General features: G+C 46.2%; 55 protein-coding genes, 1 tRNA gene and 2 rRNA genes (1 of these 58 only partly in view). 21 read left to right on the top strand and 37 right to left on the bottom strand.

Annotation, left to right across the window (positions count from 1 at the left end):
• The 3 genes from rrf (KO537_RS10860) to rrf (KO537_RS10870) all read left to right on the top strand — a co-directional run.
• A 5S ribosomal RNA gene (gene rrf, locus KO537_RS10860) occupies nt 1-109 on the top strand; the annotation flags it as partial.
• A 38-nt stretch (nt 110-147) separates the two neighbouring features.
• Nucleotides 148-223: transfer RNA gene (locus KO537_RS10865), tRNA-Thr, on the top strand.
• Between the two features lie 37 nt (nt 224-260).
• Nucleotides 261-376: ribosomal RNA gene (gene rrf / locus KO537_RS10870) — 5S ribosomal RNA — on the top strand.
• Between the two features lie 237 nt (nt 377-613).
• Here the strand turns inward: rrf (KO537_RS10870) and hemB are convergent.
• The 12 genes from hemB to rraA all read right to left on the bottom strand — a co-directional run bounded on the left by hemB (nt 614) and on the right by rraA (nt 11,376).
• Entirely contained in the window at nt 614-1,621 is a 1,008-nt protein-coding gene (hemB, locus tag KO537_RS10875) for a porphobilinogen synthase (protein WP_105251204.1), read from the bottom strand.
• Nucleotides 1,622-1,630: 9 nt separating this feature from the next.
• Nucleotides 1,631-3,517, bottom strand: coding sequence for a diguanylate cyclase (locus tag KO537_RS10880; RefSeq protein WP_173247338.1), 1,887 nt, complete (start codon nt 3,515-3,517; stop codon nt 1,631-1,633).
• The gene (locus KO537_RS10885; RefSeq protein WP_173247335.1) at nt 3,510-4,313 is read right to left on the bottom strand and encodes a TatD family hydrolase; all 804 of its coding nucleotides are present in this window, start codon (nt 4,311-4,313) and stop codon (nt 3,510-3,512) included. The genes KO537_RS10880 and KO537_RS10885 overlap by 8 nt, the downstream gene beginning before the upstream one ends.
• The gene (locus tag KO537_RS10890) at nt 4,313-4,834 is read right to left on the bottom strand and encodes a hypothetical protein (RefSeq protein WP_219234468.1); all 522 of its coding nucleotides are present in this window, start codon (nt 4,832-4,834) and stop codon (nt 4,313-4,315) included. The genes KO537_RS10885 and KO537_RS10890 overlap by 1 nt, the downstream gene beginning before the upstream one ends.
• 45 nt (nt 4,835-4,879) lie before the next feature.
• Complete coding sequence (gene tatC, locus KO537_RS10895) at nt 4,880-5,632, bottom strand: twin-arginine translocase subunit TatC (protein ID WP_113940134.1); 753 nt, start codon at nt 5,630-5,632, stop codon at nt 4,880-4,882.
• Between the two features lie 3 nt (nt 5,633-5,635).
• Entirely contained in the window at nt 5,636-6,124 is a 489-nt protein-coding gene (gene tatB / locus KO537_RS10900; RefSeq protein ID WP_173247326.1) for a Sec-independent protein translocase protein TatB, read from the bottom strand.
• 6 nt (nt 6,125-6,130) lie between these two features.
• Nucleotides 6,131-6,370, bottom strand: coding sequence for a Sec-independent protein translocase subunit TatA (gene tatA / locus KO537_RS10905; RefSeq protein WP_006083329.1), 240 nt, complete (start codon nt 6,368-6,370; stop codon nt 6,131-6,133).
• 59 nt (nt 6,371-6,429) lie between these two features.
• The gene (ubiB, locus tag KO537_RS10910) at nt 6,430-8,079 is read right to left on the bottom strand and encodes a ubiquinone biosynthesis regulatory protein kinase UbiB (RefSeq protein ID WP_219234469.1); all 1,650 of its coding nucleotides are present in this window, start codon (nt 8,077-8,079) and stop codon (nt 6,430-6,432) included.
• Nucleotides 8,076-8,696 carry an SCP2 sterol-binding domain-containing protein gene (locus KO537_RS10915; protein ID WP_105251212.1) on the bottom strand — a complete coding sequence of 207 codons (621 nt, stop codon included), beginning with the start codon at nt 8,694-8,696 and terminating at the stop codon, nt 8,076-8,078. Before KO537_RS10915 ends, ubiB begins: the two co-directional genes overlap by 4 nt.
• Nucleotides 8,696-9,451, bottom strand: a complete 756-nt coding sequence (ubiE, locus tag KO537_RS10920) for a bifunctional demethylmenaquinone methyltransferase/2-methoxy-6-polyprenyl-1,4-benzoquinol methylase UbiE (protein ID WP_006083326.1) — start codon at nt 9,449-9,451, stop codon at nt 8,696-8,698. The genes KO537_RS10915 and ubiE overlap by 1 nt, the downstream gene beginning before the upstream one ends.
• A 245-nt stretch (nt 9,452-9,696) precedes the next feature.
• On the bottom strand, nt 9,697-10,761 hold the full coding sequence (locus KO537_RS10925) for a formimidoylglutamase (RefSeq protein WP_173247313.1): 1,065 nt from the start codon (nt 10,759-10,761) through the stop codon (nt 9,697-9,699).
• A gap of 129 nt (nt 10,762-10,890) precedes the next feature.
• Entirely contained in the window at nt 10,891-11,376 is a 486-nt protein-coding gene (gene rraA / locus KO537_RS10930) for a ribonuclease E activity regulator RraA (RefSeq protein WP_105251214.1), read from the bottom strand.
• Nucleotides 11,377-11,700: 324 nt separating this feature from the next.
• On the opposite strand from rraA, the gene KO537_RS10935 reads away from it, so the two are divergent.
• The 5 genes from KO537_RS10935 to KO537_RS10955 all read left to right on the top strand — a co-directional run bounded on the left by KO537_RS10935 (nt 11,701) and on the right by KO537_RS10955 (nt 15,910).
• The gene (locus KO537_RS10935; RefSeq protein WP_113940145.1) at nt 11,701-11,949 is read left to right on the top strand and encodes a YgjV family protein; all 249 of its coding nucleotides are present in this window, start codon (nt 11,701-11,703) and stop codon (nt 11,947-11,949) included.
• Nucleotides 11,950-12,363: 414 nt separating this feature from the next.
• Nucleotides 12,364-12,876, top strand: coding sequence for a phosphatase PAP2 family protein (locus KO537_RS10940; RefSeq protein WP_105251216.1), 513 nt, complete (start codon nt 12,364-12,366; stop codon nt 12,874-12,876).
• A 70-nt stretch (nt 12,877-12,946) separates the two neighbouring features.
• Entirely contained in the window at nt 12,947-13,987 is a 1,041-nt protein-coding gene (locus tag KO537_RS10945) for an MJ1255/VC2487 family glycosyltransferase (protein ID WP_173247308.1), read from the top strand.
• 141 nt (nt 13,988-14,128) lie between these two features.
• On the top strand, nt 14,129-15,589 hold the full coding sequence (locus tag KO537_RS10950; RefSeq protein WP_219234470.1) for a thioesterase: 1,461 nt from the start codon (nt 14,129-14,131) through the stop codon (nt 15,587-15,589).
• Nucleotides 15,590-15,685: 96 nt separating this feature from the next.
• Nucleotides 15,686-15,910: a DUF6500 family protein gene (locus KO537_RS10955; protein ID WP_219234471.1), complete on the top strand. Its 225-nt coding sequence runs from the start codon at nt 15,686-15,688 to the stop codon at nt 15,908-15,910.
• A 12-nt stretch (nt 15,911-15,922) separates the two neighbouring features.
• On the opposite strand, the gene KO537_RS10960 is transcribed toward KO537_RS10955, so the two are convergent.
• The 4 genes from KO537_RS10960 to KO537_RS10975 all read right to left on the bottom strand — a co-directional run bounded on the left by KO537_RS10960 (nt 15,923) and on the right by KO537_RS10975 (nt 20,844).
• On the bottom strand, nt 15,923-16,537 hold the full coding sequence (locus KO537_RS10960) for a DedA family protein (RefSeq protein WP_219234472.1): 615 nt from the start codon (nt 16,535-16,537) through the stop codon (nt 15,923-15,925).
• Nucleotides 16,538-16,747: 210 nt separating this feature from the next.
• The gene (locus KO537_RS10965) at nt 16,748-17,668 is read right to left on the bottom strand and encodes a manganese-dependent inorganic pyrophosphatase (RefSeq protein ID WP_212600488.1); all 921 of its coding nucleotides are present in this window, start codon (nt 17,666-17,668) and stop codon (nt 16,748-16,750) included.
• A 143-nt stretch (nt 17,669-17,811) separates the two neighbouring features.
• Nucleotides 17,812-18,273 (bottom strand): YhcH/YjgK/YiaL family protein, encoded by a 462-nt coding sequence (locus KO537_RS10970; protein ID WP_105251222.1) that lies wholly within the window; start codon nt 18,271-18,273, stop codon nt 17,812-17,814.
• A gap of 177 nt (nt 18,274-18,450) precedes the next feature.
• Entirely contained in the window at nt 18,451-20,844 is a 2,394-nt protein-coding gene (locus tag KO537_RS10975; protein WP_219234473.1) for a TonB-dependent receptor, read from the bottom strand.
• Between the two features lie 347 nt (nt 20,845-21,191).
• Here KO537_RS10975 and KO537_RS10980 point away from each other — a divergent pair, with 347 nt between their 5' ends.
• The 4 genes from KO537_RS10980 to KO537_RS10995 all read left to right on the top strand — a co-directional run bounded on the left by KO537_RS10980 (nt 21,192) and on the right by KO537_RS10995 (nt 24,525).
• On the top strand, nt 21,192-22,241 hold the full coding sequence (locus tag KO537_RS10980; RefSeq protein WP_173247286.1) for an alpha/beta hydrolase: 1,050 nt from the start codon (nt 21,192-21,194) through the stop codon (nt 22,239-22,241).
• Nucleotides 22,242-22,438: 197 nt separating this feature from the next.
• Nucleotides 22,439-23,014: an LON peptidase substrate-binding domain-containing protein gene (locus KO537_RS10985; protein ID WP_105251225.1), complete on the top strand. Its 576-nt coding sequence runs from the start codon at nt 22,439-22,441 to the stop codon at nt 23,012-23,014.
• A 53-nt stretch (nt 23,015-23,067) separates the two neighbouring features.
• Nucleotides 23,068-23,985, top strand: coding sequence for a pseudouridine synthase (locus KO537_RS10990; protein WP_219234474.1), 918 nt, complete (start codon nt 23,068-23,070; stop codon nt 23,983-23,985).
• 147 nt (nt 23,986-24,132) lie between these two features.
• Nucleotides 24,133-24,525: a hypothetical protein gene (locus KO537_RS10995; RefSeq protein ID WP_219234475.1), complete on the top strand. Its 393-nt coding sequence runs from the start codon at nt 24,133-24,135 to the stop codon at nt 24,523-24,525.
• 4 nt (nt 24,526-24,529) lie between these two features.
• On the opposite strand, the gene KO537_RS11000 is transcribed toward KO537_RS10995, so the two are convergent.
• Nucleotides 24,530-26,380 carry an alkaline phosphatase D family protein gene (locus tag KO537_RS11000; protein WP_219234542.1) on the bottom strand — a complete coding sequence of 617 codons (1,851 nt, stop codon included), beginning with the start codon at nt 26,378-26,380 and terminating at the stop codon, nt 24,530-24,532.
• A 178-nt stretch (nt 26,381-26,558) separates the two neighbouring features.
• Between KO537_RS11000 and KO537_RS11005 the strand changes: the two genes are divergently transcribed.
• From KO537_RS11005 to KO537_RS11015, 3 genes are read left to right on the top strand one after another with little or no spacing between them, the layout of a single operon-like run.
• Nucleotides 26,559-27,473: an SDR family oxidoreductase gene (locus tag KO537_RS11005; RefSeq protein WP_219234476.1), complete on the top strand. Its 915-nt coding sequence runs from the start codon at nt 26,559-26,561 to the stop codon at nt 27,471-27,473.
• 8 nt (nt 27,474-27,481) lie between these two features.
• On the top strand, nt 27,482-28,792 hold the full coding sequence (locus KO537_RS11010; RefSeq protein WP_219234477.1) for a HAMP domain-containing sensor histidine kinase: 1,311 nt from the start codon (nt 27,482-27,484) through the stop codon (nt 28,790-28,792).
• Nucleotides 28,789-29,340: a response regulator gene (locus KO537_RS11015; RefSeq protein WP_105251231.1), complete on the top strand. Its 552-nt coding sequence runs from the start codon at nt 28,789-28,791 to the stop codon at nt 29,338-29,340. The genes KO537_RS11010 and KO537_RS11015 overlap by 4 nt, the downstream gene beginning before the upstream one ends.
• A 183-nt stretch (nt 29,341-29,523) precedes the next feature.
• Here the strand turns inward: KO537_RS11015 and KO537_RS11020 are convergent, their stop codons facing one another.
• From KO537_RS11020 to KO537_RS11030, 3 genes are all read right to left on the bottom strand, one after another.
• Nucleotides 29,524-31,857 carry a M4 family metallopeptidase gene (locus KO537_RS11020; protein WP_219234478.1) on the bottom strand — a complete coding sequence of 778 codons (2,334 nt, stop codon included), beginning with the start codon at nt 31,855-31,857 and terminating at the stop codon, nt 29,524-29,526.
• A gap of 523 nt (nt 31,858-32,380) precedes the next feature.
• Nucleotides 32,381-33,088 (bottom strand): SDR family oxidoreductase, encoded by a 708-nt coding sequence (locus KO537_RS11025; RefSeq protein WP_219234479.1) that lies wholly within the window; start codon nt 33,086-33,088, stop codon nt 32,381-32,383.
• 86 nt (nt 33,089-33,174) lie between these two features.
• Nucleotides 33,175-34,740 (bottom strand): cryptochrome/photolyase family protein, encoded by a 1,566-nt coding sequence (locus KO537_RS11030; protein ID WP_219234480.1) that lies wholly within the window; start codon nt 34,738-34,740, stop codon nt 33,175-33,177.
• A gap of 522 nt (nt 34,741-35,262) precedes the next feature.
• Between KO537_RS11030 and KO537_RS11035 the strand changes: the two genes are divergently transcribed.
• On the top strand, nt 35,263-35,739 hold the full coding sequence (locus KO537_RS11035; protein WP_219234481.1) for a hypothetical protein: 477 nt from the start codon (nt 35,263-35,265) through the stop codon (nt 35,737-35,739).
• A gap of 34 nt (nt 35,740-35,773) precedes the next feature.
• Here the strand turns inward: KO537_RS11035 and KO537_RS11040 are convergent, their stop codons facing one another.
• From KO537_RS11040 to KO537_RS11075, 8 genes are all read right to left on the bottom strand, one after another.
• Complete coding sequence (locus tag KO537_RS11040) at nt 35,774-36,358, bottom strand: DMP19 family protein (protein ID WP_219234482.1); 585 nt, start codon at nt 36,356-36,358, stop codon at nt 35,774-35,776.
• A 119-nt stretch (nt 36,359-36,477) separates the two neighbouring features.
• A complete protein-coding gene (locus KO537_RS11045) occupies nt 36,478-36,864 on the bottom strand; it encodes a DUF971 domain-containing protein (RefSeq protein ID WP_063883307.1) in 387 nt (128 codons plus the stop codon).
• Nucleotides 36,865-37,058: 194 nt separating this feature from the next.
• Nucleotides 37,059-38,387, bottom strand: coding sequence for an HslU--HslV peptidase ATPase subunit (gene hslU / locus KO537_RS11050; protein WP_219234483.1), 1,329 nt, complete (start codon nt 38,385-38,387; stop codon nt 37,059-37,061).
• A 19-nt stretch (nt 38,388-38,406) separates the two neighbouring features.
• Nucleotides 38,407-38,931, bottom strand: coding sequence for an ATP-dependent protease subunit HslV (gene hslV, locus KO537_RS11055; protein ID WP_006083300.1), 525 nt, complete (start codon nt 38,929-38,931; stop codon nt 38,407-38,409).
• Between the two features lie 144 nt (nt 38,932-39,075).
• A complete protein-coding gene (locus KO537_RS11060; RefSeq protein ID WP_219234484.1) occupies nt 39,076-39,651 on the bottom strand; it encodes a prepilin-type N-terminal cleavage/methylation domain-containing protein in 576 nt (191 codons plus the stop codon).
• Between the two features lie 180 nt (nt 39,652-39,831).
• On the bottom strand, nt 39,832-40,383 hold the full coding sequence (locus tag KO537_RS11065) for a dihydrofolate reductase family protein (RefSeq protein WP_219234485.1): 552 nt from the start codon (nt 40,381-40,383) through the stop codon (nt 39,832-39,834).
• 15 nt (nt 40,384-40,398) lie between these two features.
• A complete protein-coding gene (locus KO537_RS11070) occupies nt 40,399-40,674 on the bottom strand; it encodes a hypothetical protein (RefSeq protein ID WP_219234486.1) in 276 nt (91 codons plus the stop codon).
• Nucleotides 40,675-41,090: 416 nt separating this feature from the next.
• Nucleotides 41,091-41,693 (bottom strand): response regulator, encoded by a 603-nt coding sequence (locus KO537_RS11075; protein ID WP_105251242.1) that lies wholly within the window; start codon nt 41,691-41,693, stop codon nt 41,091-41,093.
• A gap of 212 nt (nt 41,694-41,905) precedes the next feature.
• Between KO537_RS11075 and KO537_RS11080 the strand changes: the two genes are divergently transcribed.
• A complete protein-coding gene (locus KO537_RS11080) occupies nt 41,906-43,717 on the top strand; it encodes a PhnD/SsuA/transferrin family substrate-binding protein (protein WP_219234487.1) in 1,812 nt (603 codons plus the stop codon).
• A gap of 66 nt (nt 43,718-43,783) precedes the next feature.
• Here KO537_RS11080 and KO537_RS11085 read toward each other — a convergent pair whose 3' ends face one another.
• The 3 genes from KO537_RS11085 to KO537_RS11095 all read right to left on the bottom strand — a co-directional run bounded on the left by KO537_RS11085 (nt 43,784) and on the right by KO537_RS11095 (nt 46,360).
• Nucleotides 43,784-44,110 carry a hypothetical protein gene (locus KO537_RS11085; RefSeq protein ID WP_219234488.1) on the bottom strand — a complete coding sequence of 109 codons (327 nt, stop codon included), beginning with the start codon at nt 44,108-44,110 and terminating at the stop codon, nt 43,784-43,786.
• Nucleotides 44,111-44,206: 96 nt separating this feature from the next.
• The gene (locus tag KO537_RS11090) at nt 44,207-45,040 is read right to left on the bottom strand and encodes a hypothetical protein (protein ID WP_219234489.1); all 834 of its coding nucleotides are present in this window, start codon (nt 45,038-45,040) and stop codon (nt 44,207-44,209) included.
• 408 nt (nt 45,041-45,448) lie between these two features.
• A complete protein-coding gene (locus tag KO537_RS11095) occupies nt 45,449-46,360 on the bottom strand; it encodes a LysR family transcriptional regulator (RefSeq protein WP_219234490.1) in 912 nt (303 codons plus the stop codon).
• Between the two features lie 111 nt (nt 46,361-46,471).
• Here KO537_RS11095 and KO537_RS11100 point away from each other — a divergent pair, with 111 nt between their 5' ends.
• The 3 genes from KO537_RS11100 to KO537_RS11110 are packed head-to-tail and all read left to right on the top strand — an operon-like array spanning nt 46,472 to nt 49,235.
• Nucleotides 46,472-47,608, top strand: coding sequence for an alkene reductase (locus KO537_RS11100; RefSeq protein ID WP_105251243.1), 1,137 nt, complete (start codon nt 46,472-46,474; stop codon nt 47,606-47,608).
• Nucleotides 47,608-48,246, top strand: coding sequence for an ester cyclase (locus KO537_RS11105; protein WP_219234491.1), 639 nt, complete (start codon nt 47,608-47,610; stop codon nt 48,244-48,246). The genes KO537_RS11100 and KO537_RS11105 overlap by 1 nt, the downstream gene beginning before the upstream one ends.
• On the top strand, nt 48,243-49,235 hold the full coding sequence (locus KO537_RS11110; protein ID WP_006087074.1) for a polysaccharide deacetylase family protein: 993 nt from the start codon (nt 48,243-48,245) through the stop codon (nt 49,233-49,235). Before KO537_RS11105 ends, KO537_RS11110 begins: the two co-directional genes overlap by 4 nt.
• A 104-nt stretch (nt 49,236-49,339) precedes the next feature.
• On the opposite strand, the gene KO537_RS11115 is transcribed toward KO537_RS11110, so the two are convergent.
• The 5 genes from KO537_RS11115 to KO537_RS11135 form a co-directional block, all read right to left on the bottom strand.
• Entirely contained in the window at nt 49,340-50,500 is a 1,161-nt protein-coding gene (locus tag KO537_RS11115; RefSeq protein ID WP_219234492.1) for a putative sulfate/molybdate transporter, read from the bottom strand.
• Between the two features lie 314 nt (nt 50,501-50,814).
• Nucleotides 50,815-52,203: a tetrathionate reductase family octaheme c-type cytochrome gene (locus KO537_RS11120; RefSeq protein ID WP_219234493.1), complete on the bottom strand. Its 1,389-nt coding sequence runs from the start codon at nt 52,201-52,203 to the stop codon at nt 50,815-50,817.
• A gap of 55 nt (nt 52,204-52,258) precedes the next feature.
• Nucleotides 52,259-53,983, bottom strand: a complete 1,725-nt coding sequence (locus KO537_RS11125; protein WP_198573047.1) for a DUF3373 domain-containing protein — start codon at nt 53,981-53,983, stop codon at nt 52,259-52,261.
• Between the two features lie 191 nt (nt 53,984-54,174).
• Entirely contained in the window at nt 54,175-54,504 is a 330-nt protein-coding gene (locus KO537_RS11130; protein WP_105251249.1) for a cytochrome c, read from the bottom strand.
• Between the two features lie 481 nt (nt 54,505-54,985).
• A complete protein-coding gene (locus KO537_RS11135; RefSeq protein WP_173247217.1) occupies nt 54,986-55,717 on the bottom strand; it encodes an SDR family oxidoreductase in 732 nt (243 codons plus the stop codon).
• Nucleotides 55,718-55,908: 191 nt separating this feature from the next.
• On the opposite strand from KO537_RS11135, the gene KO537_RS11140 reads away from it, so the two are divergent.
• Nucleotides 55,909-56,748 (top strand): LysR family transcriptional regulator, encoded by an 840-nt coding sequence (locus KO537_RS11140; protein ID WP_173496440.1) that lies wholly within the window; start codon nt 55,909-55,911, stop codon nt 56,746-56,748.
• 33 nt (nt 56,749-56,781) lie between these two features.
• Here KO537_RS11140 and KO537_RS11145 read toward each other — a convergent pair whose 3' ends face one another.
• On the bottom strand, nt 56,782-57,333 hold the 3' portion of the coding sequence (locus KO537_RS11145) for a transporter substrate-binding domain-containing protein (protein ID WP_173247210.1). The gene runs 225 nt beyond the window's last position; only the last 552 of its 777 coding nucleotides appear in the window; the start codon falls outside the window, past its right edge; it ends in the stop codon at nt 56,782-56,784.

The following is a 57,333-nucleotide window of genomic DNA, read 5'->3' on the forward strand; positions in this document are numbered from 1 at the left end:
ACAATAGCCTTGTGGAACCACCTGATCCCATCCCGAACTCAGAAGTGAAACGCAAACGCGCCGATGGTAGTGTGGGGTCTCCCCATGTGAGAGTAGGTCATCGCCAAGCGCATAATTTAAATAATCTTAATTGATTAGTATAGAATTGCTGATATGGCTCAGTCGGTAGAGCGCATCCTTGGTAAGGATGAGGTCCCCAGTTCGATTCTGGGTATCAGCACCATTACAATCTAGTGTTTAATCCTAGAATAAAGAATTTGCTTGGTGACAATAGCCTTGTGGAACCACCTGATCCCATCCCGAACTCAGAAGTGAAACGCAAACGCGCCAATGGTAGTGTGGGGTCTCCCCATGTGAGAGTAGGTCATCGCCAAGCGCCTAATTATCTCATTGAGATGTAACGAAGCCAGCTGAATAAGCTGGCTTTTTTGCTTTTGTAATCTGTAACATTATTTGCACTAATAGCAATGCTGCCGACTGTAAGTATTGCTATTAGCTTTGTTGGCGAGTCTTCCCTTCAATACACAAGCTTTGCTTCCAGATTTTTCACTATTAATCGATAAAAAAAGCAGCCAGAAGGCTGCTTTGAGGTGGTACTTTCGCATTAGGTTGCTTAAGCTTCTTTAAGCCACTGGGCAGCACGTTTAGCAAAGTAAGTTAAAATACCGTCTGCGCCTGCGCGTTTAAAGCAGAGTAGGGACTCCATGACGATGGCCTTTTCGGCTAACCATCCATTCTGGATTGCTGCCATATGCATGGCGTATTCACCACTGACTTGATAGGCGAATGTTGGCACTGCAAGTTCAGTTTTAACGCGATGCACTATATCTAAATACGGCATACCTGGCTTAACCATCACCATATCGGCTCCTTCTTGGATATCGAGTGCGACTTCATGCAAAGCTTCGTCACTGTTCGCTGGATCCATTTGATAGCTATGCTTATTGCCACCTTTGAGGTTACCCGCTGAGCCTACGGCATCACGGAATGGACCGTAGTAGTTTGAAGAGTATTTTGCCGAGTAAGCCATGATTTGGGTGTTGACGTGCCCTGCCGCTTCTAATGCTTGGCGAATCGCGCCAATACGGCCATCCATCATGTCCGATGGTGCAATGATGTCAGCTCCAGCATCGGCGTGTGACAGTGCTTGCTTCACTAAAATCTCGGTGGTGATATCGTTAAGGATATAACCCGTTTCGTCTATGATGCCGTCTTGACCGTGAGTGGTGAAAGGATCTAGTGCCACGTCAGTCATGATGCCTAGCTGTGGAAAGGCTTTTTTGAGCTCGCGCACTGCACGTTGCACTAGGGCATCTGCGTTATAGGCTTCTTCTGCCATTAATGTTTTTTTCTCTGCAGGTGTCACAGGGAAAAGTGCGATTAATGGGATACCTAACTCAACCAGTTCTTCAGCTTCTTTCAGTAGCAAGTCTATCGAGTAGCGTTCAACACCGGGCATAGAGGCTATTTTTTCACTGCGATTAGTGCCTTCTAGAATAAACATTGGGTAAATCAAGTCATTGACCGTTAGATGATTTTCGGCCATGAGGCGACGGCTAAAATCATGTTTACGCATGCGGCGCATTCTACGCTGAGGGAAGGCACTGGTAATGATATTCACATTTGACTCCTAATTAGGTACTGGTCTTGCTTGATCCGACAAATACAAGCTGACTTGATTACGCCCACCGTTTTTTGCTTGGTAGAGGGCTTTATCTGCTTGTTCTAGTAATTTAGTACTGTGTTGATCGTGGGTCACTATATCGGCACTGACTCCGATACTGATAGTCAAAGGTATCGCTTCACCTTCCCATTCAAAATGAATAGAGGCAACAGCGTCTCTTATTGTTTCAGCAACTTGGAGTGCACCTTCTGCAGTTGTATTAGGAAGGATGATAGCAAATTCCTCCCCCCCAAAACGTGACACTAGATCCGTTGGCCGTTTTAAATGCTGCTGTAATGTTTGAGCTATTGTACGTAATGCTTGATCGCCTGCAAGATGACCGAATCTGTCGTTGATCAGCTTGAAGCGATCAATATCAAGCATTAACAGTGCTATGGGTGTTTCTTGCCTGCGACTGATCCGGCTTTCAGCGATTAAACGTTTATCAAAGGCACTGCGGTTTTTGACCCCAGTTAAACTGTCGATAGTGCTTTGTTCGGTGAGCTTTTGATTCACCTCATGCAATTCTCTGAGGGTGATTTCCAGTTCTAAAGTACGCTCTTGCACCATTTGTTCGAGTTTCTCATTGCTCTCGGCTTCCGCTTTTAGGGCTTCTTCCCGCGCACTACGAATTTTCTGTGCTTGCTTTAAGGCTTCTTGCTGGATACGTAGTTTAGCTTTGCGCTCATCGTTATAGCGGATGGCGAGCACCAGAGACATAAAGATGATTTCAAATGTCAGGCCGAGCATGACAGGGGTTTGCGGTTTTAAATTGAGGTCAATCACGCTGAGATATAGCAAGCTACTGATGCAAGCGCCTGTCAGCATACTCACCCAGCCAATAGTGTACATACGTGCCAGTTTATGGCCATTGATAGCCTGAGTAATGGCAAAGACCATGAGGACCAAGCTGAGTACAGCAACTGAAATGATCTCAATATATAACGCTGTACCATATTGGATGAAAGGTGTGGCGAGTCCAACACAGAGGATATACACAGCACTATAGCGACAAGTGAGTAACATACGGCGGTTTAAATATTTGAGCTGTAATATTTTTTCAGTAAACATTAACGCAAATGCCATAACGATTGGCAGTAAAAACGGCACCATAACTTGCTGTAATAGCGGCCAGTCTGGCCAGAGGAATCGGAAGGCAAAACCGTTAATCGTGGCAACGAGTAAGGTCATGCTAAGTACATAGCCAGAGTAATAGCTGTAGCTGAATGAGCCCGATGCTATGGCGATAAAAAGACTAAAAATGCCGATTGCGGCAAGTACACCAAGTTGGAATCCATGCTCAACGGCGGTAGATTCGGCAATTTGAGCTAAGTCATTAGAAGACCATAGGTTTAATGGTACTGCAGCACTACCTTCAGTTTGAATATGCAGATAGAAAGTATGGGAGTCATCTGTGTTGATCTTGAAAGGATATAGGAAAATATTGCTCAAGAATGGTCGATCCTCATAGGGGAATATATCACCCATCAGAACAGTATTCATGAGTTTATTATTGACTAAATGGTAGATAGTTACCTTGTCTAACAAAGGGTTATCTAGCGCTAAAATGCGCGAAAGTGTTTCGTCAGGGCTGGTTAAGCTGAAACTGAGCCAAAAATCATGGCCGCTGAGTTTTTGAATGTCTTTATTGGTAAAGTTATGCCAATCAGTTTTTGGCAAAGCTTGTATTTCGGCCAGTTCTTTTGCTGGTGTAGGGTGGCTGACCATTAACCAAGGCGTAAGGTTTAAAGGCGTCGTGGTTGACTCGTCAATGCTTAATAGGGTTGCCAAGGCCTGTGTTGGGCATATCCATAGCCACAGCAAGAGTATGAGTGGCATGTTTTTGTTAAGCATGGACTCGATCCAAATTAAAAAACGCTAAGCTATTTTGGTAGCAACGTTTTGCAAACTCATCCGCATTTTCTCCGCGTAGGTTTGCAATATAATTTGCGATATAAGGAAGGTATTCGGGCTTGTTTTTGCTCGATTTAGGTTTGGGCCGCATACTACGGGGGAGTAGGTAAGGGCTATCTGTCTCGATTAAAATGCGATTCTGCGGAATAAAGGGAACGAGTTGCGCTAGTTCTTGGCCGCGTCTTTCATCGCAGACCCAACCTGTTATGCCTAAGTGTAAATCTAGGTCAATATAGGCTTCCATCTGTGCGTGAGTGCCTGTGAAACAATGTAAAAGCGCACCATTAAGATGGGGGCGATATTCACGCAGGATTGCGATAAAGTCTTCGTGGGCATCGCGTTCGTGCATAAGTACGGGCATTTGAAGTTCAATCGCCAATTCCAGTTGCGCGATAAAAGCTTGGCGCTGGATAGGTCTCGGGGAGAAATCACGATTGTAGTCTAAACCACATTCGCCAACGGCAACCACTTGCGGTGCGTGACAGAGTTCAGCTTGTCGAGCGTTTGAGCCATCATGCCAACCACTGGCATGGTGGGGATGCACACCAGCAGTGCAGTAAAGTTGGTTAGGATATTGCTCGCAGACAGCAATGGCTGCCGCACTTTCAGTTAAATCGCTGCCAATAACAATTAACGGCGAAACCCCTTGGTCCGCCGCCGCTTGTATTATCGATACAGTATCTTGTTCGAGTGCGCTGCCAAGTAAATTGACAGCGATATCTATGTATGAGGGCATTATTTTAGGCGTTTTACCCGAACCTTGGCATTGCGATCATCGGTACCCATTAAAAAAGAACCTAAAGCGGCTTTTTCAATATAGACAGTTTCACCTTGCTTAACATTGTACTTACGGCCATCAGTTTGTTTCCATACCTGACCGTTAGTGAAAGTCACTTTAATGTCTCCGTAGGCATCTTCAGCTATAGATTGAATCTCTAAATAAATCTTATCGACAGTATTTTCTTGAACACGCTTGGCTTCCATCCCAAAGTCATCGGCAATTTTTGCCGCTGGTGCTTGGGGGGCGGTTGCCACTATCGCTGCTGCAGTCGTAGGGACTGCAACTGTTGCTACTGTAGTCGGTATCACTTGAGTGCTAATGGTGCCAGCTTTTACGCTTTCTGCTAGCTTGTCATAGCAAATCAAGCGGTCGAGTTTATCGGCGGTTGTTGCACATTGGGTTAACTGTTGTTCAATGCTGGCATTTGCTTGGACAGATACAAGCATGATCGCTGCCGTGATAAGAGTTAAGCGCATGAGAATGTTCCTTATTATATTATTCCCCTAACGCCTTCGAGGACGTTAGTCGTTTGTTTGTTCAGTATCTTCGTCTGACTCGTCATCTGGTTTGCTGTAGAAACGAGCCGCTAATAAACCGCCTTCGAACAATAACAGCATTGGTACAGCAAGCATAGTCTGGGAAATCACATCCGGTGGGGTTAACAGCATGCCGACGACAAAGGCGCCCACTATGATGTAAGGACGTTTTTGCTTGAGATCTTCAGGTGTAGTGACACCTGACCAACAGAGTAAAACAACGGCAATGGGGATTTCAAAGGATAGACCAAAGGCAAAGAATAGCTTCAGAATAAAGTTAAGGTAACTGGTAATGTCTGTCGCAACTTGAACTCCCTCTGGCGCATTGTTAGCAAAAAAACCAAAAACAACAGGGAATACAAGATAATAAGCAAATGCAATGCCGAGATAAAACAATAAGGTACTGCTGAATAGCAGTGGCATCACTAGGCGTTTTTCATGTTTATATAAACCCGGTGCCACGAAGGACCAAATTTGAAATAACACGTAGGGCACTGCCACAAAAAATGATAAAACGAGGGTTAGCTTGAAAGGTGCAAAAAATGGTGCAGCGACATCCGTCGCAATCATGCTGCCACCAAGAGGTAAAGACTGCATTAAAGGTATTGCCATGTAGTGGTAGATATCATTTGCCCAGTACACACTACAAATGAACACTAATAACACACTGGCAATGGATTTTAGCAGCTTGGACCTAAGTTCAAGCAAATGGCTGATAAGTGGCTGCTGTTGCGACATGAATTATCCGTTGGCTTTCGGGTTAGAACTGGTATCCACGCCCTGAGATGGCTCACTTGAAGCAGCGGGAGAGGCCGATGTTGGACTCGCCTCTGCAGTGGCTGTTGGATTAGTTTGGCTAGCTTGAACTGGATTCACTTGAGCAGGTGTGTGAATTTGATTCTCAGGCGCAGGGGTGTCTTTTGATGGATCCTGAACCTGATAAGGGCGGTTCACTGACTGTGCCGCTTGCTTTAGTTGCTCAATAGACTCTTTGAGTTCAGGTGAGAGGTTAGATAAACCTTTGCTCTCTGCTTTTTTAAGATCGGCATGCAACTGCTCGATCTTCAGCTCCTGCTCAAGTTCTTCTTTTACCGAGTTCGCCATGCGTTTCATCGCACGGATCCAACTCGTTACCGAACGCACCGCAACCGGTAGACGTTCGGGGCCAAGAACCACTAGCCCCAAAACACCGATCAGCAGCAGCTCCATAAAGCCGATACCGTCAAACATAAAGAGTTACGCCTGTTCTTTGTTAGACTCAGGTTTCTTTTCAGTCGCCTGTTGAGTTGTTTGCGCTGTTTTAGCCGCTTCGGTGTCTTCTAATGCCTTCTTGTCTTCTTCTGAAGACATGGCGTTTTTGAAGCCTTTAACCGCACCACCTAAATCACCACCCAAAGAGCGTAATTTCTTAGTTCCAAACAACAAGACAACGATTAACGCAACGATAAGCAGTTGCCAAATACTAATACCACCCATGAAGGTATCCTCTTAATTGATATCGGTTCTATTATGAACCTCTGATTAATTAGTGCTAGCTAAAATTTGCGATTCTTTGGCCTAGATCGCCATCCTACAAACCACAATATCATGCCTGAAATTAGACAAACATAAGGGGTCCATAGTGTAGCGTCTCTATTAATCAATAACGTGCCACAGATCAATAAAACGGCAGAAGTGATAAGCAAGTAGTTACTCTTGTGTGCCTGCTGCTGATATTTCAAATACTTATCTAGCATTTGTTGCTGAGAACTCAGCAATTTCCTGCCTAACTTAAGATTATCGTAAATTAGTTCAGGGAATTCAGGTAGTTTATCAGCCCAATATGGCAGTTTTGTGGATACCTTTTTAAACATAGCTTTAGGACCGACTTGGTCGGCCATCCACTGCTCTAAAAAGGGTTTGGCGGTTTGCCATAAATCCAACTGCGGATACAGCTGACGGCCTAAGCCTTCGATGTAGAGTAAGGTTTTTTCCAACAATACCAATTGCGGTTGCACCACAATATCGAAGTGGCGCGCAGTGCGGAATAATTCCAGCAACACATGACCAAAGGAGATCTCGTCGAGCGGCTTGTTGAACATAGGTTCACACACCACTTTGATCGCCTGTTCAAAAGCTTGTAGATCGGTTTTTTCCGATACCCAGCCAGACTCAATATAGAGTTGGGCGATTCTGTGATAATCGCGATTAAAGAAGGCGAGGAAATTCTCGGCGAGATAGCGCTTATCGACTTCGCTGAGTGTGCCCATGATGCCGCAGTCGAGCCCAATGTAGTATGGGTTCTCAGGATGATCGCGGGAAATAAAGATATTGCCCGGATGCATGTCGGCGTGGAAAAAGTTATCGCGGAATACTTGGGTAAAAAATAGTTCAACACCGCGCTCAGCCAATAACTTAAAGTTGGTGCCTTGCGCTTTAAGGGCGGCAATATCCGAGACAGAAATACCGTAAATACGTTCCATCACCATCAGGCGTGGATAGCAAAACTCTTCATACACATAAGGCACATAGAGCGCATCTGAGTTGAGGAAGTTATTGCGTAGCTTGACTGCGTTTAAGGCTTCGAGCTTAAGGTTTAACTCGCCTAAAATGGTCACGCGGTAATCTTCGATCACTTCAGCAGGGCGCAGGCGGTTACCTTCACCGAGGAGGTATTCAATCAGTTTGGCAGTTTGCGACATCAACTGCAGATCGGCTTGAATCTTGGCTTCTACATTCGGGCGTAGCACCTTAAGTACGACGTCTTTACCGTTAGATTTGAGGGTCGCGGTATGCACCTGAGAAATAGAGGCTGAGGCCAGTGGTATTTCATTAAAGTCATCAAATAGGGATTCAATCGGCGCTTTTAGCTCAGCTTCAATCGCTTGGCGGGCAAGTGCACCATCAAAGGGCGGCACTTTGTCCTGTAGCATGGCCAATTCGCTGGCCCATTCATCGCTGAGTAAATCGCGGCGGGTTGAGAGCATTTGCCCAAGCTTGATATAAACGGGGCCGAGTTCCTGCATCGCCAGTTTTAAGCGTTCGCCACCGAGCTTATTTTTATGCTTATTGCGGATCCAGAATAGGCTGTTACGGGCGAGCTTAAAGTACCAAGGTGTCATCTTTGGCGGCAATACGTCATCTAACCCGTACTGTAGTAAGGTCTTGATGACGTGGTAACCGCGGCGGATACTGGCAAAGGTCATGGCTTAATTTGGTCTCTTAATTGGGCAATCCGTTGTTCAATCGCGCGAGTGTCGGCAACTAAATCATCCATTTGATCGCGAAAGTGCATTAACTCAATTGGGTGCGGTGCGAGGCGATACTCTTCAACTGCGAGTTGCCCTAAGTGGGAGCGGGTTTTACGCAACACTTCGAGTGCAAAGTCTTTTGCCAGATGGCTAGAACAGATGAGTTTGTGAGTAGGACCATCACCTAAATAACGGGATATTGGCTCGGCAAAGTCAAATTCGATACCGCGTAGATATTGGCTAAAGCTTTGTAATAAATTGAGATCGCCCTCAAGCTTGAGTTTATCTTGCTTGATTAGTTCAGTTAGGTTGGCGCCTTCGGACACGCGGTAAAGCGTCGTCGCATCGGCATGTAGACTGACATCGACATCGCCTTCATAGCGGCTCAGTACTTGGATCTCTTTGGCAAACACTAAATAGAATGGCCAGCTGAGCTGTGATAATTGGATACGAAACACTTTGCCATGCAACTGGCGCTGGCGCGAATAATCGTCGCCCGCTTGGGCCTGAAGTTTTTTCAGACCCGTTTCAATTGCGGCGCAGGCAAGCAGCACAACTTCTTGCGGCATCATTAGAATTTATAACCACGGTGCAATGCGACAATGCCGTCGGTCATGTTGGTGTAGTCGACTTGTTCAAAGCCTGCATCAACCATCATTTGTTTTAATGTGTCTTGATCTGGGTGCATGCGGATCGATTCAGCCAGATACTCGTAGCTGTCGGCATCTTTAGTGATGAGTTCACCCATCTTAGGTAAGACTTTGAAGCTATATAAATCATACACTTTACGCATAATTTCATGCTGAGGCTTAGAGAACTCTAGCACTAATAACTTGCCACCGGGCTTAAGCACGCGATTCATTGAACGCAGCGCCGCATCTTTATCGGTCACGTTACGCAGACCAAAGGCGATGGTAATAATGTCGAAGTGGTTATCGGGAAACGGCAGTGCTTCGGCGTTGGCTTGCACATAACTGACATTGTTGACTATGCCCTTGTCGCGCAACTTAGTGCGCCCGACTTTTAACATGGAATCGTTAATGTCAGCTAAAACCACTTCACCTTTATCGCCCACTAAGTGAGAGAATTTTGCAGTTAAGTCGCCTGTACCGCCGGCCAAATCGAGCACTTTCATGCCAGGGCGGGCGCCAGAGACTTCAATGGTGTAACGTTTCCAAAAACGGTGAATGCCGAAGGACATCACATCGTTCATTATGTCGTACTTAGCGGCAACAGAATGAAACACGCCGGCAACGAGTTCAGCCTTTTTATCGGCCTCTACGGTTTTGTAACCAAAGTGGGTACTTTTAGATTCGCCCTCAGACATCAATGTGTTCCTATTGTTTTGCAATGTATTAGTTGCGAGTGTAAGCCATCGCCTGCATTTGCTGAATCTTTGATCTATCACTCTGTGATCGAGCTAGTAAACTAACTGCAATGCCTTAGCTTGAGGCACTCCTGAACAGTCGTAGGATTAAGTGCTTAGCGACCACGTAAAATGGACAGGCATTAGACCACAATATCAGGATTTGGTGAATAGCTTAGCGCCCAGTTGGGTGCAACTGGTGATATTCATTGTGCCAAAAATTGCATGCGAGCCTGCACATAAGCGTAGATAAGCTCGCTTAGGCTTTGGCCAATATCCCTGAATCCGGCTTCAATCCCAGCTTCGTGGCAACTTGGCGCAGCCTCGGCTAAATGCAAATAAGCGCATGGGCAGTGGCGGGCGATATAGCTGACATAATGCGCCGCATCGAGCAATGGCACACCTGCAGCGGTTGAAGCGCTACTGGGCATTTTAGCGATAGCATCGACGTCAAGTTCTAATCCTACGGGTAAACCTGTGTCATTAAGTTTGGCGGCGATTTCAAGTAAAGCTTGGCTAAGGCTGATTTCACGGCGCACCCAAATTTGTTGCAAGCTATGCCAAGTGCCACCAAATTCGCTGAGTTGGCTTAGGTTGGCTTCGCTGTTTTTTAACTCGTGTAAACCCAGTACATGGTAGCAACCTAAGGCGCCGCGATCGGCTGCATAACTAAAACCATTACCGCTGTGACGGCCTTCAAGCAAACGAAAATCCGAGTGAGGATCGAGATTCACCGCGGCGACTTGGCGCTGATAGTGGCTGTAGGTTGCCATCAACAAACCATAGGCATTGTTGTGGCCGCCGCCGATGAGTATGGGTTCTAAACCCGCCTTTAAAATCGCACTGACGATGCGGATCACGCGCTCATCGAGTTGCTCCACCGCATCACGTAATTCATCTAGGGTGACGTTAGTGTTATCTGTTGTATTGCTCGTAGTTTGTTGCTGCAGATCGGCGGTATTCACTTGGCCTAACACTAGGCATTCGGCGCCAGAAAGAAAACGATTCGATTGTAAATTGAGCCATTGGCGCATACTGGTTGTGAACGCATCGGTTGCACCGCCGCGGCCTAAATTGGCACGTGGGCCTATATCTTCGCCAACGCCGATAATGGCAAAGCATGCACCGTGAGCTTTTGCAGTCGCGAGTATGGTCTCTAACGTGTGTTCGTGATTGGCCAGGTGGACGCATTGGCCTAGCTTAGTTTCGCCCGTTCTTGTGCTGACGAGTGAGGCGATATCGGTATGGGTAAAAGGAATAAATTCAGGCATAGATTGATATTCTTATTCGGCCAGAGTCGAGCTATTGTGGCCAGAGTGGGGCGAGGATTCAATGGGGAAACGCTGAAAATAGTGAATAAAAAAGCCAGCTTAGCTGGCTTTCTTGACTGAACAGTGAGATTACTCAATGTCGAGTGGTTCAGGTGATAAAATCACGCCTGTGTTATCAGCATAAATGTGATCGCCGGGTAAGAAAGTCACCCCGCCAAAATTGACTGGAATTTCCACTTCGCCCACTGAATTGCCATCAGCACCCACTGGAATAGAGGCAAGGGCTTGAATACCAATGTCTAATTCTTCCAATGCATCCACATCGCGTACAGAACCGTAAACGATAATGCCTTCCCAGTTGTTGCTGACCGCAAGTTCTGCGATAGCGCCATCGATCAGCGCACGGCGTAATGAGCCACCGCCATCAATGAGTAAGACTTTACCTTGGCCATCCTCTTGTAGGACTTCGGTAATTAGGCCGTTGTCTTCAAAGCACTTGATGGTGCTAATAGAACCGCCAAAAGAGCTACAACCACCGTAGTTACTGAACATGGGCTCGACTACATCTACGACATCTAAGTACATGTCACATAGTTCTGAGGTGTTGTATTCCATATTTACACTCCTATTGATCCGCGTTGCGTACAGTTTAGCGAGTTTACGCCAGTATAAAAGGGATTATTGAAAAGAAAAGTGTTATCAATCACGGTATTGTTGCCACTTGGCTGTTAACACATCTGTAGTAAATTTTCGTCACACTATAGAATTTATTCGGTAAAACTTGATATTGGTCATTAAATAACGGTTTTTTATTACAACTCTGTTGCGCACTTTGGTATTATATCCCAAGTTTAAATTAACTTACTTAACTTAATTTGCTTTAGGGGCATGGACCCCCCGTTACGCTTATGGACGGTAGAGGGCCTTCGAGAGGTGCCTATGGAAGCTGTAAATACGATTGAAATTATTGGTTATTTTGCCTCTATAATGGTGGCGATCTCTCTAATGATGAAGAATATCATTTGGTTGCGATGGTTGAATTTTGTAGGATGCACTCTGTTTGTGGTTTATGGGGTGTTTATTTCTGCTTGGCCTGTGGCCGGCATGAATGCGTTTGTTGCTTGTATTAATATTTACCATTTGACAAAAATTTACCGTGCTAAGGCAAATACTCCCGCCGCAGCCTAAGTTTTATTGGATTGTGTTGCTCTTGAGATTAACGTTTAGAGCAACACAATATCCTGTCTCAGTCCTATCGCTATTTCTAAATAAATCCCTTAGCCCCTGCATAACGTCCCTAGAATCCTTCTAGATCAAAACCTCAGCCATGCTTCTTGTCATAAAACCTTCGAGCAGATGTCACTTAGCCGTCACAGGTCTTTCTTAGTCTCAAGCTATCTAATAGTGCTTTAGCTAATGTGGTTTAGGTTTAACTATTAGCAAACAGTAAATTAGCCGTGAGCAGTCAATAACGAATTCAATCGTGAATAGAGCCTTGGTGAGTCGGTTGGTTTCAGACTAAGCACTCTAAGCGTCGTCGAGAGAATGCACAGATTAACATCGCAGTAAAACTCGCTGGTATGCCAGCAAGGAGCCTGTTTTATGTTGAGTTACGTTGCAGACTTAGATAAGCGAATGTTTTGCCATATCGTGAGCTTCACCCAGCACCATGGTTTATATGCCCATGCAAAGCGGGTGTCAGCGAGTGGCGATGGGCATGTGTATTTATATTTGTCCGTGGGTTTGATGCTGACGCACGCTCAAGGACAGGCTCTATTTAATTTGATGTTAGCGAGTTTTTTGGTTGAGTTACCTCTGTATTTACTATTGAAAAATAGTATTCGTCGCACACGGCCATGCCATGCATTAGTGGGATTTGAGAGTGGTTTTGAACCATCGGATCGCTTCAGCTTACCGTCTGGTCATACAGCTGCGGCCTTTGTGATGGCAACGAGCGTGGCGCAAATCTATCCAGCGGCGGCTCCTGTGGCGTATTTATGGGCTTTTAGCATAGGGGGCTCACGTATTGCACTTGGCGTGCATTATCCCTTAGATATTCTGGCGGGAGCCTCATTGGGGATTGGGTCGGTATTGCTGGTTCATCCAGTGATTTAATTCAAATATGCGCCTGTTAATCATTTCATTAGTGGGAATTCTCCTTCACTCATCAGTTTAAGGATACGTAATGCGAATACTCTACGGAGTTCAAGGCACAGGGAATGGCCACTTAAGTCGTGCACGCGTCATGGCTAAAGCATTGATGAAACAAGATATTGAAGTGGACTTTCTATTTTCGGGGCGCAAGCCTGATCAGTTTTTCGATATGGAGTGCTTTGGCGATTATCGCGTTCAAGCGGGAATGACGTTTGCGACGTGCTCTGGGCGCGTTAATGTGCCACAAACAGTCCGGCAAAATTTGTCCTTGTCGTTATTTAAAGATATTAAAGCATTAGATCTCAGTTGCTACGATTTAGTACTCAACGACTTTGAACCTGTCTCTGCTTGGGCTGCGCGGCGCCAAGGCGTGCCATCTATTGGGATTAGCCATCAGGCGGCGTTAACTCATCCGGTGCCAAAACTCGGTAGCACTTGGTTTAATGAGATGCTGCTCAATTATTTTGCTCCAGTGGATGTGGCGCTGGGGTGTCATTGGCATCATTTTGGCTTCCCTATTTTGCCGCCTTTTGTCGAAGTGGATGCCAGCCCATTCGAACACACGCATCAGATTTTAGTTTATTTGCCTTTTGAAGATGCGGATATGATTGCTCACTTTCTGTCTCACTTTACTGATTATCAGTTTTTGGTATATCACAGCCAACAACCTAAAGGCCAAGTTGCTGAACATATTAAATGGCACGGTTTTAATCGTGAGGGGTTTAAGCAACATCTTGCCAGCTGCGGCGGTGTGATAGGCAATGCGGGCTTTGAGCTTGCCAGCGAAGCATTAACCTTAGGTAAAAAACTCTTAGTCAAACCACTGATTGGCCAGTTTGAGCAGTTATCGAATGTGGCGGCGTTACAACTTTTAGCGGCTGCAGATAGCATGATGAGTCTCGATGTGAACATAGTTAAGCGCTGGCTTAAAACGGCATCGCCTAATCCAATTGCATATCCAAAGGTGGGGGATACCCTCGTTAAATGGATTAACGGCGGCGACTGGCACAATAGTCAGCCGTTGTGCCAAGAGTTATGGAGCCAAGTCACGCTTCCCGATACTTGGCGTTAAACAGTATTGCTGTTCAGATGAAAAGCAACTTAGGCACTAGCTGGCTTAATGGCGTTAGCGTATAATTTCGTCAATTTTGCTGTTAGTCCCTTTCAGCACGTCTATTTTGGCCTAGCCTGGCCGTTAATTATGTTGTTATAAATGAGCCTGAAAAAGTTTACTCAGTACAAGTTACTGTTTTTAATGTTGTTATTACTTTGTGTCCTACTTCCTTTTATTCCAGATCAGGCTTACCACATCCCCGGCCCTGATATCGCTAAGCAAAATTTTCATGTGATTGAGTTTAATGATAAAGGTCAGCCCCACGACGAAAGGCAATGGCAAGGTTTAGAGACGCGAATTTTACATCCAGAGCCTGCACAGATCCCTGAATTATTGATTTTTGTCCATGGCTGGCATCATAGCGCTGAGCCTAAGGATGAAAACTTTATTGCCTTTGAGCAGTTTTATCAGCAAATGGCCGCGTCCGATACCCAGCGCAACTTGTTGGGTTTGTATATTGGCTGGCGGGGCGATAAATACGATCCTCTTTGGATCGATGGCTCAGATGATGCAAAAAGTTGGATTGAACCCTTAGATTTTCCCACTATTTTACAGCGTAAACGGGTTGCTAAACGTATCGGGCAGTTAGGTCTATCACAGCTGCTGGATAAGCTTGATAGCTTAGTAACACAGCATAAACTGCTGCGGTACACTGTGATTGGCCATAGTCTTGGCGGTGCTGTTGTTTTGCATGCGAGTAAAGATCGCATCAAAGCCGCCATTGATAATCAGCAGGATAATCCTAATTTATTCTTACTGTTAAATCCTGCCGTACCTGCTAAAGAGTATCAGCCATTAGATACGTTGGTGAGCTTAGATAGACAAAAACCGAGTATGGTGGTGTTGCAATCGAAGGGGGATTTTGCAGTGAAAGAAGCCTTCAATTACATCAAGGACGGCGAGCGCGCTGTCGGGAACTCTTGGGCGATTACTCACGATATTGACAAATGCTCTGGTGGCAATTGCACTACACCAATGAAGATGCCTTCGGCCTTGATGGCGCACGATCAAATCCCTGGCTGTATGATGACGCTGCCTCAATCAGGCTGGAAAATTCGTGCTCGCCTGCAGGCTCGTCGTACCGTGCAAACCTGCCCCGATGCCAATATGCAAGCCGTATGGGTACTGGCCGTGTCTGACGAAATCGTCTCTGGGCACAATGGCATTCTCACTCCAGAGCATGGTAAAGCCTTGTCTGAGGTGATGCGTATGATTGATTTATATCGAAATCAATTACCTAAACATGCGGTGGAAAGCCCTGCGAACCAAGATCTCGGCACCTTAGCGCCAGAGTCAGAAGCTGCAACATCTACCGAAGGTGAAACGCCTGTGCCACAAGAGCCAGTGATTATTGTCGAGCCTTTACCTGAAGAGCAGAGTTCACCGACACCTAAGGTTAATGCACCATTGCAGGAGCCAAACGTATCACAGGAACAAGATAAGCCTGCTGCGACTGAGGCGTCACCCGCGCCAATTAAAGCGCCGGAATCAAAGCCTGAGGCTAAGCCAAATGACGGCGCAGAGTCTCAACCTAAGGTTGAGACTGAAGGCATAAAGTGATCGGTAGCTGTATGGAGTAAGTGATAGGCGATACATCTAGTGTTGTATGTCATTGAAAATAGGTAATAAGCTGGTGAATAAACTTTATGAGTCAATATGAGAGCTGAGTTAAGAGCAAAAGTCATCACTGTTTGTCATAAAAAAATTGAGACTAAAGGCGATAATGTCGGCCTCTCATTTTACGCTTTCTTTGCGAACAAAAATGATGATCCAGAGTTGCTTATGGAAGCGGCGACTTGGTGGATTCAAACTCATCGCTTAGACCATTTTGTTAAGGCTCATAAGGTGATAGAGATAATCCAAAAGGAATCGGAAGAATAGATCCTAAATCGCTTACTGCGGATTTTTGGTTTGCCACCTGCGCCAAGTAAAAGTGATTAGCGCAGCGAGTATTAGGCTGACCATAGCCCATGTGGGGTATTTATGCTGGTGGTAAAACGCCAGCATGGGAGCGATTTCATCGCGGATTAACACTGGGCCTAATCCAAAGAGTGCCACCCAAATGCTGGTGGCGAGAGCATTACCAATCACAAATTGTTTTAATGGCATTTTAGCGAGACCGCAGCCGATAAACATAAACTGTTTTAATCCCTCAACAAAACGACTCAACACTAAAGCGGCAATGCCATATTGACCAATAACGCCATGGATTTTGTCTTCCAATTGCGGTTTTATCCAGCCCTTCTTAAGCAACACATCACCAAAGCGCCAACCGATGAAATATCCCAAACTGTTACCGCATAGTGCAGCGCAAGCAGCGACGATTAACACTAGTGGCAGTGACATTTTCCCTGTAGCGGCTAATAAACTGGCGACAATTAATAAGGATTGTCCTGGCGCCGGAATGCCAAAACCCTCGACAGCAATCGCGACAAATAGCAGAACATAACCATATTGCTGCAGCCAAGGCGTGAGTTCGGTGATGATATGTTGTAGCGCTTCTGGCATAGATGAAAGTGATCAAATCAGTGTGACGATTGGCCCATCATACTCGCCAACTTCTCTGGCTGGATAGATTTATGAGCAAAGTTTCATGCCAGTTTTAGTTAGTGGCGGTGAATAGGCGTAACGCAGGGGGGCAGTTTTTACCTGAAATATAAAAAAGGCCGAACTCAGTTCGGCCTTAATACCTGTACTACAGTCGTGACGATAAAGCGACTAGGCGAATGCTGCTTGTAGCTGTGGTACTACTTGTTTCTTACGGCTTAATACGCCGTCTAACCACACTTTGCCATCAACGGTATCTTTACCGTAGGCACGTTGGGTCAGCTCCGCATCGTCAGACACAATCAACAACTCTGAACCTTCTTTCATGATGTCAGTCAGCAGCAATAAAACGCTGTGGCGGTTACCTTCCACTTTGAGCGCTTTGATATCGGCTTCTAGCTCGGCCTTGATATCGTCAAATACTGACAGGTCGATCACTTCTAACTGGCCGATACCGACCAAGTTACCGTTCATGTTGAAGTCTTTAAAGTCTCGCATTACTAAGTCACGTGCTGGCGTGCCTTGGACGGCGGATTTCACTTTGAACATTTCCATGCCCAGTTCTTTGAAATCTTCAACGCCGGCGATCTCAGCTAATGCTTCAACGCAGCGAATGTCTGCAGTGGTACAAGTCGGTGATTTGAAAATCACGGTATCGCTCAAAATGGCGCACATCATGATGCCAGCGATATTTTTAGGGATAGCGACTTGGTAAAAGTCGAACATCATCTTGATCACTGTGTTGCTACAACCTACTGGGCGGATCCAGCATTCTAACGGGGTATCTGTGGTGAGATCGCCTAACTTGTGGTGATCAACAATCCCGACGATAGTCGCTTGGGCGATATCATCCGGTGCTTGAGTCAGTTCTGAATGGTCAACGATATACACTTGCTCGCCAGCGTAGCTGGTTTTGTATTCCGGTGCTTCGAAGCCGAAACGTTCCAAAATAAAAGCAGTTTCGGGTGACAATTCACCTAAACGTGCGGCAATGGCTTCTTCACCGATTTGGTTTTTTAAATAGGCTAACGCGATAGCACCGCAGATTGAATCTGAATCTGGGATCTTGTGACCGACAACGTAAATGGGCATTTCAGGGACTCTCCTTTAAATTTGTGACAATTTTAGCAATATTTGGCTTTAATCGGAAATAGCCAAAGCGCATATCACTGCGCTCTTCAGTTGCTATTTCTCTAAAAATCGAACGCTCAGGTTCGGCAAAGATGGCTTAAGGTTTAGATCTTCACTTTTATCACGACTTTACGCACCGCCGTGGCGATATCGCCTGTGCCGGGCATATGCATGTCACCGGGGAAAAATAACGCAAACATGCCTGCTTTGAGTTTGATATAAGAGGCATTGGCTTGGTTTGCCTCGTAATCAAACTCGGCGTAATCGTGTTTTTCAAAATAGGGTTTCGAGGGTGTTTGCTCCGCTAGTGGCAAGTAACCAAACTCTTCTTCACCGCTGAAAACATATTGCACATCGATATATTTTTGATGAACTTCAAAGGGTTCTGTCGACTTATGTTTGGTTTGATAGTCATTCACTATCACAAAAATATTGTCGCCATCGAGGGGATAATTGCCTACGGGTAGCTGACTAAAGTCGGTCGTCGCTAGATGTTCTAATGCAGTCGCAAGCCGAGGGCTTAAGGATTGATAAATATGGCGGTTTTTTAAGGTATCGACGATCATCGGCTACTCGACATGGTGGAAGTGAAATGGGCGAATGGTAAAGATTATAATCCGATCACCACAGTTAGGACATAAGCTTTGTCGATTGGAAGCAGGTCTAAACATGTCGGCATAAAAAACAGGCCATTGAATGACCTGTTTCTACATCAAGTATTATTAAACTTAGCTAAAACGGGTTTAGTAAGTGTATTTGGCTTCTAAAAAGTAGTAACCACCATTAAAGCCAAAGGGGGTATTGGTTAATGGGTATACAAAGATACCATTGAAATTATTGTTATCAGGTCGTTTTTCTGGATACACATCAAACAAATTTTGCACCCCAGCCGTAAAGCTTAGCGCATTGGTGGCAGCGTATCTTACCGACAGATCCATCACCCACTGATCGCTATAGTTCACATCGCCCGTTGAATAACCTTCACTATAGTCACCAAAGTAGTTTAAGCGAACATTGGTTTTAAAGTCCCCTAACTCATGGGTTAGCCCAATACTGCCCGTGTTATGCGGCGTAGCAGACGTCATGCGGGTTCTTTCTATACTATCAAAGAGTTTCTTGTCTAATCCGCCTAAAATAGACGGTAGATTGATGTCTTGGATCTCGGTTTTATTATAGGCATAGGCTAAGTTCGCCCGTAAATCGCCCCAAGTGCCAATATCAAAGTCTTGGCTAACAACAAGATCGACCCCGCGAGTTCGGCTATCGACGGCATTGACGAAGAAGCGTGCTGAATCAGCATTGGTACCTGCTAGTGCGGTCGCAACCGCGGGGCTATCAGCGGGTCTTAGAGCGCCAGATAAAATGATGCGGTCATCAATCTCTATTTGGTAAGTGTCGAGCGTTACCGCGAGGCCAGCGTTATTGGTATAAACAAGACCGAGACTAAATGATTGCGATATTTCAGGTTCTAGCTCGTTAATCCCAAGTGCCTTTGTTACTGGTGATAAGGTGTTGAAAGTACCTGATTCAATAGGAACCAGTTGCCCCGTCACTGGATCGGGATTAAATAACGTCGAGATATTGCTGAAGTACAGCTGTTGTACGCTCGGCGCTCTAAAGCCTGTATTGATAGTGCCACGCAGGGCTAAGTTGTCGGTAAAATCGTAACGACCCGCGAGTTTCCAGCTCGTGTTGCCGCCAAAGTCAGAGTAGTTTTCGTAGCGTAGCGCTGCCGCCCAGTAAAACTCGTTGGTTAATTGGTTTTCAAGTTCGGCATAAATGCCTGTGTTATCGCGCGTTTCATCAACCTCAGACTCAGGGGTAAAACCGGTGAAGCCTTGGCTACCCGCCGCTTTGCCATTATAGCCACCATTGATATACGAATCTTCTTCTCCGGCTTCAATTTCATAGCCGTTTTGGCGCCATGAAACACCAGTCGCAAACAGAATTTCAGAATCGTTTATAAAGGCAAAATAACGGGAAATATCCAAATTGATATTGGCTTCACGGGTCGATAACGTTCCTGCGTCGAACTCGGTAGGAGTTTCAGGACCTAAGGAAGCATTTAAGGTATTGACGATATTATAGTTAAATGAATTTTTACCATATCCTACTGAGGCATCAATGTCCCAGTCACTCAGGTTGAATTCATACCCTAGGGTAAGAGATGAATCGATTATTTTGGGGTTAATTTGCGGTAAAAAACCGTCGGGATACACTTCGGGTAAGTTACGGGCATCGAGAGCTAAACGGTAAAAAGCACCCGATTTAGTTTCACGTTGGCTAATACCACCAAAGGCATACAGTTTTCCGTCGGTAGATATAGGCTGAACCGCATTGATAAACAAACCGACATTATCATATTCGGCATCACCAACGTGGTGGCTCTTACGGTTAAATGTCGCTTCGCGCGGATCTGCTGAGCCATCTGCTAACTTAGGGTATTGCTGCCGTGGATCTAACCCTGCGCGGTTTGTGCTGTCTTTGTGATGCGCTTCGAGGGCTACATTCACAAAGCCATCGTTACTTAAACTTATGCCGTGGTTTACACCCACACGCCATTGCTCGCCATCACCTATGTAGGTTTGTCCGGCTTGCGCCGAGACGCTTCCCCCTTGATCGCTGTCCTTGAGTACCACGTTAATTACGCCAGCAATCGCATCTGAACCGTATTGTGCCGAGGCTCCATCTCGGAGAATTTCAATGCGTTTTATCGCTGTCATTGGAATCGCATTTAAATCGACGTTAGAGGAGCCTTTTCCCATAGTGCCGCTTAAATGTACTAGAGCAGAACCATGGCGACGCTTGCCATTTACGAGTACTAAGGTGTGGTCTGGCGACAGACCGCGTAAGCTCGCGGGGCGCACCGCATCTGAACCGTCAGTCACCGAGGAGAATGGAAAGCTATAGCTTGGCGCCGCAAATTGCAGCGCTTTAGCTGTTTCGGTCATACCTGTTGATTCGAGTTGTTCGGCAGTAATGATATCGACCGGGGCAACACTGTCAGTTGCCGTACGAAGTGCTATGCGTGAGCCTATGATCTCGATTTTTTCGAAGCCGGTTTGTTGCTCTTCGGCTTGGACTGCTGGAATAACCAGTGTGGATGACACTGCCAATGCGATAACGGCTAGACGCATAAAAACCTCTCAATGATGTTTGTAACCTAATATTCGAACTTAGGTGTGCAGATAAAATAACAATCTGATGCCGAGAAGGTTATCATTGTAACAATTGTTACATTTAGACGTAAATGTGCTAACTCAGAGCCTAGTGTTCTAAATAATATTTAAAATGCAGTTGAATATATTGATGAAAACCTCACTATCGACCTGCGTGCTTTTGAGGCTTCGTACGGCACAATACACGTTGTCGCATGCACATTGCGGCTGAGTTAACTCGATGATATGAATTGTTTATTGACGTATACCTTCGTGGTTTACTATTTTATTTTGCTCTAATGGCATTGGTTTTAAGGTACATAGAATTGTCAGCGTTACGATTTCTCGCGGGAGCAACGGCATTTAAGACCTTGGCAGAACAAGGCCTTAAATCTGAGCATTTTACCCAGCTACTTGCCGCCTCTGGTGGACCTAAATGGCTTGGTATCGCTGGGTTAGATAAGTATCTGTTTTCTGAGTTTTTCAAAGACAGACAAACACCGCTTTATACACTCGGCGCTTCTTCAGGGGCGTGGCGTTTAGCGTGTTTGGCGCAGCAAGATCCCCTCGCAGCCTATGGCCGCTTAGAGGATTTTTATATTGGTCAGCGTTACGACACAACCCCGCAGGAAGTCAGTGCACAAGTTAAAGGCGTAGTGCAGGGGATTTTAGGCGTCAGTGGTGGTAGTGAGATCGTTAATAACGCTCATATTCACAGTCATTTCGTCGTGTGCCGTGCTAAACATTTAAATCGTTTAACGGCAAAGCTTCCGCTTGCGGCGGGGCTGGCGATGACGGCGGCGACCAACTTAGTGAGCCGTCGGAGTTTAGGTTGGCATTTTGAGCGTGTGGTCTTTAGCCAACAAGCTGCAGCATCTCCCTTTTTGCAACTCAACGATTTACCCAGTCAGCAGGTTGAATTAACTGAGGCTAATGTCGATGCTGTGATGTTAGCTACGGGGTCGATTCCTTTATTGCTGGCCCCTGTGTCCCAAATTGAAGGTGTTGCCGATGGGCAGTATTACGATGGCGGCATTACTGACTATCACTTTGATTTGCCTTTATCCTGTGCCAAGGGGCTGACGCTGTATCCGCATTTTTATCCGACTATCAGCCCAGGATGGTTCGATAAATCCTTGAAGTGGCGCCAAGGTCGCGCTAATTATCACAATGCGCTAGTGTTGGCGCCATCGGCCGAATTTGTCGCTTCATTGCCCTTTGGCAAAATCCCCGACCGTGAAGATTTTAAGCAACTGGACACGGCGCAGCGGATGCAATATTGGCGTACGTCTGTGGCTTTGAGTGAACGTCTTGCTGAGGAGTTTGCCTCGGTTGTTGCGAGGGGAAATGTGCTGGATCGGCTAGAACACTTTTAGGTTGAAGTGATTTGGTCTCGAAAGCTGGGTTTGACATGACGTGGTTGAAATGTCTTGATTCAAAATAGCGGGGTCGCAAATTTCTTTGTGCGCTCAGCGGCTTCAGGAAGGAAATTCTTTCACCTGCTACACTCTACAATAATAGGAAATACGAATGCATTGAGTTCGTTTCCTTCTATTTGGGGCAGGAGGTTGCTATGCAAACACGAGAAATGGCGTTACTCATGCGCGATGCCTTGTTACTGCCACAGGGACGGGTGGAGGTTCGTGTGGTTGACCCCGGTCATCTGCGCATGGTGGCCGATGTATTCAAGGGAAAGTATGTGCTCGCCTTTGCCACCATTAGACCCAGTGGTAGTCCGCCCTGTTATCCCACTGCCACCCAATGTGACATTATCGATTTTAATCAGCTAGAAGATGATTCACTCAGCATAGTGCTCGAAGGGCGTCAACGCGTCAGCATCCTCTCAGCGGCACAGGCCAAAGATAAGCTGTGGATGGCGCGTACTTTACCTTGCCGTAACTGGCAAGAAGAGCCGATTAAAGGTGAATTTGAGTTGATAAGCGCCGCATTAGAGCAATTTTATGAAGTGAATCCCGATCTGTTTGAGCTCTATTCTCAAGTGCATTTGGAAGACGCCGCTTGGGTGAGCCAACGCTGGCTCGAGGTTTTGCCTATGTATAACAAAGATAAATTAGTGTTAGTGAATCAGCCAGATTGCCATAAAACCTTGGACTTCGTGCTGCAACTCATCAAGTCCCATGTGGACTGAAAAACCACAAAAAGGCTAGAATAGCGGCTTTCTATAGCCGCTTTTTTTGTGATATGACTGCATCTGCCCGCGCCGCCCAACCTTCTTACATAGTGCTTCCTGTGAATGTCACAGATAAACCCACAGTGTTTGCCTTTCTCGCACAACATTTTGCCCGTATAGGTGAAGATGTATGGCGTCAGCGGATCCTCGATGGAAAAGTGCATTGGCGGGATGGCAGTTTGATCGCATTGGACACTGAATATCGCCCTGCGGCGCGGGTGTATTACTACCGTGAAGTGCCGGTGGAAGCGAAAATCCCCTTCGAAGAACAGATCCTATTCCAAGATGACAACGTTATTTTGGCCTACAAGCCTCACTTTTTGCCTGTGACGCCAAGCGGCAACTATGTGAACGAATGTCTGGTGCATAGACTAAGATTGCGAACTGGCATTGATACTATCGCGCCCGCTCATAGGCTTGATCGTGAAACCGCTGGAGTGATCCTGATGACTGTCGCGCCTGAAACCCGCGCGCTCTATCATCAACTATTTATCGACGATGCGATTCGTAAAGACTATCAAGCGATTGCCAAGTTGACTCCTGAGATTATTGAACAATATCAACAGGGCTGCTTAACTTTGCCATTGCACTGGACGGTAACAAACCGTATGCAGCCGAGCGACCCGAGTTTTACCATGAAAATCGTGGAAGGCGAGGCAAATACCCATTCCGAAATCAGTTTAGTGGCCATAAAAGGCGATGTCGGTTTATTTCATTTGAGCCCGATTACCGGTAAAACCCACCAACTTCGTGTGCATATGCAAAGCTTAGGTATGCCATTGTTAAACGACAGATTTTATCCAAGCTTATTACCCAAAGGACCGGATAAATTTGAGGCACCCCTAAAATTGATGGCGCAGCGGTTACGTTTTATTGACCCAGTGAGCGGGATGCACCACGACATGCAATGTCAAGGTTTTGAGTTTTAGTCAGCGGAAAGCATTATTTCCAGTCTGTTTAAAGGAAATAATTGGGTGCAATTGTGTGCTTGGCCCTGTGATGGTATGAATACAATCTGCAGTATCTGAGTCTCTGCCATAGGGAGCCATATTACGATTGTTTAAAGGAAGTCCATTATGACCAAATCTGCGATCTTCTCTATCTTGCTTTGCGCTGCAGTATTAGTGGGAGCCATGTATTTTGGTGACTGGACTAAGCAGCCTTATCTGAATGACATTGCCGCCGAGATCCGTAAGGCGAGTGCGGTGATTGAACCGAAGAAACCAAGTTCGTCTGGCACATCGACAGCAGAAGCCGATGCCGAGCGGGATCAAAGCCCTAAGATCATTTGGGATCAAATGGCGCATGAAAAACCGTCGAATAAGCCGCAGCCAGAAGCACTGATTTTCAATCAGGCTCAGCCAAAACCTGCCAAAACCGATGAGGCGCTATCCAAAAATACGCCTTTGATGGATTCTGGTTCTGGTGCCACTCAGCCTGAAACGGTTAAACATAATAAACCCGTTTAATCTGTTATTCCTGTTTGGGTGGTTCGAACAGGGTTTCGCTCATATCGCCATGTAAAACCGCAATTTTTGTTGGTGCACCATCATCAGCTAATTCCAACATACCTATTCCGCTTTTATTCACTAGACGTTTACTCGGCTCACCATTTGGTCGCCTGCCGCGCAGCAACATACGTTTACGTTTTGTCAGCAAGTTAAGTGGTGAAAAGTGGCCATAAAACCAGCCATTGAGTTTATCGAAAATCGGTAACAGCTTCTCAGGGAAGTGATTTTTAATACCGCTGCAGGTGATTTGGTAGATGTTAGGACTACTGCGTCTAAAACGAATACTGATGTCGTAACTAAAGGAGTAATGCACATCGCCGGAGAGGATCACAAACTCCTCTGGGGTTTTACGGTGCATAAAAATACTCAGTAGTGCATTGGCGGCGCCCGGGTGGGCCATCCAGTTTTCGGCGTCTACTAACAGGGAACCGCCGATCAGAGTGGCTGTACGCTGCACAGCTTCAATCAACTTGACCCCAAACATGGGGGCAGGAGAGACGATAATGACCTTCGACTGGCCGAGTAACTCTTGCTGCAAATCCATTAACGCCTCCCAATCCATCAAGCCGGAAGGTTTTGCGAGATTAGATTCACTGCGCCAGCGGCGGGTACGGGTGTCGAGCACGACCAGTTTGGGCGAGGACTCTAAGGTGTAATGCCACTGCTCAAATTTAAGTAATTCGTCGATGAGCAGATCCTGACTTTCGCTTTCTTGTCGCGCAAAAAACGCATCGAGCAGCGGGCGGATATCGGCGGCAAATTTATCAGGCGCGTTGCCAAGTCCTTGGAATAAGGTGTAGCCGATTAAGGCATTACCAATGATGCGTTTCGAAAATGCGTGTTCGTAGGCCGCTTGTTCCCATTTAGCCGTCAGGTTCCAATCATCGGTGACGTCGTGGTCATCAAACATCATATAAACGGGAATGTGCGCCATAAAGCGCCTGACTTGCCCCAACCCAGCTTTAAAGCCAAGCAAGTGTTGCCACTCATTTTGCCAGCGGGCGGTATTGGCGGGTGATAAGCCATCGACATCCTTTGAGATATTCACTAATTCCCACAGTTCAGGTGACCAAGTGAGTAAATACAGGGCGATGATTTCATTTAGGCTGACCAAATGATTTACGGCGATGGAGGAGGTAAAAATGGGGTGATTGCGATACCAACGCCACAGCGCGGTTTTGGCCGGATATTGGGTATGAGGCAACAGGTTTTTATGCCGTTGATACAAATATGCGGGCTGATAATGAATGTCTTCACTAGTGGTGATGCTCGCGCCTTCAAATTGCTCATGTTTAAGACTAAGCAAATCGATGACTTGCCCTATGGCGCTTAACATAGGTCCTGCAACATCATCAATATAGACCTGATCACCACTCATTATGATAAGTGCAGGGCGATCATCCTCCGCACCCCTGTTGATTATCTTGGCTAAATGGGTATCTGCGGCGACCAGTGCATCGTCACTGTGGTGATGCGGATTGCGGCAGGAACCGTGGAAGACTTGGGTTAATTCAGGGGTGAAACGTACACTTGGCGTCGACGCATCGCCGTAGTTTAGCTGGCTTATCGTGGCAAAAATATCACCATGTTGAGCGGTAGACACTTGGTAAGGTGTGACGATATTGGGTGCGAGCAACTCTGGGCGCGACAGTATTATTAGATATTGATGGGCATGTTGCCCAAGTGGCACATAGTGTAAATCGGTATCCTGCAATAGGTACTCTTGCTCACCAAGACGCAGCTTAAGTTCAGTTAATGGCTCACGACTTACAAACCACAGGGTAAAGTGTGAGGCATCGCAGTGGCGCAGCATGGGGCCAGCTAATATCAGAGGAAGTGTCGTACTCAAATTCTGCCTATGGGTATTTGGGTTAATCTTGCATGAGTTAACCTTAAGTAAGTTTGGTTTAGAAGAGTAAACAAGTGCGTTGAATATGAAAAGCTTTTAGAATTGTTAGCCATAAATATGCGTTGAAACTGAATGGGGCGATATGGCTAAGATTATGGTAACAGGCGCGACAGGGCTACTCGGCCGAGCAGTTGTAAAACAGCTTGAATTAACGGGACATCAGGTTATCGCCACAGGTTTTAGCCGCGCAAGTGAACGAGTGCATAAACTCGATCTTACCGCCCCTTTGGATGTCGAGGTATTTATCGCCCGCGAGCAACCGCAAGTGATAGTGCACTGCGCCGCCGAGCGTCGCCCCGATGTCTCCGAGCAAAATCCGCAGGCGGCATTGGCACTTAACTTAACCGCCAGCCAAGCCTTAGCTATGGCAGCTAAGGCCAATAACGCTTGGCTTATCTATATTTCCACTGACTATGTGTTCGATGGCACTCAACCTAAGTACGCTGAAGATGCAGCAACTCATCCGGTTAATTTTTATGGTGAATCTAAGTTAAAGGGCGAAGAAATCGTGCTAGACACTAGCGCTGATTTTGCCGTGCTACGCTTGCCAATCCTTTACGGCCAAGTAGAAAAGCTGAGTGAATCTGCTGTGCTAGTGCTGGTTAACCAATTGATTGAGCGTCGCGCTCAGGGTGTTGATCATTGGGCGATACGCAGTCCAACCTCGACCGCCGATATTGCCCAAGCCATAGACAAGATGATTGCACAGCATATTGAACATTCTACCGTGCAGGGGATTTATCATTTTAGCGCCGCCGAGACTATGACTAAGTATCAGATGTTGTTGACCTTAGGAGAGATTTTACAACTTAGCACAGCGCACTTAACGCCTGAGTCTACGCCGACAGATAACGCCAAGCGGCCAAGGGATTGCACCTTAAGCTGTGCGCGTTTAGCTGCGCTGGGGATTTGTTCTGAAATTAATTTTGCCACTGGCGTGCGCCAAGCATTAACACAATCGAGTGGTGCACTTGCCACGCTCGGACTCACTCTGTAGGAATCGCCATGGCTAAGATCTTAGGGACCAGTCTACAGGCTGCCGACCAAGTCGCATTACTGCGAACCTTAGGTTTGCTGCTGCAAATAGGCTTAACCACGTTTGCCGCCGATACTTTTGGTCTTAGCCTGCAAATGGAGCCGTTAGTGCATGTGTTAGTGCTGGAGGTGTTATACCTTTCGCTCACATTGGCGCTACGTAAACCCTTATTTGCTAAGGAGCGCGGCCTCTTTATTGCGCTCAGCTTAGACACATTATTTTGGATATCTTGGTTGCACTTTTCCGGCGGCGCGACCAATGCGTTTATCTCGTTATTACTGTTGCCGATTGCACTTGCGGCTGTGACTTTGCCAATCTGGGCGCCTTGGGCACTGACGGCAATTTCAACCTTTGCCTACAGCCTGATGATCTTTACTGTGCCCGAATCCCCCATGCAGCATCACGGTATGGACATGAGTTCCCACTATTTAGGCATGTGGTTCAACTTTGTGATTTCAGCATTGGTGATGACAACCAGCGTGGCGTTAATCACTAAGCGTATGCGCCGCCAAGATGCGCAGTTAGCCTATATGCGCGAAGGGCAATTGCGTCAGGAGCAACTCTTAGCCCTAGGCACAGTATCGGCGCAGATGGCACATCAATTGGCCACACCGCTCTCGAGTCTGAGGTTATTACTCGATGAAGTAAAAGAAGACATGAGTGATACCTCGATAACGATTGTCGAGATGGAAACTGCATTAGGTCGCTGTGAACATACGCTTGCCGAGCTGAGATTAGCGACAGAGTCGATCCGCGATCGCCGCCAGCGCCCACTAAAGATCATTGAGCTGGTGGATAGTTTAAAGCAAAAAACCTTGTTGTTAATGCCGCAAACTGAACTGAATTGGTTGATCACTTGTATGCCTGAACAACTGGCAGAGCAAAGTATTCTGACTGATATGACTTTAACGCCAGCCATCATGGCCTTGATTGAAAATGCTGCCCGCGCTAGCGCCGAAACCATAGGTGCGCCGCAGGTGGATATCAGTGTAGATATAGCGCCAAGCGAAGAGCAGATCTACTTGCAGATCCGCGATTATGGCACCGGTATCGCGCCCGATTTATTACCACAGTTGGGCACCTTACTCATAGAAAGTCCCAAGGGTTTAGGTGTCGCTTTGCTACTCAGTCATGCCAGTTTAGAGCGTTTAGGCGCTGAGTTGATTTTGGCAAATCATCCCCAAGGTGGCACTGTGGCACAAATTCGTTTCACTATATTAAGGGCGCCGGCGCCGTCTGTATCGCACAAGACTAAGGCTAGTGACGAGGTAAGTTCATGAAACGTTTGTTGATTGTAGAGGATGACCTTTCTCTTGCGAGTATTTTAGGGCGCCGATTAACACGCCATGGCTTTGAATGCCGATTAACCCATGATGCCAGTGATGCACTGCTGGTGGCGCGGGAATTTCGTCCTAGCCATATTCTTTTAGATATGAAGCTTGCCGAAGCCAATGGCCTAGGGTTAATTGTGCCGCTGCGTCATCTGCTGCCCAAGGTGACTATGGTGTTACTCACCGGCTACGCCAGTATCGCTACAGCGGTGGAAGCGATTCGCCTCGGCGCCGATAATTATTTAGCTAAACCTGTGGATACCCAAACCTTGCTCGCCGCACTGGAAATGGATGGGCATTCCCATACTCTTCAAGAAGATGAAGTCGACGATTCGCCACTTAATCCTAAGCGTTTGGAGTGGGAGCATATTCAGCAAGTGCTCAATGCTAACCAAGGCAATGTGTCCGCCACGGCTCGCCAATTGGGAATGCATCGTCGCACCTTACAACGTAAGTTGCTCAAAAAACCTGTGGGTGAAAGTGGACATTTGAAGTAACGATTCATCCACGTGTGGGCAAGGGGCAACAGCCTAAGGCAAACCTGATGAGGTGCTGAGCCGTTTAACCATAAAAAATGCCACTCAAAAGGGCTGAGTGGCATTAACAAGAAAACGAGAAGTGAATCGATGAATTAGCGCTAGGATTTGACGCTAGCGCCACTGCACGATTAGGTTATGCGATTAAAAAGTAACGATTTCTTCGTTTGAGCAAGGGCCGTTAGTTTCACATACTTTATAGGTGAAGCTTGCGCCAGCTAGGTCGGTGAAACGGTCAATAAACGATGAGCTGCTTGAAGTACCCACAGCAACACCGTTACGGAAGATAGTATACTCATCAGCGTTGTGACCATCCCATTCGAGTGCAACACGTATGCTACCGCGACGAGATTTGTTCGCATTTTTTACTGCCATTTCTAACGCGACTTCAGGGACTTCAACCGCAAATTCTGCCGAAGTGCTTGCTGTTGCGCCATCGTTGTCAGTTACAGTCAGTGTCACTGTGTAGCTGCCTGACTCGGCATACTGATGATTGACACTCGCACCTGCGGCATTTGTACCATCACCAAAATCCCAGTTCCATGACGTCAGGTCGCCATCGCTGTCAGTACTGGTGCTTGTGAAGCTGCCGTTACCGTTAGCAAAGCTTGCAGTAAAGCCTGCGGTTGGAGCTTGGTTTGGTGTGTCATCGCCGTCATAAGCACCCACTAGGCTTACACCTGTGTAGCTGCTATAGCCGCTGACCATCACCCAATAAGTTCCCGTTTGAGCAGGATCAATAGCACAGCTTTCGGCATTACCTGACTTGTATGGACGGCAATCATAGCTGCTAGACGTCGGCGCTTGACCAAATTTAACATACATGTCCGCATCACCTGTGCCGCCTGACATATTGAAGCTCAGGTTAGTTGCACCGCTAGCGACATCGAGTTTGTAGTATTTTTTGCTACCTGACGCACCCGCTAAACCTGTCACAGCAACACCGTTGGCGAGTTCAGTGGCTTCTGGTGGTGGCGGTGGTGGTGGCGTTTCACAAGGTGTGATACCCACAGCGGCAAACGCAGTAACCACATCGTTAGCATTTAAGCCTAAGTCAGTTGCGGCCGATTTAACACCACAGGCGCCTTGCCAGAATAAGCTGTCCGCCGTCCAATATAATTGGTTAGCGACTACAAATGTTTGGAATGCTTTGCGTGTATCCCAACCCGGTAAGTTAGCTAAAGTGTAGAAAGCTTTATTGAATACACCTGAACTGTGGTGCACGTCGATGCCATCATAGTAATCGTCGATATGACCGATTGAGATACCGTCTAAGGTTGGATCTGCCATGTAGCGCAGTGCACCGCTGCCTTTAAAGATATCGGCGCCGACTAACCAGTCGTTTGTGCCGTGCATGTAAAATTCAGCGGCTTCACCCGCCATATCTGAGAAGGCTTCGTTCATGCCGCCAGATTGATCTGCGTAAACCAGCCCTGAGTTTTGCTCAGTGAAACCGTGGCTCACTTCGTGTGCCGAGACATCTAAGCTCACTAATGGGTGGAAGGTTGTTGCGCCATCACCGAAGGTCATAGCGCTGCCGTCCCAGAAAGCGTTTTCGTAGTTGTTGCTGTAGTGAACTCGCATCGTTAACTGAAAGGTTAACGGTGCAGTGTTGTACCACTCGCTATACATCTTGTAGATCACGTTGCCGAAGTAGTGCGCATCGTTTAATGGCGAGTAAGCACCGTTGATCTCTTTGACTGTATTGCGCGGACAAGTATAAGAGAAGGCTGTTGCGCCTGATGTGGCACCGTTTAGGTTAACGGTTTTCACGTTAGGAGAGTTCATGGTGCAAGTGTCACCGCTCACTTCAACGTCTAAGCTAGAAAAATCAGTACCGTATTCGTATTGGCCAGTCTTAATATTACCGCCTGGACCTGTGCCCGTTGCAGCGTGATTAATCCCTTCCCAACGCTTAATCACTTCACCTGAGTGCGCGTCAACCATAGTGAATGGGCGGCTTGGCTCATCACCATATACTACAAATGAAGTCACATAAACGAGGCGAGTTTTAGCGGCATCATCGAGGTAAAGCCATAATTTTGCTTGTTTGTTTTCAGCTTTTAGACCTGCAACGGCTTTGTCAGATTTGCCACGGATCGCAATATCTAACGCTTTGTTAGCCGTTAAAGTGGGTTTGACAAAATCAGCCGATTTTTCAATATTTTTTAATACGCGGCCAGACATGTCGCTGTAAAAGCCCATGCTCGATTGTGACGTCGCAACAGAGAAACCATAAACCGGTACACCATGGAAATATTGTTGTAAACGTTGTTTTTGCTTGCCTTGACCTAGGTTGAGTTTTTTCTCTACTTTGAGTTGGCTACCTGCGTCTAAGCTGAACTGAGACACTAAGTTATTGCTTGAAGACGCGCTTCTAAGAGTGCCGACATCGATAACATCAGCAGCAAATGCCGATGTGCCTAAAGTGGCCGACACCGTAATGAAGAGTAGCGACAGTTTTTTGTTTAGCATCATGCTTGAAATCCTTTTTCCGTTTTGTAAATAACGTTGGAATGCCATACAGCTTAACTGGCTCGGGCGAGCGTTTTTTTATTGTGATTTCTACAGGGTCGTCGGCATCCCTCTGCCATGGCCGAATAGAATGAGCTGTTGCTCAGGCGGAAATTCTCAGGGTTTTATTCTGCGCAAAGCGTGAATGACCGCATGACCTTAGATGTTATTTAAATGTAAAAGTGTTAACAATCGTACAAAGGAACTATCTTCAACGTTCATTTAGACGCTTTTAAATCTGAATTAGGACTTTTGGGTAATAGCGATTTAGCCAAGCGGAAGGGTGATGCACTTGAGTGTTTTAAAATAATTTAATGATTTATTTCAATTGTTTATTTTTCAGTGTTCTTGAAAAGGCTTAGTTAAGGATGGGTCTGTGCGTTGGTAGGCATCATCCTATCAAGGGGTTGAGATCCTCGGCTTTGATTTATTAACTTAGAAAGACTCCATCGGAGTTGCCGCTGTTTGACATGCTCTTCAGCTTATTTCACCAAGGTAACTCTGTGCCATCGTAGGCAAAAAAACGCCCTGTTTGTGCGGGTGTAGCATTGGCAATGATGGGCAGTAAGCAGTTGGCGACATACTCAGGTGTAAACAGTTTGCCTTTGGGGACACTCTGTTGAAATGGCTGAGATAATGGCGTGTCTGTCGTGCCCGGATGCAGAGACAACACCACGCCGTGTTTCATGGTGCGTTGCCACTCAATCGACAGTGTTTTGAGAAACATATTCAGCGCGGCTTTTGAGGCGCGATAGCTGTACCAGCCCCCTAATTTATTATCGGTAATACTGCCGACTCTCGCCGATATCACCGCAAATCTTGCCGAGTGGCTTTGTGTTAATGCCTTAGCAAAGTGCTTTGCCAACATGATGCTGGGTAGGGTATTGAGCGTTAAATTGTGCTGGAAAAAGTCGATATCAAGTGACTGTAGGCTTTTTTCTGGCCCTTTATCTTGGGTGTGTAAAATTCCAACACAGTTAATAATCCAGTCTAATTCAGTGAGTTGTTCGCTTAGCTGTTTAATCTCAGCTTCATTGGTCACATCTAATGCATGCCATTGGATTTTCTCCTGCCTGTCTTGGGGAAGATGATGCCAGTAGGTGGCGTGCACGGTTGCGTTGGGATAGTTTTCTTGAATTCGCTTAACTATGGCTTTGCCAATACCCCCACTCCCGCCGACGATAAGTACTTTCATCACAAACTCTCCTATCCAAATATCTATATCAAGCTATTTATATCAATGAGTTACTATATCAATGAGTTACGCTTAGCATTACTTCGCTACAAACGGTTTAGATGAACGAGGTTGTGTTCCGCTGTGGCTAATATGGCGCTTCTTACGGACTCGTCCATTTTGTCCCAAGTCTGGTATAGCATGCCGATCCTAGGATTTTGCGACAATCGCGCGCGGTGTTTTTCCATAAAATGCCAATAAAAGCTATTGAACGGACAGGCAAGTGCACCGCTGCGCTCTTTTATTTTGTAATGACACCCGCTGCAATAATCACTCATTTTATTAATGTAAGAGCCGCTGGCGGCGTAGGGTTTAGTGCCGACAATGCCGCCGTCGGCAAACAATGCCATGCCGCGGGTGTTGGGCATTTCAACCCATTCGATGGCGTCAACATACACGCCTAAATACCACTCATCGACTTGATTTGGCTCGATTTCGGTTAATAAGCAGAAATTGCCGATCACCATTAAGCGCTGAATATGATGGGCGTAGGCAAAATCTAATGATTGGGATAAGGCTTGTCGCATGCAGCTCATCTTAGTGTCGCCATGCCAAAAATAATCGGGCAGCGTCCCATGGGCATCGAGAGCATTAGTGCTGGCGTACTGCGGCATATTGGCCCAGTAAATGCCGCGAACATATTCTCGCCAACCTAATATCTGTCGTACAAACCCTTCAACTTGGGCGATATCAATCTCAGCATTCGTTTGATAACTGTCGATGGCCGCATTGATGACTTCTAACGGGCTGATTAATTTACTGTTAAGGCTGAATGATAGTCGACTATGGTACAAGCTCCACTTGGCGGGATGTTGCGCTGTCATGGCATCTTGAAAACGGCCAAAGGAAGGCAAGCAAACCTGACAAAAATACGTTAATAATTCGAGGCTTTGCGCACGGTTTATCGGCCACAGCAATGGCGCATCAATACGACCCATGGTCGGGATTTGGTGACGCTCAAGCCTAGCGAGAATTTCAGTTACATCGAGGCTAAACATTAATGGCTCAGGCAAGACTTTTATATCCTGAGTTTTAAGCTTCTGACGGTTGCTGGCATCAAAGTTCCACTGCCCGCCGAGTGGTTTCCCGTCATGCATCAAGATGTTATAACGCTTACGCATGCGGCGATAAAAGTGCTCCATCATAATGTGTTTGCCGACGGGGAACTGCGCATCGATTTCGTCAAAGGGCAAGATAAAGTGCTCTGTATCGACACAGTTCACCACGGCTGTGTTGAGTTTAAGCTGACTTAATTGCTCAAGTAGGCGGTATTCATCAGGCCTTTGGTATTCAAACTTGATCGCGCCAACCTGTGTTACCTGATGTTGAATGAGCCCCAGTAGATCGCTATAGCCCTGAGTGTTATTGAAGGTGTCATCAAGGGTGAGATAGAGCACTTGATGCCCTTGCGCGCGCAGCTCTTGGGCAAATTGTGCCATTGCCGCAAAGAAGGCACATATTTTTTGCACATGATGCGTTACATAAGTGTTTTCTTGGTGCAATTCTGCAATCACATACAGCACTTGATCATCAACACGGTTAAACCAAGAATGCTGGGCATTGAGTTGATCGCCTAAAATTAACCTGACTGTATGGAATTGCTGTAATTGCATTAAGTGGACTCGTTGAATGACAATTTTCAATTGAGGGTTACGGTTAAATGGGGGATTGGGATCAATCTGAAGGTAGCTTTACAGGGGGAAGTTTTATCGCTGTGATTTGGGATTGGTTAACTTCTTTGAATACTGAATCAGGTTAAATTATTTTAAAGCAAAGTCGTGGGGCTTCACCCCACACCCGACCAAGGAGGACTGCTCGTCCTATCCTCCTTGGATTCTCCAAGACGCCCCTAGCGAAGTTACATGCATTAGTTACTGGTCTCATACTCCAATAAAAATTGCCTAACGGCTCAGATGGGACATCCTTGTCCCTCCGAGCCTGCGCCATCATCCATGATGTCGCCACGGCATTTTTATCTACGTATTTCGACAACTTCGCAGGGGAAGGTGAACTCCTGAAATTTCAGTGTTAGCTTCTAATCTCAAAAGAATTTTGCCTGTCCTATCTTTTTCATTATTTTATAGTATGTTACTCAATTTTAATGCGTCACTTAACGCAGCAGGAGCTTAGTTCGTATGCGTGAATATGATGGGATTGAAAAGCGTTACCAAAGGCCAGATGCCGATTTAGCTAAAAGTTTAATGATTATCGAAAATTTATTGGGTTTTACGCCGCTAGAGGATAGGTTGGAATTTGATTTGTCTTTTTGGGCTGGCGGTTCAGGTGTATTCGATAAGTTGGCGGTTTCATGTTCTGTGACTCCCGAGCAAATGAAACTCGCTCAAGATAAGTTGAGACTCTATTCCCCAGAGGCAGCGATAGCATTGGATGAATGGCGTGATGATTTTATTTGGTTAGTGGAGGATGAAGACGTTTGTACTGATGTGTTGGTTAGGTCGGCGCATTTTATTAATCAGAATAAAGCGCCATTTCAAGATGTTTGTCTTAAAACGCAATCCATTTATTTCGCTTACATGAGTGATGTGAATGGCTGGACTGCGGTATGGGGTCAGCAAGATAGGCTCAATTATGCTTATTTCTGCCAAGGATAGCCTTTATCTTTAAGTGATTACCGACAATCGCCAGTTAAGTCTTATTTACCAGTCCGTAATCAAGGGCGTAGCTTTTAAGCTTGGCATCGAGATCATCTAGATCTTTATAAAACTCGTCATCGAGCTTATCGAGTACGCTGTACAGGTCTTGGTTATCGGTTGCGGCTAAACGACGATCTCTGTCTATTGGTACTGGCTTTTCGCCAAACACGGCCTGTTTTGCTTGGTGCAATAAGTTTAACGAGTGGCTTGCTCCCATTTGGATAAGTCCACGCTCAGCGAAGGCGTAATGCTCACCTGAAGAGTTGTCGAAATACTGAATAAATCCACCATTATAGACCTCGCCAGATAAGCAGTTCACCGCATAGTAGTTTTGTTCCTCTGGTCTAAGCGTATAAAAACCTTGATCTTTGTTATGTACCCTTACAACAAGATCTCGCCAAAAGGCTCGAAAGGGACAGGTTTTATCGAGTTCACGCTCTTGTTGGTAGTATTCCTTCGCACGCTCGAGGTTTGCACGTATGCCATTTTTGCAGGGCATGCATAAACCCTCATTTTTCTCGGCGGTACTCGGAAGGATTAAGGTGTTACATTCTTGGCAGGGGATTTTTTCCGACATGGTCTTTCCTTTGATACTCAAGTCAGTAAGAGAAGTCACAGCTTCACAAGCTACCCATTGTTAAATTCTCTGTTTCTAGAGTTTACATCCCACAATTAAGCGTCTATTTACCTAACGTACTAGTTGTACTTTATATTCATCGCAATCAGCGGTTCGCGTGAGGCTTTTTCTGCGCGTAGGCGGGCGAGGTATTTTTCCCATAGATCCACTTGGTGGGTGGCGAGATCGTAGAGCACTTTCCACGAGAATAGACCTGTGTCGTGGCCGTCATCGAAGACGATTTTAACTGCGTAATTACCGACGGGTTCTATGGCGCTGATGTTGACGTTTTTCTTGTGGGTGACCAGCTTTGGATTACCGTGACCATGCACTTCGGCCGAGGGCGAGTAGACTCTGAGCATCTCGCAACTGAGCTGATATTGCTCACCATTGTCGAAACTGATTTCTAGAATGCGCGATTTACGTTTCAGTTTAAGATCGGTGACATTGGGCGTTGCTGTGGTCATAGGTTGGCTACCAAGAAAATGTTAAGGATAGGATAACGACTCATTAAAATAACACCTGACTAATGTAACCACTCGCGGCCAAGGATACAAAGGGTAAGCGAGAGCCTTGGTCAGGCTTTTTCGTTTAAGTCACACTTTTGTATTTGAGTCGTTTACCGCCAAGTCGTTTGAGCTTGGCGGTGAACGGTTTAGTACTAGAGGATAAAGCGGCTGAGATCTTCGTCTTGGACTAAGTTATCTAAGTGGGCGCTGACATAGTCGGCGTCGATAACAAAGGCGGAGCCCGATTTTTCCGATGCCTCGTAGGAGATATCTTCCATCAGCCTTTCCATCACAGTGTGTAAACGACGGGCGCCGATGTTTTCGGTGCGCTCGTTCACTTGCCATGCGGCTTTCGCAATGCTGTCGATACCCGATTCGCTGAATTCAACTTTCACGCCTTCTGTGCCCATCAGCGCGATATATTGCTCGGTGAGCGAGGCGTGTGGCTCGGTTAAAATGCGTTTAAAATCATTAGCTGATAGCGCATCTAACTCGACACGGATCGGTAAACGACCCTGTAATTCAGGAATTAAATCCGACGGTTTAGACATCTGGAATGCGCCAGAGGCGATAAACAGTATGTGGTCGGTTTTTACCATGCCGTGTTTTGTGGTGACAGTGCAGCCTTCGATCAGCGGCAGTAAGTCACGTTGTACGCCTTCACGGGAAACGTCTGGGCCTGAGGTTTCGCCGCGCTTACAGATTTTGTCGATTTCGTCGAGGAACACTATGCCGTGTTGCTCAACCATTTCAATGGCTTGTTCTTTTAAATCTTCTTGATTGACCAGTTTGGCCGCTTCTTCTTCGATCAATAGCTTAAAGGCTTCTTTGATCTTCATCTTGCGACGTTTTGCTGGTGCTTGGCCCATGTTTTTAAACAGACTTTGCAGCTGGTTGGTCATTTCTTCCATGCCTGGAGGCGACATGATTTCAACACCAATTTGCGGTTGGGCTAAATCGATATCGATTTCTTTATCGTCTAATTGGCCTTCGCGTAGCTTTTTGCGGAAGACTTGACGGGTATTTGAGTTGGAATCGGTTTCAGTGCTTTCCCAGTCGTTTTTCGGCTTAGGCAACAGGGCATCGAGAATGCGCTCTTCGGCATTTTCTTCGGCGCGTTGGCGACATTTGCCCATTTGCTGCTCGCGGGTCAGCTTGATGGCGATATCGGTCAAGTCGCGGATGATTTGCTCGACTTCCTTACCGACATAACCCACTTCAGTGTATTTAGTGGCTTCGACCTTGATAAAAGGCGCGTTCGCCAGTTTGGCTAAACGGCGGGCAATTTCAGTTTTACCAACGCCCGTTGGGCCAATCATCAGAATATTTTTTGGAGTGACTTCTTGACGGAAATCCGCGTCAAGTTGCATCCGGCGCCAGCGGTTACGCAGGGCGACAGCAACAGAACGTTTGGCCTTTTGTTGGCCAATAATGTGTGCATCCAGCTCGTGGACAATCTCACGGGGGGTCATTTCAGACATAATATTCCTCACGGGCTGTTTAGTAATTGAGTTCTTCAATCGTTTTGAATTGATTGGTGAATACGCAGATATCCGCAGCAATAGTCAGGGATTTTTCGGCGATTTCTAAGGCTGACAGCTCAGTATTTTGCAATAGTGCAAGGGCCGCCGCTTGGGCATAGTTGCCGCCTGAACCAATGGCGACTAAGTCATGTTCTGGCTGAACGACATCACCATTACCTGTGATGATCAGCGAGGTTTCCGCATCGGCCACGACTAACAGGGCTTCGAGTTTACGCAGCATACGGTCGGTACGCCAATCTTTGGCGAGCTCAACGGCCGAGCGCAATAAGTGGCCTTGGTGCATTTCGAGTTTGGCTTCGAAACGCTCGAATAGGGTGAAAGCATCGGCGGTGCCGCCTGCAAAACCTGCCAGTACCTTGTTGTGATATAAGCGACGCACTTTTTTGGCGTTACCTTTCATGACGGTATTGCCTAGGGAGACTTGGCCATCGCCGGCGATGACAACTTGATTATTACGGCGTACTGATACGATAGTGGTCACAATGAATCCTCTTCTGGCCCGCAGCAAAAGTTGCGGTGGATGATGGGATATATATGGGGATGGATGACAATAATTCAAGTAATCGCGGCAAATGCCAAAGGAGTTTGCGATCTTTCGCGCTCCTTTAGCAATAAAAATAAGCGCTTATTGGGAAAGGGTGGATCGACCTACAATAGTGCGGCCATCGAAGGGATAGTATTTAAGATCCCAGTTTTCACTGCCGAAGCTGCGATCGTCAGAGACATAGTTGAAAATGCAGTAAGCATTGGGATCTTTTATGTCGACGGCACCATACCAGTAAACAATGTCGACATTGGGAACTGTGCGCCAAGAGTATTGATCGGCAATGACAAATTCATTATTAGCCAAAAGACCTTGCCATAACTGACCACAATAATCGCCCTGCAATTTAGCACCGGCATCAGCGGTTGCAGTCTCTATTCCCAGTGGAAATCCTGTGGTGGTCGAGTCGAGTTTTCCGTCACCATAACAGGCGAGATCTTGGGTATAACCTGAGTGACCGCCCGCAAGCCAGCAACTGTGATAAAGCTTAACACCAGAGGTAAAGGCCGCAAATGTGGTTTTGGCTCTGGCATCGTGGGCATCTTGGCCTAGGTTTAAAAACCGTGGTGCTGCGACGACGGCCAAGATCCCAAGGATGATAATGACCACAACCAGCTCAATTAATGTAAAGCCCTTCGATGACTGCAAACGACTCATATTGCTCACCTATTTGTTAGAGGACAATATTCTAACGGAACTTTGATTTGCAATCAGTAAGTCATTGATAATATTTAGTTTTTTAACATTATTGTTACATGGCTCTACAGTAAGATGGCAAGCCGCAAAATGGCAAGCCATCACTTCATCTTTCAATGCCATCTGCCGAATGTAAACGGCTTATAAAGCCGTTTTGTCTATAACACGATAGCGGGTTTGTACGTAGCCATTGTCGTACTGCTGCGTGTGAATTGGCATTAATTGAATCGCTTGAGCTAAGTCGCCAAAGAGGGGAATACCTTTACCCAGTAAAGTGGGGATGCGAGTGAGCGTGAGTTCCTGAATTAGCCCTGCCGCTAAAAAGCCTTGGATTGTTTGGCCGCCATCGATATAGAGATGCTTAAAGCCACGGGTTTTGAGTTGCTCGCTAATGCTTGCTGCATCGCCATTTAGCACTTGCACATGCTCACTTAACGCCGACGGTACTGTTACACCGCTGCGACTTAATACAAACACTGGGATATTTACATAGGGCCAATCACAATCGAAGGAGAGGACTTTTTCAAAGCTTTTTCGTCCCATTACAATCGCATCGATAGTGTCGATAAAGGCATGATAACCAAAGTCTTCATCGGGATTAGTACTGGGGTGCTGATTTAAAAAGTCGATATCCCCATCGGGCGTTGCGATATAACCATCGAGGGTCGCGGCAATAAAAACGGAGGCTTTCATTCATCTTCCTTAATGCTATTTTCGAGCGTGTTTCTCTAATGATTCTTTCAGTGCTTGTTGTTGAGCTAGGCAGTCTTGTTTTGCTTTGCCCGACATATCGTTACACGTTTGACCTTTATCTGGGCTTTCCAATATGGCGGCTGCAACATAAACTGCGGCGTCGGCTGCATTGCATTCTTGTTTGCTGTAGGGGGAATTTGTATCACATTTTGAATTAAGTGGCCCAACGCAGCCACTCATACAGGTCAAGACTAAGGTGCTAAAGCTGAGTAATATTAAAGGTTTGAACATTCGCTCTTCCATGATTCATATTATTTAAGGCGGTTGGAAAGTATATAACTGCTTTGCAGACGGAACTAGAACTGGATCGTTCCATTTCCACTTTAGTTGTTATCTTGGAGGAAGGCATTCGCGGATGGAAGCAAAAAAATCCCCGAGGGTATAGTTACCCTCGGGTGGAGGTTCAAAAAGCAGTGGATTTCTTGAGCGCCTGCGGGGCACAAAGGAAGGAACCTATGGTGTGATTGTGCGGGCTGATACGATATTTCACAAAGCCAAATGCGCAAACTGCGACAGCTTGTCGCAGGCTGGATGAAAACTGTGTAGTTACGGTATCTTGAATGGGCGGGGTAAAAAGGGTTTAACGTTTAAATCCTTATGCGTGGCGAGAAGGCTTAACGATTGTTTAGTGACCACGGGTGATTGACTTATAAGACAGAATTCAGGTTGCCTAAGTGCTGCACTAGCTCTGCCATATTGTTCACTTCGAGCTTTTTCATGATTTTTGCGCGGTGCACTTCAATCGTGCGCAGGGATAAAAACATCGCCTCCGATATTTGCTTGTTAGTCATGCCTTGGATCACATGGGCTAACACTTGCTGTTCGCGCTCAGTCAGTTGGTCAAACTTATGCTGCAGACTTTGCTGTTCGAAGGCCGCTTGGCTTTCACGCTGCGCCTTTTCAATCGCTTGTACTAATGCCTTGCCGGACACTGGTTTTTGAAAAAAATCGCAGGCCCCCTTACGAAAGGCGCTTAACGCCATAGGTAAATCGCCGTGGCCAGTGAGAAATATCACGCCTAGCGGGCTGTGGGTTTCCAGTAATTTTTGCTGCACTTCTTGGCCGGTGATTTCTGGCATTCGACTATCTAAAATCACGCAGCCCGCCTGTGATAATGCACAGTGCTCAAGGAAGTCGCGGCCGCTGTTGAAGGTTTGCACTTGATAGCCAAATTGTCCGAGCATAAAGCCCAGTGAATCCAGAATCGCTTCATCGTCATCGACTAGATAGAGTGGCAATTTTATCGACATGGTGTTCCTTGTAGGGCGGTAAGCATGCTATCAGCTTAAGCTGGGTGCAGAGTGGGCTCAATTTTAAGCCTAGGTCTTGGGAGATACATCACTAAATTAGCCTATTCCCTCTGGGCATAAACCAGAGTTTGGCGGCATTTCACAGCTTGATTTTTATCTGCGAGCTAAAATCGTTCCATGACAATGGCATATAAGAGTGGGTAATAGAGACGATGACGATTGACTCTTGGTGTAAAGCGATATTGATGGGATGCTTGCTGAGTGTTATTGGGCTTAATCCGTCCTATGCCAACGAAGCGACAGAAGTGAACCATTTTAGAGTCGGAGTGCTGGCAAATCATGGCGTGTTACAGGCCAAGCAGCGTTGGCAACCTATGATGGATTACCTCAGTGAGCAAGTACCTAATAGTCATTTTGAAGTCGTGCCTGTGGATTTTAATGGCATGCGTAGTCAGTTACTTGAGCATGATTTGCAGTTTATCGTCACGAACCCTGGGCAATATCTGCATCTAAGTAACAACTTCCCGCTGTCTTGGCTTGCGACAATGAAGAGCCGTAAGCATCAAGGCAGCACTTTTACCATAGGCGCGACCATTATTGTTCGCGCCGACAGCCCTATCCGTACCTTGCAGGATTTGCGCGGGCGCAATGTGGTTGCAAGTGATCCGCAGGCCTTGGGGGGGTATCAAGCGGCCATGGGGTTACTGCATAAAATGGGTTTTTTACCCGAACAGTTTTTTGGGCAAGTGCGCTTCCTCGGGTTCCCGTTAGAACCGCTTATCTATCAAGTCAGAGATGGCAGTGCCGACGCCGCAATAGCGCCTTTTTGTACCTTAGAGGAAATGATCGCAACGGGTCTTGTTAATCAGGGCGATTATCGGGTTATCCATCCTGCAACGCCTGCAGGATATGATTGTGAGGTGAGCACTCAGTTATACCCAAACTGGTCATTCGCTGCGGCGGATACGGTTTCTCCTAAGCTGACGATGGCGATTACCCGCGCCTTATTCGATTTACCCGCCGATCATATTGCAGCAATTACCGCCGATACTTTGGGCTGGACTGCGCCCGTGAGCCAGTTAAAAGTGATTGAGTTATTTAAAGAATTACAACTACAGGGAGCATCACCACCACTTTATCAAACCGTATACAAATGGATGGCAAAAAATAAAGAATGGGGTGGCGCACTGTTGTTAATTTTCATTATTTCCACCATTTATCACCTGTGGCTTGAATATAAGTTTCGCCAGAAAAGTGAGTTTTTAGTCAGCACTGAGCGCCAATTAAAGGACAAGGCACTGCAGCTTGAGCGACTGCAAAGTGCGGCGATTCTTGGGGAAATAGGTGCAGGACTTGCCCATGAACTCAATCAACCTATAGCCGCTATTACCCAATACAGCGAAGGTGCCATGCTGCAACTGGAAAGGCTTGGGCAAGATAATCCTGAACTCTATGATGTACTCGGTAAAATTAATGCGCAGTCGATTCGCGCTGGAGCGGTTGTGCATCGTATTCGCGGTTTACTCAAGCGGCGTCAGGCCAAGACCGAACCTTTAGATATAGTGCCAGTGGTGAAAGAAGCTTTAGCTCTGTTGCGGCGCGAGCTAGACCGAGCGAATGTGCAAGTGAATGTGCGAGTGCAGGGTGAGCCCTTTGAACTGATGGGCGATAGCGTTGGTTTAAGCCAAATGTGGGTCAATTTAGTAAAAAATAGCTTAGATGCGTTAGAAACCTGCAGCGATAATCGTGTGCGTCAATTATGGATCGATATCTATTATCATCCAAATGAAATCAAGGTGTTAGTTATTGATAATGGCGAAGGGCTACAGGGGCAGGCGAGTGAGTTGATGGCATCTTTTGCCTCAACCAAAGATGCGGGATTAGGGCTTGGCTTAGCCATCTGTAAGGATGTGGTCACCCGCCATCACGGCAGCATTCAAATCGAAAACTGTCAGCAATCCACGCAAGCTTTACTGCCTTGGCAACAGGGCTGTGTGGTGACAGTCGTTCTTCCCAAGGAATAGGGTTATACACTTATGAGCAACCCTTAATGTGCGCATTAGCCCGGAGCATCCGACAGCTTTTATTGGTTAGCGGTTAATATTAATAAAAGCATCATTTTCATAATAATATTTTGCTGCACTAATTAATTCATTTAACCCAGCTTCAGAATTTTGTTGCAGCAAATTACTCTTAATACTTTGCAAATCTGACACACTTAAGAAGCTTTTATAACCAATAGATGTTGGGTAAATTGGTTCATCATCACTACCACGATCTTCTTCTGTGTCATCGTTAAGTACAAGACATAATATCGAGTCATTAATTTCTTTATTAGAAGGTATATATACATCCCACTTCCAATCTAAAGATTCAATTTTATCCAACATGTTCTTGAGAGTTAATTCTAAACGCATTACGCACCTTTTGTGATATAGCTAGTCATTCCCGCGCCTTATTTGCGGTTAGTTTTGGGATGGAAAAGCCTTCGCTTGATCTCTGATCCACTTCATTCATAACTGTAGATATTTACCAAAATATTCATCGACAGTTTTATGGCAGTATTTATCTTCACCTCGCCAATACTCAGCGAACACCCAGTCATTTTTGCCTTTAGAAGGGCGATTGTAGCTCCTTGGTCGTAACACTCCAATACTGGCTAAAATTTCTATTAATACCTGCCTTTCTGCCTTACTGGACTTTACGATCTTAGCCAATCTTTTTTCAAGGGCACTGGGATAATGAGTAGGTTCCGAACTTTCGATAGTGCTTAATATTTCTTTGAAACAATTTAAGTCTTCATCAGTTGGGCCAGGGATATCCGTATTTATAAATTGGTTTAAGTCAAAATATGTATATAAAATATCGCCATGACGGACACCACCCCATTTGATACGCTCGAAATTCAATACGTTTATATCTGTGTTGTTATAGTTGTGACTGCCCCTTATCCCGTATTTGCTGTCTCGGCATACACCGCAGGTGTAGGAGTGTGAAGTTGGTTTTCCGTCGGAATATGAAGTGCCGGATATAACGGGTGTATATTTATGCTCTGGGATATTTTTGGCAATTGAATAGGATGATAAAGAAGATCTTAAGTCTAAGCGGCGAGTTGTCAGGCTACTTAAAAAACCTTTAGCAATTTGTGCTCTGGATATTGTTTTTACTACTTTTGCAATGGTATCTATGCAGTCATCATGAGAAATCGAAATCGAAATCGGATCAAACATTAATCCTTGTGACTTTGCGTACTCAAAATCTCCATCAGATAAGAGTCTATCTTTTGAGTCTATCCATCCATTCTTCCAGTAGGTGGAGAATAATATTTTCTTCGCTTTCTTATCCATATTTGAATTTATGCTTTCACTTAACGTTTGAGTATTAATGTGTAGCGTTGTTTGCGAGACATAAATCACTTGTTCGACTTGGCTACTACGACGATGTTAATTGGTGTGAATGATGCTATAGGAATTTGTTTTGACAGGGTAGTGGTTTTTATACAACTTTGGTGGTAATTGCTTGATATCGTTTTAGCTTTATCATTACGTTTGCATTATTAGTGACGTTGATTTCGAGTAATCTGGCCTTACATTTTGGTTGACACAGGTACTACATCATCTCAACGACATTAAACCTATAAGGCATATTTACTTTTAGTTTTCTATCATCTAGCAACGACTTGATGGTGGTTATTTTCTTCACATGACCACTTGTTTATCGTGGTTTTCTATTAGGATACTTTGGACGTTTGTAATTTAGGGCAGTGGATAGTTTTGGGAGAACTGGCTGAGCTTTTCTACTAAAAACTCTATGGTGCGACGGACCTTATGGCTGGGATAATCGGTTTGTAGGTATACCAATTGCAGTGGGATCGGTGGGGCTATTTTATCGGCTAGCACTAAGTGGAGTCTGCCTTCGGTCACATCTTGCGCCACATCGAGCCAACTCTTATAGGCAATTCCACGACCTGAGAGTGCCCAGTCGCGGATCACTGCGCCATCGTTACAAAAACGTTGGCCCCTGACTTCGATTTCAACGGGCGCGCCGTTATGACTTAACTTCCATTTCTGCCACGGCTCACCGCCGCGATTTAAGATCAGTACTGCGTGTTGGCTCAGTTCATTTAGCGTGCTTGGTGTGCCGTGTTGTGCCAGATAAGCGGGTGAGGCGACCAGTACCCTTGGGGTCATGGCGAGCTGACGCCTTTTAAGGTTTGAGTCGTCAAGTTGGCCATAGCGCAAAGCCAAATGGATATTTTGGTCGATTAAGTCTGTCATATGATCGCCAAAATACAGCTGCACTGTCAGTTCTGGGGCGCTGTCCATCAATTCATCGAGCCAAGCACGGATCTGGCTGCGACCAATATCCGAAGGTAACGCGAGGCGTACTTCACCCTTAAGCTCACCCCTGTGTTCGGCTAAATTGGCGCTGGCGGTTTCGAGAATCGCCAGTGCGGGTTTCGCAGAATCGAGAAAAATCCGCCCTTCTTCTGTGAGCTGTAAGCGCCGCGTCGAGCGAGCAAATAGCTGACATCCTAGCTTTTTCTCTAATCTTTGCAGCGCGGCACTTGCCGCTGCCGGCGTCATGCCTATTTCTTTACTGGCTGCCGAGAGACTCTCTAAGGCTGCGATACGCAGCGCTAATTGCAGATCGTTTAAATGATACATATCAAATTATTTTTGAAAATGATTTTAATAATAGCCTGATTATCAATATAGATTAACTAATGCACAATTGCACCACTGATGTTTCATCTTAATTTCTGGTTCGGAGTGTGTATGAGTCTATTCATGTCTTACAAATTAGCGTCACTGGCATTAAACAATCGCATCGTGATGGCCCCTATGACTCGGGCGCGTACTACGCAGCCAGGCAATATTCCTAATGATCTGATGGCGCAATATTATGCCCAGCGCGCCTCGGCGGGGTTAATCATCACAGAAGCGACACAAATCTCCGATGACAGCCAAGGTTATTCATTTACGCCGGGCGTGTATACTGCTGAGCAAATTGAGGGCTGGAAAAAAGTCACAGCGGCAGTGCATCAGGCTGGTGGTAAAATCTTCAATCAAATTTGGCATGTTGGCCGTGTATCGCACCCGATTTTTCAGCAGGGTAATGCCCCGATTGCGCCATCGGCCATTGCGCCCGTTGGCACAAAAGTATGGATTGTGGATGAAGCGCATCCTGAAGGGCAAATGGTGGATTGCCCAGAACCTAGGGCTATGGTGCAAGCGGATATCGACCGTGTTGTGGCCGATTTTGCACAGGCGGGAGTGAATGCGGTTGCGGCGGGTTTTGATGGCATCGAAATTCACGGTGGCAATGGTTATCTAATTGACCAGTTTTTACGCACCAATTCAAACCACAGAACTGATGCCTACGGCGGTACTCAGGAAAATCGCATTCGTTTTTTACTCGAAATTGTCCAAGCCGTGAGTGCGAAAATTGGTGCCAATAAAGTCGGGGTTCGCCTCGCCCCTTACGTGACGTTTAAAGATATGGCGTGTCCTGAAATTGTAGACACTATTCTGTTAGCGGCTAAGCATTTATCGGCATTGGGCGTGGCATATTTACATCTTTCAGAGGCTGATTGGGATGATGCGCCGCAGGTGCCAGAGTCCTTTAGAGTCGAGCTGCGTAAAGTCTTTAAGGGCAGCATTATTGTTGCGGGTCGCTATGATGTGGCGCGTGCCAATGAAGTGATTGATAACGGTTATGCGGATTTAGTTGCCTTCGGTCGACCTTTTATTGCAAATCCTGATTTGCCTTACCGTTTAATGCATCAATTGCCTTTATCTGCATTCGACAAAGGGCCCTTGTTTGGCGGTAGTGCAGCGGGTTATACCGATTATCCTACACACAACGAAGCATTGAGAGCCGTCATCCGATCCGCTGACGATGAGGTGGCATAATGGATCGGGTTAACACTTTGTATGTTCAGCGCTTACCCGCTTGGCTTAGTTTAAGTCTATGGTTTTCAGGCTTTATAGGTATCGCTATTGTGGGTTTTAGCTTAGCAAGTCTGAGCATGGATGCGTTAGCCGCTCAAGGGGCAACAACACAGGATAGTGCTAAAGTGCGAGCGGCGTTAGTGCCAAAAGTGGCGGCAATGGAAACGATTTCTGATGAATCACCGCAGGCACTGGCTATCGCCCGCGCCGCTTTGTTATATGCCAGTTTTTGGCACACGGGCGATGCAAGTTTTGCCCACGGCGCATTGGCGACTGGTTTTATCGACCGTACTCTGCCCGCTGGCCGCGCACAGGGAATCACGGGTTCACTCGAAGCCTCAAAGGCATTTAGGGCAGCGGTCCCCGATCTCTCTGTTTCAGTTGAGCATTTGCTAGTCGTTGGCGATCGTGCAGTGGTACGTCTGCGTTTTAATGGCCGCTTCACTGGTGTCTTTGGTGAGCAAAAAGGCCAAGGGCAGAAAATCGATTTTCGTGCTGTTGACATGTATCGAGTACGGGATGGTTTCATCACAGATAACTGGCACCTCGAAGATTATCAAACGCTATTTTCTCAATTAGCTGCAGGGACTCAATCATGAATCAACGTCGACGATTTTTAATGGCAGGTGGCGCCATCGCTGCTGGGTTCGGCCTAAGCCAAACGGCGCTTGCTATTGGTTTACCATCATTAGATACCTTAGAAAATGACTCCAAAAGTTCAGGTGGCAGTGGGATGAACAAAATATTTTGGCCAAGTGGTGAGCAGTTAGTGATTTCAATCTCAATGCAGTTTGAAGCAGGTGCTCAAGATAAAAATGCCGAAGGGCCGTTTCCGCCGATGGAAAAGGGCTATCCAGATACCATCACCCCGACTTGGTACGATTACGGTATGAACGAAGGCATTCCAAGACTGCTGCGTTTGTGGCGTAAGCACAATATCAAGGTGACTTCTCACATGGTTGGGCGCGCCGCTGAGCTACATCCTCAACTTGCCAAACAAGTTGCAGATGAGGGGCATGAGATTTCGGGTCACGGACAAACGTGGACGCCACAATACAGCATGTCGCCAGCAGAGGAACGCGCCTCCTATGTGGCGAGTATTGAGACGCTGCAAAGGATCACAGGTCAGCGCCCCTTAGGTTTTAATGCCTTTTGGATGCGCCATAGTACTCAAACCCTCAATATTTTGCAGGACTTAGGTTTTATTTATCACATTGATGACCTATCGCGGGACGAGCCTTCAATTATCCCTGTAGGAAATAAGCCCTTTGCGGTTGTGCCTTACACTTTACGTAACAATGATATCGGACGTTTTGGTGGCAACACAGCTATGACGGCCGCGGCCTTTTTACAGGAACTAAAGGATGAGTTCGATATGCTCTATCAAGAAGGTTCGACGCAGCGACGGATGATGTCGATCAGTGTGCACGACCGTATTGGTGGCGCTCCTGGACTTGTGACCGCTTTAGATAAGTTTATTCAGTACGCTAAAGGTCACACTAACGTAGGCTTTATGCGTAAAGATGCCATTGCTAAATGGGCGCTGGCGCAAAAGGACACACCGACCAATCCTGCAAGAACATTTTAGCCTGCTGTAGCTTTGTTAGAAGAGGTTTGAATGGTTAACAAAAAGCGCGTTGTATAACGCGCTTTTTGTTTTTGGGAACCCTTATTACAGCAAGTCGGAAGTGATTAACGCATGGCCAGCATGGCCCAAGTGCGGCGACCTTGCTCCAGAATTATCCCCACGGCAAGTCCCGCAGCGGCGTTGATAGCGAGGCAAGTCACAGCGGTTGATAAAATCACAAAGATACAGAAGGGCTTACCATCGATTAAGCGTTTCGACCATGCTAATTGCAGCCCCGCAGTGGTCAGTAAACTGCCGAGGATTGCCATAGGAATAAGGCTTAATAGCCAAGCGATATTAGTACCCCAGCATAGGGCTATCATTAAGCATGTACTGCCAAAAATTAACGGCGCCAGATAAGTGCGAGCACCAAAATGGTATTGCACCGCAAGTCCGCCCGCACCGTGGCACATGGCCGAGGCACCAAAGGGCGCGAGCAATAAGTTGGCAAGACCTGAGCTAATGGCGAAGTTTTTGGGTGTGAGTTTGGCGGCATCTTCAGGGAATTTCTCCTGTGCCATTACAGACGTGGCAATGACCGCATTGGTTAAGGTTAATGCCAGTTGTGGTAAAACCAATAAAAGGGCGGCAGAGGTCCACTCAATAGACGTCGGCCAAGCCAATTGAAATGGCGCTGTCATTGCTTGGATATCAAAGTTAGTGGCTAAATTAGTTTGTGTACTTGCTTGCCAAATCATCCCCGCCGCTATGACTAAGGGCATGGCAAGGTAACGCAGCGGCAAAAATTTACTGATAAATAACAGTACAAATGCCCCCACGCCAACCAGCCAAAATTCACTCATCATCTTAGTGCCCATCCACATCAGTTGCAGACCTATGGCGAGTTGAATGCCAACACTCACAGCTTGGGATAACTGTTTGGCTAACCAAGTGATGGCGCCGCTAAAGGCGAGAATTAACAGGATAATGCCCATTAACATGGCGCTTGCCTGCAACATGCCTGGGGTTAAGCCCTGAGCGATCACCAGTGCAGCGATGACTTTCATCGGTTGTACCGGAATCGGGCGACGGTAAAACAGCGCGCTGAGAATAGCGAATAGACCAAACCCCAAAAATATCCCTTGGGGCGAAAATTGATTGAGGGCAATTAGCCCTAGCACTAAAGGTAAAAAAGTGCCTAAGTCGGCAAAAGCGCCACTGGTTTCACCGAGTAAACGGTTGAATGAAGGATTGGATACTGTTTGGGGAATTTTGCCCGAGGTCATACTGATTGCCGTAATTGAACACGCTATGACTACGCAAAATAAATGCCATAAAAATCAGATGATTTGGGGGGTAAACAGAGTCAAACTACCGTATTGAGTCACTCAATGAGACAAACTGGGGCAAGGCCGAAGAATGGCTGAGTCTAATTGTCTTTTTGGGTGAGAGTAACAAGATAATAAAAAAAGAGATCTTAGTAAAAACTAAGATCTCAAAGGGTATTACCGGGAACTCGATTTGGTTCATCAGTTGTGTTCACTTCGATGCCTTACTAAAAGTAAGATATCTGTGATGCTCAAATCAGTGAACGATTCAATCAAGGCTGTTTGTGTTTTGGCCCTTGTTTATTTTTCATCGGGTCACCTTGATAACCTAGGGCTTGCCAATCGAGTCTTGTGCCTTTGTTATGGCAGTCGTTACAATTTAATGCTTGCTCCTTTGGTGACACCATATGGTTTATCCGCCACCACATTTCAGTGGCTGCAAAGTCATATTCACCACTATATTTGATACCTTTCTCAAGCATAGTCGTGTTCGCTTCCATTCCTAGTTTTGCCGCTAAGTTCCAATCAAACTCGCTCCAGAATCCCCCTTTGCCATAGGTTTTCGGTGTGATAAAAATATTGAGTTTTTTATCGTAAATTTGTTTACCCGTGTGCACCTTGAAAGGATAGATTTTTGCTTTGACATCATTTATATCGCCAATGGGATAGGTCAATTTAGTGACTGTACTCGGATCCATTTTATCACCTGCCATATAAGCATTGGCTGTGCCGTTGTACCAAGCGTATTGGGGTTTGACCATTTTTTCCCAAACAAAATCTCCTTTTTTCTTTTGGTAGGTATGCTTACCGTATTGGTCGAGTGTTTCTTTTTTATCATCTCCAGCTGTTGACCAGTCCCAGCGCATTTTTGTCGGTTCGTTTTTAGCAAAATACGGAATATGACAGGTTTGACAGGCAACTGCCGCTGTATGAGTATTGAGTTTTTTGTTCGCGTGTGGCGCTGATTCGTGGCAGTTTTCACAGCCAATATGGTCGACACCACCGGGTGAAACCCCCATAGCATTACCTGAGATCATGTGTTTCTCAGTGGTGTGGCAGTTCTGACATTGAAAGTCATTACCGTCGCTATCCATATGCACATCCGTCGCTTTGTCTGGATAAGACATGGATGAGTCTAAGTCCCCATGTTTTACCGCGTCACCACCGCCACCATAGAAGTGGCAACTACCGCAGTTATCCCGTACAGGTTCGCCAACATTTTGAGCTATTTTAGTCAGATCGAGTTTTGCCATAGGTTCACCTGCGCCAGCGGGATCTTTAACATAAGTTCCTGTAGTGTCGTGACAAACTAGGCAGTCGACTTTGGTTTTATCTTTAAAGTCAAAGTTACTGTCTTTCCAACCATAACCCGCGTGACAACTGGTACAGCGGGGTTCATTGCTGGAAATGGCAACGCAGAAGTTATTAATGCTGTTTTTCTTACCTCTTACGACTGTCCTATCGGGAAGTTTTTGTTCTAACTCCCAAGTCCAATGGGAGGTTTTCATCACGTCAGTCGCTTGATTTTCATGGCAGACTAAACATTGTGTGGTCACCTGTGAGCCTGTGGTAAACGGGCCTTTAAGTGCCTCTTTATGGGGATTAGCGGCGTAGGCATTTAATGTCATGCTCGCTAAGGCAATGAGGATGAGCTTATTCATTTTGTACTCCCGCCCTCGATGTAACTGAGGGCTGATAGTTGTTATCAATGACGGATTAGAAGTTGATGGTGAGTGAGGCGTTGACATCAAACGCGGTATCAACCACTGGCAACATGGAATAAGCAGAGCCAGCTAGCACATCGTCGATTTTTTGTGGAGCACCCACAGGTGTACCGCTGCCTGTGTACTCGTAGTCGTAATAGAGGCCAGCAAGTTTGATAAACATTTTGGGGTTAATATCAAAGATGTAATAGGCTTCTGCTACATGTCCTCGGGTAGCTAACTTACTACCAATAGGGTCATCCTGTGCCTGGGTAAAAGGCGTCCAATATTCGGAGCCATAGTTATATTCCAGACCCAATTTGCCGTAGGGAGCAGGAATTTGTACGCCGACATAAATACCATAACCGTCTTTGGCTTCGGTATCGTCACTGGTTTTAGGCACCATAATAATCTCAGTACCAGTGCTGTTTAGCTCGGCTTCAAATATGGCATCGGATAACATGCCGCCAAACATGCCTGCGTTACCGTTAGGCTCGGCGCGAGTCCAGCCGAATGATGCAAACCATTTGATATCGTTTGCTTCTTCGCGCGCAAAACCAATTCCTCCTAGATACATGTCGCCGATAACCCCGCTGGGTTGTACTCGGGTAACAAAGTTAAAGTTGTCGAACTTTTGCATATCTTGATACATGGTGGGGGCGAAAATGCCCGCAAGCTGGGTAGGGAAGGCCATGGTGCCTTTAAAGCCGTCATTAACATCTTTGGCGCCAAACAGGGTGAACTGGAGGAAGTTGGTGCCATCGTTGATCGCATCGATATTAAAGCCACCAAGGTGAGTATCCTTGGTGACAATATCACCAAACATCTCGCCATTTCCCCATTGTGATTCAAAGCCTTGGCCGTAACAGAAACGGACGACTTGGCCCTCGATACCTGTGATTTCGCCTAGGTTGTAGCCTAAGGTGGCGCCATCGAAGTTGAAGTTGACTAAATGTCCTGAAGGTGTGCCGCCACGCATTTCATTCTCGCGGTAGTGACTGGGTGGACCATAGGTGGAAGGGCGACGACCTATGGAGAGATAAAACTCTGATCCATTAATGTTTTTCCAATCGAAATAGGCGCGTTCGACCCGCAGCCAGTCACCACTGGTATTGCCGCTACTGGTACCATCCATAGTGAAAGAACGCCAAGAATCAAATACTTGAACTCCGGTAGAGTCACCCCAGTTTTTATACATACTGAGGCGGCCAGCAAAACTGACGTTATCCCATACCTTAGCTTTCAGATTTAACCGCAGGCGAGTGGTGTAAAAAATATCGTTATCTATGTCCTGTACACTTTTGGGCGCGAGCACATAGGGCATAACACCTTGTAACATGCCATTTTGGAAGGCTGCAGCAAGGTCTGGATTAGCTTGCATCATTTTCCCTAGTGGGGAGTTGAGATCGTTGGGCATACCGAAAGCGCCGGACATGGCTTTGGCACCAAAGTCGTTGAAATTGACTTTGATGGCCGGATTCCAGACAACATCGCGGTAATGTAGTGAATGAGCTTTAGTGCGGAAATCACCTGTAATTTCAAGGCGGTCTAACGATGTGTGCCGCTCGGTTTTGTCGACGCGATTATTGAGATCATCCAATTGCTCGGTAATATCGGCAAGCTTCTGTTTTAACTCGGTAATTTTTTGATTTTCCTGTTGCACATCATTAGGTGTAGCAAAAGATTGGCCTGACATAAACAAGGCATTGGCAACGAGGATTGAGATAAGAGTACGCATAAGGTTTCTCCCAGAGTTGTTCTGTTGGCATGATTGCGCTAAGTGCATTTCGCCAAATTTACCCAATAGGAGTCCCTGAGGTGTGTTCCCCATTTTTCTCGAATTGGTTTTTTAATTTTTAATTCAATGTGTTAGTGAGCAGTTGCAGGGGAGCTCTCTACCATTGTCTTAGGCCATAACGTTGGCAGAGATCAACCGCAGGTTTGGGGTTGGTCCGAGTCGGCGGCGTGGTCATACAAAAATTGCTGTATATCCTTGAGGTCTTGCTCCGAGAGGCCATTGAATACCTCTGGTTTGAATTTGTGCTTATCTTTATCAAAGAAGCGATCCCACTGGCTCATCGTTTTGGCCATTGGCGTGAGTTCACCACCTTCACCGCCTTGGCTATGGCAGGCTTTGCATTCTTTTTTGTACAAATGTTTACCTTTCTTTGGATTACCTCCCTCTGCGGCATACGCATTAATACTCAAGCTGCCGATCACTGCCATGGCAATTGCTATCTTAGTTGACGTTTTCATCATCTCATTCCTTACTTTTTGTGATTATTTACATTTATTTGTTGGTTAAGTGTTTTTATTGATTCCACTTTGTAAATTAATTTATCAAATCCTACGGTGTGTAAATTTGAGGTATATCACTTTCATTAAAAAAATCTAATTGATAAAAAGTTCATTGATAAAAATCTAATTGATGATGTTATAGAGCGGTATGATTATTTTTTTCTGATTTAAAAACAATGAACTAGTCTACGTGCTAAATTAGCTCTGATAACTTTGAGTTTCGAGTTTTGCGCCTAAAGCACAAAAAATGGACTGTGATTAAGCTAACACTTTGTAAAATATGCACTCACTAAAGTAGTGATGTTGAAACTTAGCAGCTGTTTGGCAGGCTTTATTGGGAAGTAAATAATGCCAGAGTTGATTCTGGCATTATTGATTTTGGGGATAGGTTTGGTTGTCTTTCGAAGCAAGATAACTTAGATAAAAGTAGACTCAGAACGGATTAAGGTTGCTGGCGCGTTGGTGCTAGAACGATTTCGCGTACGCACACATTTTGCGGTTGTTGCCATGCAAACAGCGCAGCAGCGGCGACGTTTTCAGGGGAGATAACGCCGCCCATTTCTTCTTTCCAGTCATGGTAACCCGCTTTAATGTCATCGCTGGTGGTATGGCTCAACAACTCGGTTTCTACTGCGCCTGGGGCGATAGTGATAAGGCGTACGTCATCCATGGCGACTTCTTCACGAATGTTTTCTGTTAAGGCGTGCACGGCAAATTTAGTGGCGCAGTAAGCGGCGTGGTTTGGAAAAGTTTTACGCCCTGCCACTGAGCTGACATTAATGATAGTGCCAGTTTTGCGAGCTTTCATGTCGGCTAATACCGCATGAATACCATTAAGCACGCCCATCACATTGATATTGAGCATGCGGCTCCATTCCTTGGGATCTTGCACATCGATTTGGCCTAGTAGCATGATTCCCGCGTTATTGATAAGACAGCCGACCGGGCCAAATTGTGCTTCTGCTTGGGTTATGGCTGTTTTAATAGCTGCGCCGTCGGTGACATCGACGCTGATAGAAAGGCTGTTTGGTAATTCAAGCGCTTGCATTGCTTCAACTCGGCGTGCCAGTAATAGCAGCGGGTGGCCTGCAGCGCTAAAGCTTTTGGCCATAGCGGCGCCAATACCCGATGAAGCGCCCGTGATGACAACCAGTGATTTAGTAACTTGATTCATTAGTATTTCCTATTAATTGGAGCCAATGTAAGCCGTAAACAAACTGTTGTTCGGCGTCTTGAACTTGTTAACCAGTATAGACTGGGGATTTTCAGTCGAAAAATACTTATTCCAGCTGGATATGATAGGCTCAGCCTATGGCACTATTGTTGAAATTTGTGCTGAACTCGTCGGTTGTCGGAGAAGATTAAATGGTCGATTTGCGTTTGCTGCGTTTCTTTATCGCAATTTTTGAAGAGAACAATATTACCTCGGCGGCTAACCGTTGCTTTGTGAGCCAGCCTTCACTGTCTGCTGGGTTAAAGCAACTCGAAGAAGAGCTTGGTGGTCAGTTATTTGAGCGCAGCAAAAAAGGCGTTAAACCTTTGGACAGCGCGCACTATCTATACCCTTTGGCGGTTAAATTAGTCGAGGAGGCGAGTAAGTTACCAGGCTTGTTTATGGCGAAGGCAAGCCGGCAAAAGCTACGTTTGGCTGTGATGCCAGACTTAAGCCAGCGGCGTTTGGCAGGATTTTTACAACAGGTGAATCAAGCCATTGATAAGTTAGATCTTGAACTGGTGGACTATCAAAGCCCTGCAGATTGCCGTTTAAGCATCGACAGCTTGCGCCATGAAGATGAAGTATTTTTTCCGCTGTGGGAGGAGGATTATGTGCTCTGCGTCCCCAAGGATCATACCCTCGCCCAAGTAGATAGCCTACGTCCCGAGCAGCTCAATGGCTTTGACTTTATTGAGTGCCCACCCTGTGAAGCCCATCAGCAAACAATAGGTTTATTGGCGTGCAGCAATATGTCGCTTAATTTGGTCGCTAAGGCTGAGTCAAAATCTCTAGTGATGTCGCTAGTGTTAGCCGGATTTGGCGTGAGTTTTTTACCCGATGGTTTGATTGAAGATGAGCCTAGGCTCAAGCAAGTGAAATTTGATGGTCCGAGAATGTTCCGTCGTATTGGTTTGTGTTATCCCTCCCATCAGGCAGTTGCGCCAACATTGGCGACCTTGTTACGGCATTTAGCCGCTCGACCGAATTAATTCCAAGTTAGTTTTGGGTTATCAGCATTCAGATTAGTGAGTCGCTAAGGGCGATTCAGTGAGATTAAGTGGAGGCTCGACGCCGTAGGATTTAAATAGTTGAGTAATTTCACCAGAGGTGCGCATGTCGTCGACTATCTGGTGAACTTGCTTGGCATATTGATGCTGCGGCGACATGAGCGGAATACTGAAATAGCGGCCATTTTTGCTGATATCTACGTACGCCATCTGTTTGAGTTGGGGATCTTTGGCAAAAAATTGCATCTCATGCTGTTCGGAGGTGATGGCTAAATCGATACGCTCAGCCTTCAACATATTGATTAACTGACCATTATCATTAACAAAAGACACTTTTAGTTGGTTTTGATTGTCATTAAACTGCGGACAGTAAAAAGCGCCTCTAAGTGCGCCAATGATATGAGGTTTTAGTTCATCGAAATGTTTGACTTCAAGTTGTCTATTCGCAAGGGCAAAGTAATAGACGTAGCGCTTGTCGTATCCCAGTAGCATAGGGTCTAGAAAATCGTTGCGCTCTGGCGTCATCGAATGGACAGGAATTAGGTCGACTTGTCCCATTTCTGCCAC

Source organism: Shewanella sp. NKUCC01_JLK, assembly GCF_019345615.1.
Classification (GTDB): domain Bacteria; phylum Pseudomonadota; class Gammaproteobacteria; order Enterobacterales; family Shewanellaceae; genus Shewanella; species Shewanella oncorhynchi.

What these genes read in the sequence shown, in the direction of transcription:
- KO537_RS10880 (WP_173247338.1), bottom strand. Translation starts at nt 3,517, where the DNA reads ATGCTTAACAAAAACATGCCACTCATACTCTTGCTGTGGCTATGGATA.
- KO537_RS10885 (WP_173247335.1), bottom strand. Translation starts at nt 4,313, where the DNA reads ATGCCCTCATACATAGATATCGCTGTCAATTTACTTGGCAGCGCACTC.
- KO537_RS10890 (WP_219234468.1), bottom strand. Translation starts at nt 4,834, where the DNA reads ATGCGCTTAACTCTTATCACGGCAGCGATCATGCTTGTATCTGTCCAA.
- tatC (WP_113940134.1), bottom strand. Translation starts at nt 5,632, where the DNA reads ATGTCGCAACAGCAGCCACTTATCAGCCATTTGCTTGAACTTAGGTCC.
- tatB (WP_173247326.1), bottom strand. Translation starts at nt 6,124, where the DNA reads ATGTTTGACGGTATCGGCTTTATGGAGCTGCTGCTGATCGGTGTTTTG.
- tatA (WP_006083329.1), bottom strand. Translation starts at nt 6,370, where the DNA reads ATGGGTGGTATTAGTATTTGGCAACTGCTTATCGTTGCGTTAATCGTT.
- ubiB (WP_219234469.1), bottom strand. Translation starts at nt 8,079, where the DNA reads ATGACCTTTGCCAGTATCCGCCGCGGTTACCACGTCATCAAGACCTTA.
- KO537_RS10915 (WP_105251212.1), bottom strand. Translation starts at nt 8,696, where the DNA reads ATGATGCCGCAAGAAGTTGTGCTGCTTGCCTGCGCCGCAATTGAAACG.
- ubiE (WP_006083326.1), bottom strand. Translation starts at nt 9,451, where the DNA reads ATGTCTGAGGGCGAATCTAAAAGTACCCACTTTGGTTACAAAACCGTA.
- KO537_RS10925 (WP_173247313.1), bottom strand. Translation starts at nt 10,761, where the DNA reads ATGCCTGAATTTATTCCTTTTACCCATACCGATATCGCCTCACTCGTC.
- rraA (WP_105251214.1), bottom strand. Translation starts at nt 11,376, where the DNA reads ATGGAATACAACACCTCAGAACTATGTGACATGTACTTAGATGTCGTA.
- KO537_RS10935 (WP_113940145.1), top strand. Translation starts at nt 11,701, where the DNA reads ATGGAAGCTGTAAATACGATTGAAATTATTGGTTATTTTGCCTCTATA.
- KO537_RS10940 (WP_105251216.1), top strand. Translation starts at nt 12,364, where the DNA reads ATGTTGAGTTACGTTGCAGACTTAGATAAGCGAATGTTTTGCCATATC.
- KO537_RS10945 (WP_173247308.1), top strand. Translation starts at nt 12,947, where the DNA reads ATGCGAATACTCTACGGAGTTCAAGGCACAGGGAATGGCCACTTAAGT.
- KO537_RS10950 (WP_219234470.1), top strand. Translation starts at nt 14,129, where the DNA reads ATGAGCCTGAAAAAGTTTACTCAGTACAAGTTACTGTTTTTAATGTTG.
- KO537_RS10955 (WP_219234471.1), top strand. Translation starts at nt 15,686, where the DNA reads ATGAGAGCTGAGTTAAGAGCAAAAGTCATCACTGTTTGTCATAAAAAA.
- KO537_RS10960 (WP_219234472.1), bottom strand. Translation starts at nt 16,537, where the DNA reads ATGCCAGAAGCGCTACAACATATCATCACCGAACTCACGCCTTGGCTG.
- KO537_RS10965 (WP_212600488.1), bottom strand. Translation starts at nt 17,668, where the DNA reads ATGCCCATTTACGTTGTCGGTCACAAGATCCCAGATTCAGATTCAATC.
- KO537_RS10970 (WP_105251222.1), bottom strand. Translation starts at nt 18,273, where the DNA reads ATGATCGTCGATACCTTAAAAAACCGCCATATTTATCAATCCTTAAGC.
- KO537_RS10975 (WP_219234473.1), bottom strand. Translation starts at nt 20,844, where the DNA reads ATGCGTCTAGCCGTTATCGCATTGGCAGTGTCATCCACACTGGTTATT.
- KO537_RS10985 (WP_105251225.1), top strand. Translation starts at nt 22,439, where the DNA reads ATGCAAACACGAGAAATGGCGTTACTCATGCGCGATGCCTTGTTACTG.
- KO537_RS10990 (WP_219234474.1), top strand. Translation starts at nt 23,068, where the DNA reads ATGACTGCATCTGCCCGCGCCGCCCAACCTTCTTACATAGTGCTTCCT.
- KO537_RS10995 (WP_219234475.1), top strand. Translation starts at nt 24,133, where the DNA reads ATGACCAAATCTGCGATCTTCTCTATCTTGCTTTGCGCTGCAGTATTA.
- KO537_RS11000 (WP_219234542.1), bottom strand. Translation starts at nt 26,380, where the DNA reads ATGCTGCGCCACTGCGATGCCTCACACTTTACCCTGTGGTTTGTAAGT.
- KO537_RS11005 (WP_219234476.1), top strand. Translation starts at nt 26,559, where the DNA reads ATGGCTAAGATTATGGTAACAGGCGCGACAGGGCTACTCGGCCGAGCA.
- KO537_RS11010 (WP_219234477.1), top strand. Translation starts at nt 27,482, where the DNA reads ATGGCTAAGATCTTAGGGACCAGTCTACAGGCTGCCGACCAAGTCGCA.
- KO537_RS11015 (WP_105251231.1), top strand. Translation starts at nt 28,789, where the DNA reads ATGAAACGTTTGTTGATTGTAGAGGATGACCTTTCTCTTGCGAGTATT.
- KO537_RS11020 (WP_219234478.1), bottom strand. Translation starts at nt 31,857, where the DNA reads ATGATGCTAAACAAAAAACTGTCGCTACTCTTCATTACGGTGTCGGCC.
- KO537_RS11025 (WP_219234479.1), bottom strand. Translation starts at nt 33,088, where the DNA reads ATGAAAGTACTTATCGTCGGCGGGAGTGGGGGTATTGGCAAAGCCATA.
- KO537_RS11030 (WP_219234480.1), bottom strand. Translation starts at nt 34,740, where the DNA reads ATGCAATTACAGCAATTCCATACAGTCAGGTTAATTTTAGGCGATCAA.
- KO537_RS11035 (WP_219234481.1), top strand. Translation starts at nt 35,263, where the DNA reads ATGCGTGAATATGATGGGATTGAAAAGCGTTACCAAAGGCCAGATGCC.
- KO537_RS11040 (WP_219234482.1), bottom strand. Translation starts at nt 36,358, where the DNA reads ATGTCGGAAAAAATCCCCTGCCAAGAATGTAACACCTTAATCCTTCCG.
- KO537_RS11045 (WP_063883307.1), bottom strand. Translation starts at nt 36,864, where the DNA reads ATGACCACAGCAACGCCCAATGTCACCGATCTTAAACTGAAACGTAAA.
- hslU (WP_219234483.1), bottom strand. Translation starts at nt 38,387, where the DNA reads ATGTCTGAAATGACCCCCCGTGAGATTGTCCACGAGCTGGATGCACAC.
- KO537_RS11060 (WP_219234484.1), bottom strand. Translation starts at nt 39,651, where the DNA reads ATGAGTCGTTTGCAGTCATCGAAGGGCTTTACATTAATTGAGCTGGTT.
- KO537_RS11065 (WP_219234485.1), bottom strand. Translation starts at nt 40,383, where the DNA reads ATGAAAGCCTCCGTTTTTATTGCCGCGACCCTCGATGGTTATATCGCA.
- KO537_RS11070 (WP_219234486.1), bottom strand. Translation starts at nt 40,674, where the DNA reads ATGTTCAAACCTTTAATATTACTCAGCTTTAGCACCTTAGTCTTGACC.
- KO537_RS11075 (WP_105251242.1), bottom strand. Translation starts at nt 41,693, where the DNA reads ATGTCGATAAAATTGCCACTCTATCTAGTCGATGACGATGAAGCGATT.
- KO537_RS11080 (WP_219234487.1), top strand. Translation starts at nt 41,906, where the DNA reads ATGACGATTGACTCTTGGTGTAAAGCGATATTGATGGGATGCTTGCTG.
- KO537_RS11085 (WP_219234488.1), bottom strand. Translation starts at nt 44,110, where the DNA reads ATGCGTTTAGAATTAACTCTCAAGAACATGTTGGATAAAATTGAATCT.
- KO537_RS11090 (WP_219234489.1), bottom strand. Translation starts at nt 45,040, where the DNA reads ATGGATAAGAAAGCGAAGAAAATATTATTCTCCACCTACTGGAAGAAT.
- KO537_RS11095 (WP_219234490.1), bottom strand. Translation starts at nt 46,360, where the DNA reads ATGTATCATTTAAACGATCTGCAATTAGCGCTGCGTATCGCAGCCTTA.
- KO537_RS11100 (WP_105251243.1), top strand. Translation starts at nt 46,472, where the DNA reads ATGAGTCTATTCATGTCTTACAAATTAGCGTCACTGGCATTAAACAAT.
- KO537_RS11105 (WP_219234491.1), top strand. Translation starts at nt 47,608, where the DNA reads ATGGATCGGGTTAACACTTTGTATGTTCAGCGCTTACCCGCTTGGCTT.
- KO537_RS11110 (WP_006087074.1), top strand. Translation starts at nt 48,243, where the DNA reads ATGAATCAACGTCGACGATTTTTAATGGCAGGTGGCGCCATCGCTGCT.
- KO537_RS11115 (WP_219234492.1), bottom strand. Translation starts at nt 50,500, where the DNA reads ATGACCTCGGGCAAAATTCCCCAAACAGTATCCAATCCTTCATTCAAC.
- KO537_RS11120 (WP_219234493.1), bottom strand. Translation starts at nt 52,203, where the DNA reads ATGAATAAGCTCATCCTCATTGCCTTAGCGAGCATGACATTAAATGCC.
- KO537_RS11125 (WP_198573047.1), bottom strand. Translation starts at nt 53,983, where the DNA reads ATGCGTACTCTTATCTCAATCCTCGTTGCCAATGCCTTGTTTATGTCA.
- KO537_RS11130 (WP_105251249.1), bottom strand. Translation starts at nt 54,504, where the DNA reads ATGATGAAAACGTCAACTAAGATAGCAATTGCCATGGCAGTGATCGGC.
- KO537_RS11135 (WP_173247217.1), bottom strand. Translation starts at nt 55,717, where the DNA reads ATGAATCAAGTTACTAAATCACTGGTTGTCATCACGGGCGCTTCATCG.
- KO537_RS11140 (WP_173496440.1), top strand. Translation starts at nt 55,909, where the DNA reads ATGGTCGATTTGCGTTTGCTGCGTTTCTTTATCGCAATTTTTGAAGAG.